The sequence below is a fragment of the Comamonas sp. BIGb0124 genome, from assembly GCF_003752175.1.
In the GTDB taxonomy this organism is placed as follows: Bacteria; Pseudomonadota; Gammaproteobacteria; order Burkholderiales; family Burkholderiaceae_C; genus Comamonas_F.
Genome location: NZ_RJVF01000008.1, coordinates 849,859 through 906,410, shown reverse-complemented (window position 1 = coordinate 906,410; position 56,552 = coordinate 849,859). Strand labels below are relative to the sequence as shown.

The 56,552-nt window shown below is 65.9% G+C and carries 53 protein-coding genes and 1 pseudogene (1 of these 54 running past the window's edge); 28 read left to right on the top strand and 26 right to left on the bottom strand.

Annotated features, from left to right (window positions below):
* Positions 1–408, top strand: the 3' portion of a protein-coding gene (cysW, locus tag EC845_RS05325) for a sulfate ABC transporter permease subunit CysW (protein WP_123296131.1). 438 nt of this gene lie to the left of the window's left edge; the window shows 408 of its 846 coding nt (coding positions 439–846); its start codon lies beyond the left edge, outside the window; the stop codon is at positions 406–408.
* Between the two features lie 97 nt (positions 409–505).
* Here cysW and EC845_RS05320 read toward each other — a convergent pair whose 3' ends face one another.
* From EC845_RS05320 to flgB, 12 genes are read right to left on the bottom strand one after another with little or no spacing between them, the layout of a single operon-like run.
* A complete protein-coding gene (locus EC845_RS05320; protein ID WP_158615625.1) occupies positions 506–1,747 on the bottom strand; it encodes an HDOD domain-containing protein in 1,242 nt (413 codons plus the stop codon).
* Positions 1,748–1,757: 10 nt separating this feature from the next.
* Positions 1,758–2,960, bottom strand: coding sequence for a flagellar hook-associated protein FlgL (gene flgL, locus EC845_RS05315; protein ID WP_123296129.1), 1,203 nt, complete (start codon positions 2,958–2,960; stop codon positions 1,758–1,760).
* Positions 2,961–2,997: 37 nt separating this feature from the next.
* Positions 2,998–4,896 carry a flagellar hook-associated protein FlgK gene (gene flgK, locus EC845_RS05310; protein ID WP_123296128.1) on the bottom strand — a complete coding sequence of 633 codons (1,899 nt, stop codon included), beginning with the start codon at positions 4,894–4,896 and terminating at the stop codon, positions 2,998–3,000.
* Between the two features lie 44 nt (positions 4,897–4,940).
* Positions 4,941–5,870, bottom strand: coding sequence for a flagellar assembly peptidoglycan hydrolase FlgJ (flgJ, locus tag EC845_RS05305; protein WP_370451240.1), 930 nt, complete (start codon positions 5,868–5,870; stop codon positions 4,941–4,943).
* A 1-nt stretch (position 5,871) separates the two neighbouring features.
* On the bottom strand, positions 5,872–7,026 hold the full coding sequence (locus EC845_RS05300) for a flagellar basal body P-ring protein FlgI (protein WP_123296127.1): 1,155 nt from the start codon (positions 7,024–7,026) through the stop codon (positions 5,872–5,874).
* A 29-nt stretch (positions 7,027–7,055) separates the two neighbouring features.
* On the bottom strand, positions 7,056–7,778 hold the full coding sequence (locus EC845_RS05295) for a flagellar basal body L-ring protein FlgH (protein WP_123296126.1): 723 nt from the start codon (positions 7,776–7,778) through the stop codon (positions 7,056–7,058).
* A 55-nt stretch (positions 7,779–7,833) separates the two neighbouring features.
* Positions 7,834–8,616, bottom strand: a complete 783-nt coding sequence (gene flgG / locus EC845_RS05290) for a flagellar basal-body rod protein FlgG (protein WP_123296125.1) — start codon at positions 8,614–8,616, stop codon at positions 7,834–7,836.
* A 23-nt stretch (positions 8,617–8,639) separates the two neighbouring features.
* A complete protein-coding gene (locus EC845_RS05285) occupies positions 8,640–9,377 on the bottom strand; it encodes a flagellar basal body rod protein FlgF (RefSeq protein ID WP_123296124.1) in 738 nt (245 codons plus the stop codon).
* A gap of 34 nt (positions 9,378–9,411) precedes the next feature.
* Positions 9,412–10,620, bottom strand: coding sequence for a flagellar hook protein FlgE (gene flgE / locus EC845_RS05280; RefSeq protein ID WP_123296123.1), 1,209 nt, complete (start codon positions 10,618–10,620; stop codon positions 9,412–9,414).
* 47 nt (positions 10,621–10,667) lie between these two features.
* Complete coding sequence (locus tag EC845_RS05275) at positions 10,668–11,333, bottom strand: flagellar hook assembly protein FlgD (RefSeq protein WP_123296122.1); 666 nt, start codon at positions 11,331–11,333, stop codon at positions 10,668–10,670.
* A 23-nt stretch (positions 11,334–11,356) separates the two neighbouring features.
* Positions 11,357–11,764, bottom strand: a complete 408-nt coding sequence (gene flgC / locus EC845_RS05270) for a flagellar basal body rod protein FlgC (RefSeq protein WP_123296121.1) — start codon at positions 11,762–11,764, stop codon at positions 11,357–11,359.
* Between the two features lie 29 nt (positions 11,765–11,793).
* Complete coding sequence (gene flgB / locus EC845_RS05265) at positions 11,794–12,240, bottom strand: flagellar basal body rod protein FlgB (RefSeq protein ID WP_123296120.1); 447 nt, start codon at positions 12,238–12,240, stop codon at positions 11,794–11,796.
* Between the two features lie 254 nt (positions 12,241–12,494).
* On the opposite strand from flgB, the gene flgA reads away from it, so the two are divergent.
* The 3 genes from flgA to EC845_RS05250 all read left to right on the top strand — a co-directional run bounded on the left by flgA (position 12,495) and on the right by EC845_RS05250 (position 14,257).
* Positions 12,495–13,427, top strand: coding sequence for a flagellar basal body P-ring formation chaperone FlgA (gene flgA / locus EC845_RS05260; RefSeq protein WP_233597932.1), 933 nt, complete (start codon positions 12,495–12,497; stop codon positions 13,425–13,427).
* 92 nt (positions 13,428–13,519) lie between these two features.
* Complete coding sequence (gene flgM / locus EC845_RS05255) at positions 13,520–13,834, top strand: flagellar biosynthesis anti-sigma factor FlgM (protein ID WP_123296119.1); 315 nt, start codon at positions 13,520–13,522, stop codon at positions 13,832–13,834.
* Positions 13,835–13,858: 24 nt separating this feature from the next.
* Entirely contained in the window at positions 13,859–14,257 is a 399-nt protein-coding gene (locus EC845_RS05250) for a hypothetical protein (protein WP_148077249.1), read from the top strand.
* Positions 14,258–14,323: 66 nt separating this feature from the next.
* Here the strand turns inward: EC845_RS05250 and EC845_RS05245 are convergent, their stop codons facing one another.
* The 8 genes from EC845_RS05245 to flhD all read right to left on the bottom strand — a co-directional run bounded on the left by EC845_RS05245 (position 14,324) and on the right by flhD (position 23,335).
* Entirely contained in the window at positions 14,324–15,040 is a 717-nt protein-coding gene (locus EC845_RS05245) for an RNA polymerase sigma factor FliA (RefSeq protein WP_123296117.1), read from the bottom strand.
* 19 nt (positions 15,041–15,059) lie between these two features.
* A complete protein-coding gene (locus tag EC845_RS05240) occupies positions 15,060–16,913 on the bottom strand; it encodes an AAA family ATPase (protein ID WP_123296116.1) in 1,854 nt (617 codons plus the stop codon).
* Positions 16,910–18,985, bottom strand: coding sequence for a flagellar biosynthesis protein FlhA (flhA, locus tag EC845_RS05235; RefSeq protein ID WP_123296115.1), 2,076 nt, complete (start codon positions 18,983–18,985; stop codon positions 16,910–16,912). The genes EC845_RS05240 and flhA overlap by 4 nt, the downstream gene beginning before the upstream one ends.
* Positions 18,982–20,151 carry a flagellar biosynthesis protein FlhB gene (locus tag EC845_RS05230; RefSeq protein ID WP_123296114.1) on the bottom strand — a complete coding sequence of 390 codons (1,170 nt, stop codon included), beginning with the start codon at positions 20,149–20,151 and terminating at the stop codon, positions 18,982–18,984. Before EC845_RS05230 ends, flhA begins: the two co-directional genes overlap by 4 nt.
* A 143-nt stretch (positions 20,152–20,294) precedes the next feature.
* Complete coding sequence (motB, locus tag EC845_RS05225; protein WP_123296113.1) at positions 20,295–21,362, bottom strand: flagellar motor protein MotB; 1,068 nt, start codon at positions 21,360–21,362, stop codon at positions 20,295–20,297.
* A gap of 16 nt (positions 21,363–21,378) precedes the next feature.
* Complete coding sequence (gene motA, locus EC845_RS05220; protein ID WP_123296112.1) at positions 21,379–22,242, bottom strand: flagellar motor stator protein MotA; 864 nt, start codon at positions 22,240–22,242, stop codon at positions 21,379–21,381.
* Between the two features lie 170 nt (positions 22,243–22,412).
* Positions 22,413–23,015, bottom strand: a complete 603-nt coding sequence (flhC, locus tag EC845_RS05215) for a flagellar transcriptional regulator FlhC (protein ID WP_123296111.1) — start codon at positions 23,013–23,015, stop codon at positions 22,413–22,415.
* Entirely contained in the window at positions 23,012–23,335 is a 324-nt protein-coding gene (gene flhD / locus EC845_RS05210) for a flagellar transcriptional regulator FlhD (RefSeq protein ID WP_123296110.1), read from the bottom strand. Before flhD ends, flhC begins: the two co-directional genes overlap by 4 nt.
* Before the next feature lie 397 nt (positions 23,336–23,732).
* Between flhD and EC845_RS05205 the strand changes: the two genes are divergently transcribed.
* The 6 genes from EC845_RS05205 (at position 23,733) to EC845_RS05180 (ending at position 31,576) form a co-directional block, all read left to right on the top strand.
* Positions 23,733–25,268, top strand: coding sequence for a flagellin (locus EC845_RS05205; protein WP_123296109.1), 1,536 nt, complete (start codon positions 23,733–23,735; stop codon positions 25,266–25,268).
* Positions 25,269–25,618: 350 nt separating this feature from the next.
* The gene (locus EC845_RS05200; protein WP_123296108.1) at positions 25,619–27,166 is read left to right on the top strand and encodes a flagellin; all 1,548 of its coding nucleotides are present in this window, start codon (positions 25,619–25,621) and stop codon (positions 27,164–27,166) included.
* 206 nt (positions 27,167–27,372) lie between these two features.
* Positions 27,373–28,911: a flagellin gene (locus EC845_RS05195; RefSeq protein WP_123296107.1), complete on the top strand. Its 1,539-nt coding sequence runs from the start codon at positions 27,373–27,375 to the stop codon at positions 28,909–28,911.
* 207 nt (positions 28,912–29,118) lie between these two features.
* Positions 29,119–30,579 (top strand): flagellar filament capping protein FliD, encoded by a 1,461-nt coding sequence (gene fliD / locus EC845_RS05190; RefSeq protein ID WP_123296106.1) that lies wholly within the window; start codon positions 29,119–29,121, stop codon positions 30,577–30,579.
* Between the two features lie 200 nt (positions 30,580–30,779).
* Positions 30,780–31,226 carry a flagellar export chaperone FliS gene (gene fliS, locus EC845_RS05185; protein WP_123296105.1) on the top strand — a complete coding sequence of 149 codons (447 nt, stop codon included), beginning with the start codon at positions 30,780–30,782 and terminating at the stop codon, positions 31,224–31,226.
* Positions 31,227–31,270: 44 nt separating this feature from the next.
* On the top strand, positions 31,271–31,576 hold the full coding sequence (locus tag EC845_RS05180; RefSeq protein ID WP_123296104.1) for a flagellar protein FliT: 306 nt from the start codon (positions 31,271–31,273) through the stop codon (positions 31,574–31,576).
* Between the two features lie 117 nt (positions 31,577–31,693).
* On the opposite strand, the gene fliE is transcribed toward EC845_RS05180, so the two are convergent.
* Positions 31,694–32,035, bottom strand: a complete 342-nt coding sequence (gene fliE / locus EC845_RS05175) for a flagellar hook-basal body complex protein FliE (RefSeq protein WP_123296103.1) — start codon at positions 32,033–32,035, stop codon at positions 31,694–31,696.
* A gap of 163 nt (positions 32,036–32,198) precedes the next feature.
* On the opposite strand from fliE, the gene fliF reads away from it, so the two are divergent.
* The 13 genes from fliF to fliR all read left to right on the top strand — a co-directional run bounded on the left by fliF (position 32,199) and on the right by fliR (position 43,383).
* A complete protein-coding gene (fliF, locus tag EC845_RS05170) occupies positions 32,199–33,986 on the top strand; it encodes a flagellar basal-body MS-ring/collar protein FliF (protein ID WP_123296102.1) in 1,788 nt (595 codons plus the stop codon).
* Between the two features lie 16 nt (positions 33,987–34,002).
* Complete coding sequence (fliG, locus tag EC845_RS05165) at positions 34,003–34,980, top strand: flagellar motor switch protein FliG (RefSeq protein ID WP_123296101.1); 978 nt, start codon at positions 34,003–34,005, stop codon at positions 34,978–34,980.
* Positions 34,981–34,982: 2 nt separating this feature from the next.
* Complete coding sequence (locus EC845_RS05160) at positions 34,983–35,714, top strand: FliH/SctL family protein (protein WP_123296100.1); 732 nt, start codon at positions 34,983–34,985, stop codon at positions 35,712–35,714.
* A complete protein-coding gene (gene fliI, locus EC845_RS05155; protein ID WP_370451238.1) occupies positions 35,711–37,150 on the top strand; it encodes a flagellar protein export ATPase FliI in 1,440 nt (479 codons plus the stop codon). Before EC845_RS05160 ends, fliI begins: the two co-directional genes overlap by 4 nt.
* A gap of 11 nt (positions 37,151–37,161) precedes the next feature.
* Positions 37,162–37,638 (top strand): flagellar export protein FliJ, encoded by a 477-nt coding sequence (fliJ, locus tag EC845_RS05150; protein ID WP_123296099.1) that lies wholly within the window; start codon positions 37,162–37,164, stop codon positions 37,636–37,638.
* Complete coding sequence (locus EC845_RS05145) at positions 37,628–39,112, top strand: flagellar hook-length control protein FliK (protein ID WP_158615624.1); 1,485 nt, start codon at positions 37,628–37,630, stop codon at positions 39,110–39,112. The genes fliJ and EC845_RS05145 overlap by 11 nt, the downstream gene beginning before the upstream one ends.
* Before the next feature lie 98 nt (positions 39,113–39,210).
* A complete protein-coding gene (gene fliL, locus EC845_RS05140) occupies positions 39,211–39,741 on the top strand; it encodes a flagellar basal body-associated protein FliL (RefSeq protein WP_123296097.1) in 531 nt (176 codons plus the stop codon).
* Positions 39,742–39,802: 61 nt separating this feature from the next.
* Entirely contained in the window at positions 39,803–40,750 is a 948-nt protein-coding gene (locus EC845_RS05135; protein ID WP_123296096.1) for a flagellar motor switch protein FliM, read from the top strand.
* Complete coding sequence (fliN, locus tag EC845_RS05130; RefSeq protein WP_123296095.1) at positions 40,740–41,096, top strand: flagellar motor switch protein FliN; 357 nt, start codon at positions 40,740–40,742, stop codon at positions 41,094–41,096. Before EC845_RS05135 ends, fliN begins: the two co-directional genes overlap by 11 nt.
* Positions 41,093–41,515 (top strand): flagellar biosynthetic protein FliO, encoded by a 423-nt coding sequence (locus EC845_RS05125; protein WP_123296094.1) that lies wholly within the window; start codon positions 41,093–41,095, stop codon positions 41,513–41,515. The genes fliN and EC845_RS05125 overlap by 4 nt, the downstream gene beginning before the upstream one ends.
* Entirely contained in the window at positions 41,508–42,281 is a 774-nt protein-coding gene (fliP, locus tag EC845_RS05120; protein WP_123296093.1) for a flagellar type III secretion system pore protein FliP, read from the top strand. The genes EC845_RS05125 and fliP overlap by 8 nt, the downstream gene beginning before the upstream one ends.
* Before the next feature lie 45 nt (positions 42,282–42,326).
* Complete coding sequence (gene fliQ / locus EC845_RS05115; protein ID WP_123296092.1) at positions 42,327–42,596, top strand: flagellar biosynthesis protein FliQ; 270 nt, start codon at positions 42,327–42,329, stop codon at positions 42,594–42,596.
* Positions 42,597–42,612: 16 nt separating this feature from the next.
* The gene (gene fliR / locus EC845_RS05110) at positions 42,613–43,383 is read left to right on the top strand and encodes a flagellar biosynthetic protein FliR (protein WP_123296091.1); all 771 of its coding nucleotides are present in this window, start codon (positions 42,613–42,615) and stop codon (positions 43,381–43,383) included.
* Positions 43,384–43,442: 59 nt separating this feature from the next.
* On the opposite strand, the gene EC845_RS05105 is transcribed toward fliR, so the two are convergent.
* Positions 43,443–44,072 (bottom strand): response regulator transcription factor, encoded by a 630-nt coding sequence (locus EC845_RS05105; RefSeq protein ID WP_123296090.1) that lies wholly within the window; start codon positions 44,070–44,072, stop codon positions 43,443–43,445.
* Positions 44,069–45,142 (bottom strand): sensor histidine kinase, encoded by a 1,074-nt coding sequence (locus EC845_RS05100; RefSeq protein ID WP_158615623.1) that lies wholly within the window; start codon positions 45,140–45,142, stop codon positions 44,069–44,071. Before EC845_RS05100 ends, EC845_RS05105 begins: the two co-directional genes overlap by 4 nt.
* Before the next feature lie 358 nt (positions 45,143–45,500).
* Between EC845_RS05100 and EC845_RS05095 the strand changes: the two genes are divergently transcribed.
* From EC845_RS05095 to EC845_RS05075, 5 genes are all read left to right on the top strand, one after another.
* On the top strand, positions 45,501–47,342 hold the full coding sequence (locus EC845_RS05095) for an extracellular solute-binding protein (RefSeq protein WP_123296373.1): 1,842 nt from the start codon (positions 45,501–45,503) through the stop codon (positions 47,340–47,342).
* Between the two features lie 12 nt (positions 47,343–47,354).
* Positions 47,355–48,380 carry a microcin C ABC transporter permease YejB gene (locus EC845_RS05090; protein ID WP_123296088.1) on the top strand — a complete coding sequence of 342 codons (1,026 nt, stop codon included), beginning with the start codon at positions 47,355–47,357 and terminating at the stop codon, positions 48,378–48,380.
* A gap of 4 nt (positions 48,381–48,384) precedes the next feature.
* A complete protein-coding gene (locus tag EC845_RS05085; protein ID WP_123296372.1) occupies positions 48,385–49,467 on the top strand; it encodes an ABC transporter permease in 1,083 nt (360 codons plus the stop codon).
* A complete protein-coding gene (locus EC845_RS05080; protein WP_123296087.1) occupies positions 49,464–51,077 on the top strand; it encodes an ABC transporter ATP-binding protein in 1,614 nt (537 codons plus the stop codon). Before EC845_RS05085 ends, EC845_RS05080 begins: the two co-directional genes overlap by 4 nt.
* A 146-nt stretch (positions 51,078–51,223) precedes the next feature.
* Complete coding sequence (locus EC845_RS05075) at positions 51,224–52,465, top strand: MFS transporter (RefSeq protein WP_123296086.1); 1,242 nt, start codon at positions 51,224–51,226, stop codon at positions 52,463–52,465.
* A gap of 33 nt (positions 52,466–52,498) precedes the next feature.
* Here EC845_RS05075 and EC845_RS05070 read toward each other — a convergent pair whose 3' ends face one another.
* The 3 genes and pseudogenes from EC845_RS05070 to EC845_RS05060 all read right to left on the bottom strand — a co-directional run bounded on the left by EC845_RS05070 (position 52,499) and on the right by EC845_RS05060 (position 56,310).
* Positions 52,499–53,290 carry an RnfABCDGE type electron transport complex subunit B gene (locus EC845_RS05070; RefSeq protein ID WP_233597931.1) on the bottom strand — a complete coding sequence of 264 codons (792 nt, stop codon included), beginning with the start codon at positions 53,288–53,290 and terminating at the stop codon, positions 52,499–52,501.
* 991 nt (positions 53,291–54,281) lie between these two features.
* Positions 54,282–55,506: pseudogene (locus tag EC845_RS22580) on the bottom strand (polyhydroxyalkanoate depolymerase); the annotation flags it as partial.
* 180 nt (positions 55,507–55,686) lie between these two features.
* Positions 55,687–56,310, bottom strand: coding sequence for a YitT family protein (locus tag EC845_RS05060; protein WP_123296083.1), 624 nt, complete (start codon positions 56,308–56,310; stop codon positions 55,687–55,689).
* Positions 56,311–56,552 lie beyond the last annotated feature (242 nt).

The following is a 56,552-nucleotide window of genomic DNA, read 5'->3' as shown; positions in this document are numbered from 1 at the left end:
GTGACGTCGCCTTATGTCGCACGTATTCTGATGCCGCTGATGCAGGCGCAGGGCAGCGAGGAAGAACACGCGGCGCTGACGCTGGGTGCAAACGGCTGGCAGATTTTCCGGCGCGTGACCCTGCCCAACATCAAATGGGCGCTGCTGTACGGCGTGGTGGTGACCAATGCCCGGGCCGTGGGCGAGTTCGGTGCCGTTGCCGTGGTTTCGGGCACGATCATGAACCAGACCCTGACCCTGCCCTTGCTGGTCGAGCAGCTCAACAACGATTACAAGACGGCGGCCGCTTTCACCGCGGCATCGCTGCTGGCCTGCATGGCTCTGCTGACGCTGTTCCTGAAGACCTTCATGGAATGGCGGCAACGCCGTCGCGATGCGGCACAGGTGATGCTGTCGGCGCCGCACTGAGCCCCCGGGCTGTCGGCTTGCACCGATGCCTGCCGCCGTGGCGCGACAGCGGGCCGGGCGGCTCGGCGGCGTGCACGCGTCACGCCGGCCGAAGGCCTCAGCCACCCATCAGCATGCCGACGGGCTGGACCAGCGTGCGCAGCAAGGCGCGGTTCACGTCGCCCGTGAGCAGGCCGTGGCGCTGCGTGATGGCCTCGATGCGCGAGAGGTCGAGCGTGCCGAGCGCGCGTGCGGTTTCGAGCGCGGCGTAATAAGGGCCATCCTTCGACAGCAGGGCCGAGTCGATGCGATCGGACAGCGGCAGGCGCGCCAGCACACCGGACATCGGCTGGCCGAGCATCACGTCGATGTCCGAGAACAAACCGCACAATTGCAGTTCACGGCGCAACTCCTGTTCGCCACCCGCGTCGAGCAGCTGTTTCATCAGGCGTGCACGAAGCGCGACGTCGGCCATGGTCGGACGCAGCATGGGGTCGACGCTGGCGTGCGGCAGTTGGTTGGTCAACCACTCCGTCAAGGCGTTGTGGCCGATGATCATGACCGCCCGGTGTATGGTGCCCACCCCGTCGCGCAGGTTCAGAGCGGCCGAGTTCGCGTGTGTGAGCAATCTCAGGCTGAGCAACGGATCCTGGGTGATGCCGTAGGCGAGGGCTTCGATCGGGACTTCGTCGTGCAGTGCCTGCAAGGCCAGCTCGACGCTGCGGCGCATCGGCTGCAGGGTGCGGTGCTGACTGGTTTTCAGAATGTCCAGCGTGGGCCAGCCCGCCAGGGCCCAGGTTTGAGGCCCGTGCAGCAACTGCTCGGCTTTGGCGCGCAGGGTCACGCCGCCGTAGAGCGAGCGGCCGCCGGGAGCGTCATCGTCGCCTGCCGGCCCTGGGGCGGAGGGTGAGGCGATGGGCAGCGGATCGTGCTTGTCGTGTTCGGTCAGGCGATAGAACGTTCGCCACATGTGGCTGGCGACCGCAGCGGGGGGCTCCTGCCCTGCCGGCGTCGAGGCGACCAGCCGCAAGCCACGATCGTGGGCCGCGGCGAGCAGCGTTGCACCGTGGTCCGAAGCCCATACTTTCTGGGGCACGATCAGCTCCAGAAGCTGATCGGCAGGGGGCGCGACGGCTTGCTCGAGCACAAGCGACAGCAGTGCGGGGGAGTCGATGTCCAGCAGGACGGGCAGGCTGCAGCCGTCGAGTTGCTGCGCCAGATGACGCAGGAGATGTTCTCCGCCCGGCAGGGAGGCATGCGAGGGCAGACCGGCCCGCGGCTTGAGCGCGAGCAGCCAGCCGACTCGTTCGCCCTCGGCATTCCACAGCGATTGATGGCCCAGGGCGACGCTATCTAGCATGGTGTAGCTTTCAGCTGATGTAATTGAACAACGAGAGTTGCTGCACCTTGGCATAGGACTGCAGTGCTGCGGTGTACATGGTTTTCTGCGTATCCACGTTCGATACGGCGGCAATGATGTCGAGGTCTTCGGCGGCTGCGCGCGTGGCGTCGAGCTGGGCGCTTCGATCGGACTGGTTGCTGCCGATGTTGTCGGCGCGATTGAGCAACTGGCCGGTGAAGCTGCGGGCGCTGGAAATTCGGTTGGCGGCCAGGTCCAGCTCGCTGAGCGCCGTGGCGATGCCCTGGGTCAGCTTGGCCCCGCTGTCGTTGCGGATGCTGGCGATGGCACGGTCGAGCACGTCGAACACGCTGTTGCGCTCGCTGGGCGCGACGACCAGGGCCGCATCCTGCCCCGGTGTACCGGAGACCTTGATCTGCAGACCGTCGAAGGCGATGGTGCCGCCCGTGGTGTAAGGCTGGGCGGCCTGCAGCGTGGTGTGGGTCGTCGTGTCGACGACGGTGTAGGTGGTCGCGCCATTGGCCGTGGCAAAGCTGATGCGGTAACCATGGCCGGTCACGGCCGAGGGGTCGGCGACCGCGCCGGCGTCGCTCGAGACGCTGGCCGGCGATCCTTGCGTGGCGACGGTGAAGGTCCCGTTGCCGCTGGGTGTGTTCATCCAGGTGACGAAACCGTCGAGCGACGACGGCAGGCCCACATCGGTGCTGGCGACCTGGCCGGCGATGCCGTTGTAGACCACCTTGCCGGCCAGCTCGGCAAACGGCACGCCTTTCGAGCCCAGTCCGCCGAAGAGGGGATGGCCATTGCTGTCGGTCTGGTTCGCCCGTGACAACAACTGGTCGCGCAGGGATTGAAGCTCCTGCGCGAGGCTGGTCCTGTCGTCGCTGGAGAAGGCGGGATTGCCGGCGCCGATGATCTGCGAGCGAAAACTCTGCATGAGCGTGACGGCATCGCCCAACGTGGATTCGGTCGTGGTGAGTGCGGCGGTCTGGGCGGTCAGTGCGCGCTGCTCGACTTCGATGCGGTCCATGCGCGTGCGCGCTCGCTCGGCCTGCAATGCGGCCAGGGGATCGTCGCTGGGGCGAAGAACCCGCTTCTGGGCGGAGATCTGTTCCTGCAGGCGGGCCAGATTCTGCTGGCTTTGAGCCAGGCTGGTCAACGTTGTCTCGTACTGGGAAGTGGTGGCAACACGTGGGGTGAGCAGGCTGGTCATGGAGGTCTCCGTGCGGTGTCGGGTACGGTGCAGGGCTTCAGCGGCCCAGGTTCTGAATCAGGGTGTCGAAGACGGTGTTGGCCATCTGGATGATCTTGGCCGAGGCTTGGTAAGCCTGCTGGTATTGCAGCAGCCTGGATGCCTCTTCGTCGAGGTTCACGCCCGAAAGCGAGGCCTTGCTCGCGGTCGCGTTCCGGGCCGTGGCGGCCGAGACCTCGGCGGCCGAGGTCGCGCCTTGGACCCTCACGCCGACCTGGGAGAGGATGTCGGAATAGCCGTCGGCCACGCTGACGCCGTCGAACAGGGGCGCATCGCGCAGGTTCATCAGTGCCGAGGCGTTGGCCGCGTCGCCGGCCACTCTGCCGGGAGGCATGGGCGCCACCGTGACGGTATCGCCTGCCTTGGGCGTGCCTTGCAGTGTCAGGCTCCAGCCGTTGTAGCTGATCGGCTGGCCGGCGGTGTAGCTCACACCGGTTGCGGCAGGCACGACACCTGCGACGTCGAAGGTGCCGTTGGCGTTGAAGGTCAGCGTGACGGTGTCGCCCTGCTGCGCGTGGCTGCTTGCCGCGCCGATGGACTGGATGCCGAGGCTGCCGGCGTTGGCTGTTCCGGCCTGGGCCTGCACGGGGCTGGACGTCGCCAGGTCGTTGCCGGAGGCGATGGCCATGTCCATGCCGGCCGCGCCTGCGGCATAGGGCCGGAGCAGAAAACGATCGCCGGCGGCCGGCGTGCCGCTGGAGAGGCCGACGCGCAGGCCGTCGAACGACAGGCTGGTGGCGCCTGCCGGCGCCGTGGAGATCCGGCCGTCGCTCACCCGCTTGATGGCGAAGCTGCCGTCGGCCAGCACGTCGATTTCGTAGTCCGAGGCTTTCAGCGCCGATGTGTCGCCGACCTGGGCGGCCAGCACGGCAGTGCCCGTGTTGGTGGCTGCCGGCTGTGCAGCGGGCAGGGTCTGTGCCGCAAAGAAATCGCCGCCGGACTCGCCGCTGGCGGTCAGGCCCAGCCGATGCTGGCTGTTGACGGCGGCCGTCACGCCGACCGCCATGCGGCCCAGTGCGTTGCGGGCATCGACCAGGTCGACGTTGTTGAAGCGCAGCAGACCGGCGACCGAGCCGCCGGTGAGGTTGTTTTCGTCCAGCGTGGTGGCGCTGCCACCGTACGCGATGGACAACTGCAGCCTTCCGCTGTCGCCGAAGGTGTCGGTACCCAGGGTGAGCTCTCCCTTCGACGTGCCCAGCACCAGCGGCTGGTTGGCGACATAGACATTGAGCGTGCCGTTGTCGCTGGCCAGCGTGCTGACCTTGACGTAGCCGCTGAGCTGCTGCACCAGTTGGTCACGGGTGTCGAGCAGTTCGTTGGGCGCCTGCGCAGCACCTTGCGAGCGGGCGATCTGGGTGTTGACTTCCGCGATGCGCTGGGCGAGTCCGTTGATGGCCGAGAGGCTGGTGGCGACTTCCTGGCGCGCACCCGAGGCCAGTTCGGCGAGCTGACCCGCAGAGTGCCGCATGCGAGCCGCGTACTCGTTGCCCTGCGCCACGACGATGCTTTTGGTGCTGAGATCCGACGGCGTGGTCACGATGTCGGAAAAGCCGTTGAGCAGCTTGTTGAGGGCGGTGCCGACGCTCGCGGCGCCGGTGGGGAAGACCGTCTCGAGCTGCTGCAGGTACTGCAGCCGCGAAGTGTCCATGGCCGCCAGCGAACCGGTCTGCGAAACCTGGCGGGTCAGGAATTCGCTGTAGTTGCGTTTGATCTCGGATACCGATACACCACCGCCGATGTAACCGCTGTCCGTGCTGTTTCCGGTCTGGGTCTGCATGACCGCCGTCTGTCGCGAGTAGCCGGCCACGCCGGCATTGGCGATGTTGTTGCCCGTGGTCTGCAGGGCCGACATGTTGGCCAGAAGGGCACTTGTTCCGATGTTCAGCAGGCTGGTCATGATGGTGTTCTCTGTCTTTCAGTCGGCGAAGAGGGGCGGTCGGCTCAGAACGCACGCCTGACGGCCAGTGCGGTGTTGATGGCGCGGCTGAGCTTGCTGGCGTAGGCCGGGTCGGTGGCGTAGCCGGCGCGCTGCAGCTCGGTGGCAAAGGATTCGGGGGTATGAGCCCCGATCCGGTCGGCGACCTGGGCATATCGCGGGCTGTTGGTGATGAGGCTGGCGTAGTCGCGCAGCGAGTCCTCGTACGAGTCGTAGGCGCGGAAGCGGGCGCTGACCTTGCGGGGTTCGCCGTCGATGTACTCGGTGGTGGTGACCTCGGCCACCGCCCCTTTCCAGCCGCCCGTGGCCTTGATGCCGAAGAGGTTGTACGAAGGGCTGCCGTCGGCTCGCAGGATCTCGCTTCGGCCCCAGCCGGTTTCGTGGCCGGCCTGGCCCAGCATGTAGCTGGCCGGAATGCCGCTTTCCTGCTGCACGCGTTGAGCCGCCGGACCGAGGGCAAGGACAAAGTTTTCCTGCCGTTCGCTGGGCGTGGCATTCGGCGCCAGGCGCGTGCCGAGCGAAGACGGACGCAGGTTGCGGCCGTAGGCGAAGGTGTCGAGCGTCGAGCCTTCGGAGCCGTTTGCGCCTGACGCAGGGCCCGGACCGTTCGCCCCGCCCTGGCGCAGCAATTGCCGTTCGATGAGCTCGGACAGGCCGCCCGGGCGGCCCGACAGCGAGACCGACAATTGCTGGTCGAGCAGATCGGTGGAGATGTTTTCTCCCTGGCTTTCCATCATGCCGGACTTCATCGTGGCCTCGCGCATGCTCTTGATCAGTTCACGCATGAACAGCGACTCGAACTGCCGGGCCGCTTCCTTGATGGCCTTGGGATCGCCACCGGCGGCATGCTTGAGTCCGTCGAGCGAACGCGCATCGGCGGCCAGTCCGGCCTGGGTGCCGGCCAGGCCGAGGGTGGACGGTGTCGTCATGGACACGTCAGATGATCTCCAGCTCGGCGTTGAGCGCCCCGGCAGACTTGATCGCCTGCAGGATGGAAATCAGGTCCTGCGGATTGGCACCCAGCGTGTTGAGTGCGCGGACCACGTCGGTCAACTGGGGCGAGGCGGGCAACTGCACCAGCGCGCTCGGGGTCTGTGCCACCGAGATCTCGGACTGCTGGGTGACCACGGTCTGGCCGCCCGAGAACGCGCCCGGCTGGCTGATCACCGGCGTGGTGCTGATGACGATGGACAGGCTGCCATGGGCCACCGCACAGGCTCCCAGCGTGACGGCCTGGTTGAGCACGATGGAGCCGGTACGTGAGTTGATCACGACCTTGGCCGCCGGTGTGGGTACGGTGAGTGCGAGTTCCTCGATGCGGGCGATGAAGGCGACCCGATCGCTTGGTGCGGCAGGTGCCGCGACCTCGATGGTTCGGCCGTCGATGGCCTGCGCCAGGCCGTCGCCGAGGCGGCCGTTGATGGCCTGAACGACCAGTTGCGCCGTGCTGAAATCGACCGAGTTGAGATTGAGCGTGACGGTGTCGCCTTGCTGCAGGCCGGTGGCCACGGCCCGTTCGACCTGCCCGCCCGCCGGGATGCGCCCCCCGGAGAGCTGGTTGATCTGCACCTTGCTGCCGTTGGCCGAGGCTCCGGCGCCGCCCACCACGACATTGCCTTGCGCCAGGGCATAGATGTCGCCATCGGCCCCGCGCAAGGGGGTCATGATGAGGGTGCCGCCGCGCAGCGACTTGGCATTGCCCATCGACGACACATTGATGTCGATGGTCTGCCCCGGTTGCGCGAACGCGGGCAACTGCGCCGTGACGATGACCGCGGCCACATTCTTGGGCTGCATGCGCGACTGGGCCGAGGCCGGCACGGTGATGCCCATCTGCTGCAGGTAGTTGGCCAGGCTCTGCGTGGTGAAGGGCACCTGGGTGGCCTGGTCGCCCGTGCCGTCCAGACCCACCACCAGACCGTAGCCGGTCAACTGGTTGGTTCGCACGCCTTGCACGGAGGCGACTTCCTTGACGCGCAGGGCATGCGCAGGCATGACGGCGGCCATCAGGACGGTCGCTGCCAGCAGAGCGACAGCGGGCAAATGCCTGGCGCTGGCGCTGCGGGGGATGGAAAGGGCGTTGGGTCGCATGATGCCGGTCGGTGTGGGGTTCGGTGCGCTCAGAACGGCAGCGCGGTCAGGAAGAAGCGGGCCAGCCAGCCGATGGCCTGGGCTTCGCCGGCTTGTCCCTGGGCCTTGGATTCGATGCGCACATTGGCCACCTGGGTGGAGTTGACCAGGTTGCCCGGCTGGATGGTGCGCGGGTCGATGGTTCCGGAAAACCGCAGCACGTCGACGTTCTCGTTGACGCCGATCTGGCGTTCGCCGACGACGATCATGTTGCCGTTGGGCAGCACCTCGACCACGGTGGCCGACATGGCGCTGGCAAAGGTGTTGGCGCTTTCCGTGCCGCCCTTGCCCGAGAAGGTGTTCGACGAGGACGCCCCCGCATCGAGCCGGCCCAGCGTGCTGCCCTTGAGGAAGGGAAAGGCCGTGATGCCGCTGCTGACCTCGCCGGTCTTGCCGACGCTCGAGCTCTGTTTCTGGCTGGCGCTGACCCGCTCGACCATGTTGATGGTGAGGGTGTCGCCCACCAGCCGTGCGCGGCGATCCTCGAAGCCCGGCCGGAAGGTATGGGTGTTGAACAGGCTGCCGCTGTTGGCGCGCGTGGCGTAGGCGGGCATGACGGGGGCGGGCTGGCCGGGCTGCACGCCCGGGCCATAGGCATTGGGCTGCGGCTGGTAGAGATCCACCTTGGGCGAGGCACACGCAACGCACAGCACGGCCAGGGCCAGCGAGGCCAGTACACAAAGCAGTCTGCTGAACGGGGTGGGGCGGCTCATGGCGGATAAAGGGGAATGTGCGTTGCGTTGCGGCGAGGAGAGGAAGGCGGTTGGCTCAGAGCTGCGAGAGTTTCTGCAGCATCTGGTCGGACGTCTGGATGGCCTTGGAATTCATTTCGTAGGCGCGCTGGGTCTGGATCATGGTGACCAGTTCCTGCACCACGTTCACATTCGATGTCTCCAGAAAACCCTGGGTGATCGTGCCCAGGCCCGCCGTGCCCGGCGTACCTTCGGCAGGCGTGCCCGATGCCGCCGTTTCCGCATACATGTTCTGGCCCAGCGGCTGCAGGCCGGCCGGGTTGATGAAGCTCGACATGGCGATGGTGCCCACGGTCTGTGTCGCGGTGCTGCCCGAGACCATCGCGGTGACCGTGCCGTCCTCGCCGATGGTGATGTTCTTGGTTTCCGGCGGCACGGTGATGCCGTTGCCCACGGGCAATCCGGACGCGGTCACCAACTGGCCCTGTGCGTCGACCTGGAAGCTGCCGTCGCGGGTGTAGGCGGTCGTTCCGTCGGGCATCTGGATCTGGAAGAAACCCTGCCCGTTGATGGCCACGTCGAGCTGGTTGTTGGTCTGCTGCAGGCTGCCCTGGGTGAACGAACGGCTGGTCGCCACGGTGCGCACCCCCAGGCCGATCTGCAGGCCGGTGGGCAGGTTGCTGGTCTCGGTGCTGGCGCCCCCGGCTTGCCGGAGGTTCTGGTACATCAGGTCCTCGAAGACCGCGTTGGCGCGTTTGAAACCGGTGGTCGAGACGTTGGCCAGATTGTTGGCGATCACGTCCAGCTGCGTCTGCTGGGCTTCCATGCCGGTCTTCGATATCCAGAGGGAATTCATCATGGTGGGGCAGCTCCTGCGAATGTTTAACGTGAAGCCAGCAACTGGCTGGCGGCTTTGTCGTTGGCTTCGGCGGTCTGCACGAGGCGCATCTGGGACTCGAACTGGCGGGCGGCCTGGATCATGCCGACCATCGCCGCGATCGGATTGACGTTGCTGCCCTCCAGCGCACCGGTCTGCACCCGGGCCGTGGCGTCGGTGTCCAACTGACCTTGCAGGGGCGCACGGAAGAGGCCGTCGGCACTGCGCTCGATGGGGTTTTCCGGGGTCGGCGTCACCAGTTTGAGGCGGCCGATGCTGATGGGCAGTTGCCCGTCGATCTGCACGCTCACCGTTCCGTCGCTGCCCAGCAAGGGCTGCGCGTTCTCGGGCACGACGATCGGGCCGCCGCCATCGCCCAGCACGGTGAGCCCGTTGGCCGTCACCAGCGAGCCTTCGCTGTTCACTTCGAAGGCGCCGTTGCGGGTGTAGGCCTCGGTGCCGTCCAGCCCCTGCACGGCAAAATAGGCGTTGCCCTGAGCCATGGCGTCCAGCGGACGGTCGGTGCGCTGGGCACTGCCGGGCTGTTCCAGATGGCCTGCCGTCGCCTCGACGGTGAAGACCCGCGTGCTGGAGCCGTCGCCTTCGAGCGGCACCGCGCGGAACATCGACAGCTCGGCCCGGAAACCGTTGGTCGAGGCGTTGGCCAGGTTGTTGGCCAGCACCGACTGTCTTTGTGCAGCGGCGCTGGCGCCTGTCATCGAGGTGTAGATCAAGCGGTCCATGGCGGGGCTTTCCGGTGCTGAGAGGGGCCGCGCCTCAGCGCAGGTTGACGGCGGTCGACAGGATCTGATCCTGGGTCTTGATGGTCTGGGCATTGGCCTGATAGGCACGCTGCGCGGTCATCATGTCGACCAGTTCGGCCGTGAGATCGACGTTGGCCTGCTCCAGCGAGCCGGCCTGCAGGACACCGAAGGAGCCCGAGCCCGGCACGCCGTCGAGGGCCTGGCCCGACGCCTGGGTCTCGAGCCAGTAGCCGTTGCCCGTGACACCCAGGCCCTGCACGTTGCGGAAGTTGGTCAGTGCGATCTGGCCGGCTGCGAGCGTCTGGCCGTTCGAGTAGCTGGCCGTGACGACACCGTCCTGGCCGATGGTCATGTTGATCATCCGGCCCGTGGTGTATCCGTCCTGCTGCAGATCGACCACGGCAAACTCGGCGTTGACCTGCTTGGACTTGCTCAGGTCGAGCGAGACATTGAAGGTGCCGTTGGGCGAGCTCAGGGCCAGGGTCTGGCTGCCGCCGGCAGTCAGCGTGCCGTTGGCGTCGAACGACACCGACGTGCCGGTGGCCGTGGGCGCGGCGCCGTTGACGCTGGTGTACACATCCCACTGGTTGTTCGCGGTCTTCGAGAAATACAGGCCGACCGGCACTTCGAGGCCTTGCGCGTCGTAGGCCTTGAAAGTCGTGCCGTACGTGGTCACCGGCGTGCGGGGAACGGCCGTGGCGGCCACTTCGGCCTTGGCATCGAGTGTGAACTCGGCGGTGATGGCGGTGCTTTGTTTGGCGTTGACGACCTGCGAGGTCGCCAGGTTGAGCGGGGCGAGCGCGGAAGTCACGCGCTGGCCCTTGGCGTCGGTGGCGTAACCGAGCAGCTTGGCGCCTTCGGCTGTCACGATGTTGCCCGTGCTGTCCATGTTGAACGAGCCGGAGCGGGTATAGGCTCGGGTGCCATCGGGCATCGACATCGGGTAGAAACCGGAGCCGTTGATGGCCACGTCGAGCGCGAAGCCGGTGTTCTCGATGTTGCCCTGCGTGAACTGCTGCGTCACGCTGTTGACGGTGGTGCCCAGGCCGCCGCCGGTGTCGGCGTTCGATCCGACGATGCCGATGCTGTTGGCATACATGGCCGAGAAGTTGGCCCGCGACGCCTTCATGCCTGTCGTGTTGGCGTTGGCGATGTTGTGGCCGATGACGTCGAGGTTGCGACTGGCGGCGTTGAGGCCGGATAGGCCTTGCTGGAAACTCATGGTCTGTGCTCCTGGGCGGCGTGTGAGGGGATGCGGCTGAATGGCGGTCAGAACACCGCTTTGACCTTGCTGTAGGGCAGCGACTGGCCATCGTCGAGTCGCACGGCGAGACTGCCGTCGGATTGCAGGCCGACCGACTTGACGACTGCGGTGCTGTAGGGGGTGGCTGCGACCGTGGCCTGCCCGTTGGTCGCGCTGGCATCGAAGACCAGTTCGGTGTCCGGGTAGTTGCTGGCGTCCCACTGGAAGCTGTGCTGACCGGCGCCGAGTGCGCCGAGCTTGACGGTATCGAGCACGGCGCCCGAGGGGTTCTTGATCTGCACGGTGACATTCGAGGCGGTGCCGGCCAGCTCGAAAGTGCCGTAACCCACCTTGTCGGCCACGGTGAGGCTGTTGCCCTCGTACAGCACGCCGTGCCCGACCATGGTGCCGCTTTGCAGCAACTGGCTGCCGTTGATCTGGCTGGCCAGACCGGTGACGGTGGTGTTGAGCTGCTGGATGCCGGTGACCGTGTTGATCTGCGCGATCTGCGAGGTCATCTCGGCGTTGTCCATGGGGTTGAGCGGATCCTGGTTGTTGAGCTGTGCGATCAGCAGTTTCATGAACCGGTCCTGCGCGTCCTGGCTCGTGCTGCCGCTGACCGAGGTGGCGTCGAGCGAGGAGGACGGCTGGTAGACGTAGGAGGTCGGGGCGGATGCGATGGAGGTGGTCATGGCGGGGTCTCGGCGGGTAGGGCTTACTGGCCGAGCTGCAAGGTCTTGAGCAGCAGGCTCTTGGCGGTGTTCATCACTTCCACGTTGTTCTGGTACGAGCGCGAGGCGGAAATCATGTTGACCATTTCCTCGACCGGATTGACGTTGGAGTAAGTCACGTAACCCTCGGCGTCGGCCTGCGGGCTGCCGGGCTCGAGCACGCGGCGGCCCGGTGCATCGTTCTCGCGCACGGCTGTGACCGCCACACCCGGCGTGGCGGCATGGCCCATGGCTGCGGTGGTGAAGACCACCTCGCGGGCCTTGTAGGCCTTGCCGTCGGGGCCCGCGGCTGCATCGGCATTGGCCAGGTTGCTGGCGACGACGTTGAGGCGCTGGGTCTGGGCGCTGACGGCGCTGCCCGAGACGTCGAAGATCGAAAACATGCTGGTCATGGCGAGGTCCTGGTTGAGCGGGCGCGGTCTTATTGACCGGTGATGGCCGACAGCATGGTTTTGGACGAACCGTTGAGAAAACGCAGTGCCGCCTCGTAGCGCACGCTGTTGTCCGAGAAGGCGGCACGCTCGCGGTCGAGATCGACGGTGTTGCGGTCCAGGCTGGGCTGGCTGTGTGTGCTGTAGGCGAGATCGCCGCCGGACACGCTGCCCGCACCCAGGGTCGGGACGGTCAGCGGGATATGGCGGGTGTGTGCCGCGACGCCGACGGCAGGGCTGGTCGAGGCCGTGGGAGCCCGAAGGCTGGAGGAGGGCAGGCTTGCGGCTTGCAAGGCCTGCGAGAACTTCATGTCGCGAGCCTGATAGCCTGGCGTGTCGGCGTTGGCGATGTTGCTGGCGAGCACGGTCTGGCGCTCGGCGCGCAAGGCCAGGGCCTTGGCCTGGAAGTCCAGCCCGGCAGTCAGTTTGTCCAGCATATCCACGCCTCTCGTGATGGATTGAGTTGTATTGAATTATCAAAGCCGACCTGCCGGGATAAGGGCCGAAGAGCACACGGTTTAGCCCGCTGTTCGGCGCTTTGGGTCAGGGTGCCCCGCCCTAAAGTGCTGGTCGTGGCAAAGCGTGAAGGTCGGATGGATACCGTGCACGCGGTCGTTCCAGGCCACGCGCGTGCCGCGACCCCCCATCAACTCCGTGTGCCCTGTCATACGCTACAGAAAGACGCATCCGAATGACGTGCACCTCTCCCGCGTTCCGTGCAGGCCTGCCGCGTGCCGCCCGATGGCTGGCCGGCTGCGTCTGCATCGCTTGCGCTGCGATGGGCGTGTCGACGGTCCGGGCTCAGAGCGCCGCGCAGGCGGTTTCGGCGCCTCCCAACGAGGTCGGGCGCATCACCCTCGATCCGCGGCTGGGCCGCGAACACCTCGAGCCGGTGGCTCGTGCCGCAGCGCCCTCGACGGCCGGTGCACCGGCCGCCGGTCAGCCGCCTCAGCCTGCCGCCGGCGACGTTCTGGCAGGTGTGGACGAACGCAGCGGACTGGATGACCCGGGCCGTCGGTGGCTGGGCGAACAGGTGCAGCAGGCCCAGGCACTCGCGGGCGGCGCGCTGCGCATGGAAGTGATCATGGGCGCGCTCGACGGCCGTCTGCGTCTTGCACCGTGTTCGCGCATCGAACCCTATCTGCCGGCAGGCAGCCGCCTGTGGGGCCGTGCCCGCGTCGGTCTGCGCTGTACCGAAGGGCCCGTGCGCTGGAACGTGTTCCTGCCCGTGACCGTCAAGGCCTGGGGGCCTGCGTGGGTCCTGCGCAATCCGGTGCGGGCCGGGCAGGTGCTGGCCGAGGACGACGCGCAGCCGGCCGAAGTCGACTGGGCGAGCTCGCCGGCCCCCGTGCTGGCCGACAGGGCGCAGTGGCTCGGGCAGATCGCCGCGCGCGCCCTGCCGGCCGGACAGCCCCTGCGGGATTACATGGTCAAGCGGCCGGATATCATCGTGCAGGGCGATACGGTGCGGGTGCTGGTGAACAGCGGGACCTTCCAGATCACGGCCTCGGGCCAGGCCATGGGCAATGCCGCGAAGGGCCAGTCGGTGCGGGTCAAGCTCGATACCGGCCGCACGGTTTCCGGGACGGCCGTGGCGGAGCAGACCGTGCAACTGCGCATTTAGCAGCTTTTTCTTACAATAAAACCTCAAGTTCACACCTCAGCCGCCGATATCCCTGGAAACACCAGCTGCCAAGCTGATGATCGGAGTGCACCATGAAAATCGAACCGTCCCTCGACCCCTCGCTGAGCACCGACGCCCAGGCCTTCCAGGCCCGTGCCGCCGGTGTACGTGCGCAGGCCGGCGAGTCCGTCGCGACGCCCGCCGCCACTGCCGGCAGCGGTGTGAATGTCACCAACAGCCTGCGTGCACTCAACCAGAACTCTGCGGCCCATGCCGGAATCGACCTCGACAAGGTCGCCGCCATGCGTGCAGCCATTGCCGACAAGACCTACCAGGTCAACCCCGAGGCGATCGCCGACAAGCTCCTCGCGAATGCTCAGGAAGTCATGTCGCGCTCATCCATCTGATCTCCCGTTCTTTTGACCAGCCCCATGACATCGCCATCGTCCACCCCCCAGGCCCAGCAAGCCTTGCAGGCCCTGGAAAAGCAGGTCCAGGCCATGGGGCAAGCCCTTGCCGATGGCAACCTGGATGTCGTTCTCGCCACCAGTGCTGCCTTGCGTGACAGCTCCAGCCGGATGCACGAACTCATGCTGTCGCTGACCGAACACACCTGGACGGAGGGCGAAGGCGAACGCATACGCCGGGCCCGTGCAGCCACCAACGGCCTGCAAGAACAACTGGCTCGCCGCCTGTTGCAGATCGAGGAAGCACTGCAGGCCGTGTTGCCCGAAGCCGCCGTGAGCCACGAGCCGACCTACCAGGCTGCCGTGCAGCCCGGGGTTCCGCGCCATGGCAGTGCGGCACGGCTGTACCGCACCCAGGGCTGAGGGCCTTCGGACGGCCTGATCCCCTGGACGGATCCCTGACGGCATGCGCCCAGGGAGAGAGGGCGATCAGTGATTGCGCATCTTGGTTCGCAGCCGCGCAATCGACTGACTGTGCAACTGGCAGACGCGGCTTTCCGTGATCTCGAGCACCAGGGCGATTTCCTTGAGGTTCATGTCCTGTTCGTAATACATGCTCATGATGAGCTGTTCACGCTCGGGCAGGGTCTTGATCGCCGCGACCAGGCTTTGCCGCATGCGGTGGTCCTGCAGCAGGTTGACCGGATCGGCCTGGGTGTCGCCCAGGTTGCGGTCGAGAAAACTGCCTTCTTCGTCCCCATGCCCGGGCATGTCTTCGAGATACACCAGTTGCGTGCCGCGAACCCGGCCCAGCAGGCTCTGGTACTCGGCGAGCTTCAGGCCCAGTTCGGCGGCGATCTCGGATTCCTGCGGCTGGCGGCCCAGGGTCTGCTCGAGCCGGTGCAGGGCCTTTTCGATGTCTTTCTGACTCTTGCGGGAGCTGCGGGACATCCAGTCCACTTCGCGCAGCTCGTCGATCATGGCCCCCCGGATACGCTGCGAAGCAAAGGTCTCGAACTGCACCCCCTGCGAACTCTCGTAGCGGGTGAGTGCGTCGGCCAGTCCGATCATGCCGGCTTGGACCAGGTCGTCGAGCTCGACGCTGGCCGGCAGCTTGATGATCATGTGATGCGCGAGCTTGTGCACGAGCGGCAGGTACTGCCGGATCATGCTGTCGCGATCGAGGCGGCCAGTGGCGTTGTACATGGCGTGGTGTTCCGGTGGCTCAGGCGGCGTAATGGCCCGCCGGGGCAGGCGCGTAGGCCGTTGCGCCCTGGTCCTGGGCAAAATAGAAACTGAGCTCTTCGTCCGGCTCTTCGCGGCTGGTCCTGCGGGCGGCCTGGGCGCCGGCGGCCAGCGCCTGCGCCACCAGAGCCGCGCCGTCGGGCAGGTGCCAGTCGTCGGCGACTCGCTGGCCATCGCACACGCCGCGCAGCCTGGCACGGTGGCCGATCAGGGCGCACAAGGCCGGAGCGAGGCGATGGGTCTCGTCGATCTTGGTCAGCATGGCCTGGGTGCTGCCGAAGCTGCGCAGCACCTGCTCGAGCGTGTCCTGCGGACTGTTGGCGTTGAGCACCACGATGCGATTGACGAACGGCAGTTCCAGCGAGGCCAGCAGTTCCTGAAGACGCGGGTCGGCGGGCGAATAGCCGGCGGTGTCGATCAGCACCAGGCGGCGGCTGGCAAACAGCTCGAGCAGGGATTGCAGATCGTGACGGGAGCGGGCCTCGTGTGCCACGACGCCAAAGGGCTGGACCTGCGCACGCAACTGCTCGAGTGCCGCCGGGCGACTCGTGTCGAAGCTGATGAGGCCGACACTGCCCGGTCCGTGTTGCACGGCATGCTGACCGGCCAGTTTGGCAATGGTGGTGGTCTTGCCGACACCGGTCGGTCCGACCAGGACGTGCACGCCGCCCTCGGACAACAGCGTCTGATCGGACGAATCGGCGCGGAGATTGTGGGCCAGCACGCGCTGCAGCCACAGCAGGGCCTGGGGGCCGTCCAGGCCTTGCGGCAGTTTTTCCAGCAGCTTGCGCGCCAGCACGGACGAAAAACCTCCACGTGCCAGGGCCAGCATCAGGCTCTGGCGCAACGGATCCTGCCGGGCCTGGCCAAACCAGCTCAGGGTGTTGAGCCGGGTGTTGATCATGTCCTTCATCATGCGCAGCTCGTCGGCCAGCCGCAGATTCTCTGCGCGGGTGGTCTGGATCTCGGCCGTGCCCATGCGCAGTGCCGCCGTGTGCAAAGTCGTGGCGTCCGGCATGCCCGCGGCTGCAGGCGAAGGCATGCCCAGCGCGGCCGATCCGGTCGTGGCGGACAGGACGATGCCGGACGCAGACGCTTGCCGCGGGGCCACCTGCCGGTCCTGCTCGATTCGCTCGGCCCGGGCTCGAGCCCGCAATTCCTGCAGGCGCAGGGTTTCGCGTTCCACACGGAGTTCTTCGTGCAGGCGTGCAATGGCTGTCGCGGCGCTGGCGCTGTCGTCGGCTCCGCCTTCGGCCGTGGCACGGAAGAGCGGCAGGGCATGCACGGCGGAGGGCAGGGGCGCGTTGGCCTGTCCGGCGCCGCGCCCTGTGCCAGTCCCTTCCATGGGGGGGACTGCCGAAGTTTGCAGTTCGCCCGCTTCCGGCGAGGCGGCCGGTGAGTGTCCGGTCGCTTCGCCGGTTGGCTGGCGGCGCAGCATGCGTTCACGGACGTAGTCCTGGAACGACAAGGTGCTCATGGCCAACTGCTCGGTGTCGCTTTGCACGGACGTGGTCTCGTTGGGCATCGCGGGGGCCGGGGGGGGCTCCGGGCTCCGGGCTGCCGCGACGGGTGCCTGAGCGGGTTGCGCCGGAACGGCCGACGTGGCTGCCGGCGAGCTCGCCGCAGCGGGTGCGGGTCTGGGGGCGGGTGCCCGGGCCGCTGCCGGTGGCAGGGGCTGCCCCAACTGCGCCAGTTCGTGTTCCGAGGTGACGGTCACTTCCACCCCTTCCGCCGACGCGCGGGTGGCCAGGATCACGGCATCGTCGCCGAACACGGCACGGGCGCGGGCCAGTGCTTCGCGGGTGTTGGGCGCCAGGAATCGATGGATGTTCATGTCGTTGCTCCTCGGATCACGGGTCCGATCCGTATCGTCTGGTTCTCGGGGATTTCACTGTGGGCCAGCACATGCAGGCGTGGCGCCTTGCGGCGCAGCAGGCGTGCCATGGTCGGGCGTATGGCATCGGGCACCAGCAGGCACGCGGGCAGACCCTGTTCTTCCTGCTGCTGGGCCAGGCTGCCGGCGTGGTTGACGAGCATGTCGGCCACGCCCGGGTCGAGCGCCGGGCCCTGTGGATTGGTCAGCGCCTGGATCAGCAGGCGCTCCAGGTTGGGTTCGATGGCCATCACGTCCAGTTCGGCGACGGGGCCGTAGATCTGCTGCACGATGGCAGGAGCCAGCGCAATGCGCACATGGCGGACCAGTTCGGCCGCATCGGTCGCGCCGGCGTTCTCGGCCAGACACTCCACGATGGTGCGCATGTCCCGGATATGCACCGATTCTTCGAGCAGCAACTGAAGCACCTTCTGCAGCGTGGCGATGGACACGAGCTTGGGCACCACTTCCTCGATCAGCTTGGGCACGTGCTGGCCGATGTAGTCCACCAATTGCTGGGTTTCCGTGCGGCTGAGCAGCTTGGCTGCGTGCGTCTGCACCACGTGCGACAGATGGGTGGCCAACACCGTCGAGGCGTCGACCACGGTGTAGCCGGCCATCTGGGCTATTTCTTTCTGGCGTTCCTCGATCCACTGCGCGGGAAGGTCGAAAGCCGGGTCGCGGGTCGAGGTGCCGATCAGCGGCGTGGTGATGCCGCCCGGATTGATGGCCATGTACATGCCGGGGAATGCTTCGCCTTCGCCCACGACCACACCGCGCAGCGTGATGCGATAGGCGCCGGGCTTGAGATCGAGGTTGTCGCGCACGTGCACGGCGGGGGGCAGGAAACCGACTTCCTGCGCGAACTTGCGCCGCACCGCCTTGATGCGGCTGAGCAGGTCGCCGTTGCGGTTCTTGTCGACCAGGGCGATCAGGCGATAGCCCAGTTCCAGCCCCAGCAGGTCGACGGGTTGCAGGTCGTTCCAACTGGCGTCCACATCGCCGGGCGGGGCGGGGGCGATGGCGACGTTGGCGTCGGCCACGGGCTTGCGCGAGGCAGCATAGGCGGCGTAGCCGATCAGGCAGGCAATCGTCAGGAACACCAGGTGCGGCATGCCCGGGATCATGCCCAGCAGACCCAGGATGGCCGCGGTCAGGGCCAGGACCCGGGGTGAGCTGAAGACCTGCTGGACGATCTGGTGGCCGACATCGCTTTCGCGTCCGACGCGAGAGATCACCATGGCCGCGGCGACCGAGATCAGCAGCGCGGGGATCTGCGCCACCAGCGCATCGCCGACGGCCAGCAGGATGTAGCTGTCGGCCGCCTGGCTGGCCGACAGTCCGTGCTGCAGCATGCCGACCGCCAAGCCACCGACGATGTTGATCACCAGGATCAGAATGCCCGCGATGGCATCGCCGCGCACGAATTTCGAGGCGCCGTCCATGGAGCCAAAGAAGTTGGCCTCTTCGCCCACCTCGGCACGGCGGCGGCGGGCTTCCTTCTCGTCGATCACGCCGGCATTGAGATCGGCGTCGACGGCCATCTGCTTGCCCGGCATGGCGTCCAGCGTGAAGCGGGCCGAGACCTCGGCCATGCGTTCGGCGCCTTTGGTGATCACGATGAAGTTGATCACCACGATGATCATGAAAACGATCAGGCCGACGGCGAAATTGCCGCCGATGAGGAAATGCCCGAAGGCCTCGATCACCGCGCCGGCCGCCCCGGCACCCGTATGGCCTTCCATCAGCACCACCCGCGACGAGGCGACGTTGAGCGACAGCCGCATCAGCGTGGTCAGCAGCAGCACGCTGGGGAAAGAGGCGAAGTCCAGCGGCCGGATCATGTAGGCCGCCACCATCATGACGATCAGCGACGAGGCGATGTTGAGCGTGAAGAAGGTGTCCAGCAGCCACGGCGGCATCGGCAGCACCATCAAGGCGAGGATGGCGATGACGAGCAGTGGCGCGGCCAGCGCGTTGGCGCCGCGCAGGTTGCGCAGGGCCGAGTGGCGCAGAGCGTGCAACTGGTTCATGCGTCACTGCCTTCGGTGGTCGTCAGCCTGGCCGCGACATGGTGCGGATCGAGCTCGACCGGCACCTCGGGATCGGGCGGTTCGACGGGCATCTGGCCCTGTCCGCGCAGGGCGGCGCGCAGGCGGTACAGATAGGCCATGACCTGGGCCACTGCGGTGTAGAGGCTGCCGGGAATCGGCTGGTCGATCTCGGCGTGGGCATACAGCGCCCGAGCCAGCATGGGCGACTGGATCACCGGGATGCCGTGCGTGCGCGCGACATCGCGGATGCGCATGGCCAGCAGATCGGCCCCCTTGGAGATGACCTGTGGCGCCTGCATGGTCTGCTCGTCGTAGCGCAGCGCCACGGCATAGTGGGTGGGATTCATCAGCACCACGTCGGCACGCGGAACGGCGGTGATGCTGGCGCGCTGCGTGGCCTTGCGCTGCAGCGATCGCTGGCGGCCCTTGGTGTGCGGGTCGCCTTCCGACTCCCGGTTCTCCTGCTTGACTTCCTGGTGCGACATGCGCAAGCGCTGGTGATGGAAGTAGGTCTGAAGCGGCACATCGACCAGCGCCACAGCGAGCACCACCAGCAGCATCAGGCCCACGCCGGCCAGCAGCCAGTTGGCCAGGTAGGTCACGGCTTCGGGCGAGGGCTGAAGCACCATGGCGGCCACCTTGTGCAGGCTGCCTTTCACGTAAGCCCAGCCCAGCGAGCCGATGACGCCCGCCAGTATGCAGACCTTGACGAGCTGGGTGAGCTGCTGTTTGCTCAGCAGATTCGAAATGCCGGAGAGCGGGTTGATGCGTTTGAGATCGGGGGTGATCGGCTTGAGGCTGGCGATCCAGCCGCCCGCGGCGACCGTGCTGATCAGGCTGGCCATTGCCACCAGGAAACCGACGGCCGCGGCGCAGGCCAGCGCAGCGAGAGCCAGCCGGCGCAGTCCGGGCAGCATGCTTTCGGCGCTGTCGAGCGCATGGCTGTCGAAAGTCAGCTGGCCGGCGAGTCCGGTGCGCAGGGTGTCCGTGATCCAGGGGGCCAGCAGCAGGATGGCCACCGTGCCCGTGCCCAGCACGGCAAGGTGCCCCAGATCGCGCGAGCGCGCGACTTGGCCGTCCCGGCGCGCTTGCTGCAGCTTGCGCTCGGTGGCGGGGAGTTGGCGGTCTTGGCTGGATGACTCCATGGGCGGATGTATCCGACAGTGCTGGGGATGAAGCTCATTGTCGGAAAACCCCCCGCGATCTAAAGCCCGATAAACAGGGCAGGGAGAGCCCTATTCAGCGGTTACCGCCGGACGCATGGCGCGTGCGGCCCCGTCGGCGAAGTTCAGGTGGCGCTGCGCGGCGTCGCTGCCGCAGCCGGCGACGGTGCAGACGCGGGTGTGCCGGCCGGTTTGGCGGCATCGGGCGCCAGGGCCGGCGCCAAAGGCGCGAGGCCCTTGTCTCCGGATCCCTGCGGGGGCTCGTCGGTCGGGCCGATCTTCTTGAAGCTCTCCAGCCAGCCTTGCGCTGCCGACTCGTTTGCGGGCCGCCTGCCGCTCAGGCGGGCTTCGGCTTCCTGGGTGAGCACGGTCAGGCTGATGCGGCGGTTGACTGCCGCCGCGGGGTGCCCGACATCGATGAGCTGGCTGGCCGCCATGCCCACGATGCGCACCAGCTTGTCGTCGGGCATGCCTGCCGCCACCAGCTCGCGGCGCGACGCATTGGCGCGGTCGGCCGAGAGCTCCCAGTTGCTGTAGCCCTTGGTGCCGCCGCCGTAGGGCGTGGCATCGGTATGGCCGGCCACCATCACACGATTCTCCAGGCCGTTGAGGCCGCTGCCGATGCGTTCCAGGATGTCCTTCATGTAAGGCTTGAGCACCGCACTTCCGGTGTCGAACATGGGCCGGTTCTGCGCATCGACGATTTCCACGCGCAATCCGTCCGGAATCACTTCCAGGCGGATCTGCTGGCTGAACTCCTTGAGGCGCGCGTCGTTCTGGATCAATGTCTCCATCTTGCGCCGCAGGTTTTCGATACGGGCCTTGTCCTGGCTGGCGATGGTGTCGCGCGCATCGTCGATGGTCATGCGACGGGCGGCATGGACTTCGGCCTTGCCGTGCACCTGGCCCACCGCACGCGTCAGGTCTTGCCCGCCCCCCGGCACGATGGACGTCGCCGCGCCGCTGCCGTCGCCGCCCGGCAGGGCCACATGCAGGGGAGAGTTGAAGTAGTCGGCGATGCCTTGCAACTGACCGCTGGTGGTCGAGCCGAGCAGCCACATCAGCAGGAAAAACGCCATCATCGCCGTCACGAAGTCGGCATATGCGATCTTCCACGCACCGCCGTGATGGCCGTGCGACGTCTTGCGCACCCTCTTGATGATGATCGGCTGGAGTTTCTTGGAGGAGGGCATGGCGTGCGGCGGCGGTTCAGGTGCGGCTGCCCTTGATGTGCTCTTCGAGCTCGGTGAAGGTCGGCCTTTCGGTCGAGAACAACACCTTGCGGCCGAACTCGACTGCCGTGGCCGGGTTGTACCCCTGCATGCTGGCCAGCAGCGTCGCCTTGATGCTCATCAGCTCCTTGCTGGTTTCCTCGGCCTTCTGTTCCATCAATCCACCCAGCGGTTCGACGATGGCGTAGGCGAGCAGAATCCCGAGAAAGGTGCCGACCAGGGCCGAGCCGATCATGGCGCCCATGATGGCCGGCGACTGCCCGACCGACGACATGGTGTTGATGACGCCGAGCACGGCCGCCACGATGCCGAAGGCCGGCAGGCCGCCGGCCAGGCGAGCCATGGCCTGCGACGGCGCCAGCGCTTCGTGGTGGTGGGTGTCGATCTCGCTGTCCATCAGCGCCTCGATCTCGTAGGCGTTGAGGTTGCCCGACACCATCATGCGCAGGTAGTCGGTGATGAATTCCACGACATGGTGATCACCGGCGATTTCCGGATAAGTCGAAAAGATGGGCGACTCGGCAGGAGACTCGACGTCTTTTTCGATCGCCATCAAGCCATCCTTGCGGGCCTTCTGCAGGATGTCGTAGAGCAAGGCCATCAGCGCCAGGTAACGCGCCTTGGTGTACTTGGAGCCCTTGAGCGCAGCGGGGATCGCCTTGCCGGTCGCCTTCAGCACCTTGGGCTGGTTGTTCACCACGAAGGCCCCGAGTGCGCCGCCGCCGATCACCAGCATCTCGATGGGCAGCGCGGCCAGTACCACGGCAATGTTGCCGCCGTGGATGATGAAGCCGCCGAACACACAGCCCAGCGCAATGAGATAACCGATGATGACAAACATGGAGGGCTGCGATCGGAGTGATGAAAAGCGTCAACGCCGGACGGGCTGTCGGGCGGTGCCCGAGGGGCGGGCGGCCATGACAGCCGCCTGGCCTTGCCTAACGTATCGGCAGAGCCGTCGAAAACTTGAGGCCCGGCCTTCTCGGCGGCTGGCGGGCGGGCGAGCGGCGATCAGGCTGCCGGCGCGGCATCCTCGGCCTGATCGCCGGTCAGAGGCTGCACGCGTGGCGGTGTGCGTTTGCCGGCACGCGCCGGTGGGCGGCACAGGCCGCATTGGTAATGGCGGGGGTTCTCGAACAGCTCGGTGATGAACCTGCCGCCGCAGCAGGAGCAGGCGGTCATGGTCAGCATGCTGGCGCCGACGAACTTCACCAGGCGCCATGCGCGGGTGAAGGTCAGTTGGGATTCCAGACCGCAACCCAGCATCTGCTCGCTGTACAGACCGTAGGCCCGGATGATGTCGTCGATCCTGTCCGCGTCGCTTTCATGGCTGACATATTCGAATATGTTGAGGAACAGCGACGAGTGGATGTTGGGCTGCCAGGTCAGGAACCAGTCGATCGAGAACGGCAACTGGCCTTTCGAGGGAGATCGGCCGCTGACTTCCTTGTACAGACGAAGCAGGCGCTCGTACGACAGGTCGGTTTCGCTCTCGAGCACCTGCAGCCGGGCACCCAGTTCGATGAGCTTGATGGCGCGCTCGACCTGGCGGGCCTCCTGCAGCAGGCTCTTGCGCCCGCCGGTCTGCGGCAGCAGTGCCGCGGCGGCCTTCATGACAGGGCAGCCGGTTGGCTCATCAGGATGCAGGCATGCAGCTTGGCCGTGCCTTCGTCGTCCAGGCGGCTGGGCTTGTGGTTGGTCAGCAGGCCCCAGACCATGTCGTCGTCGGCACGACAGCGGAACAGCAGCATGTTGTTGGCCGAGATCTTCATGATCTGGGCGGGCGACAGCGTGGCGATGAGATCGGCGGCTTCGGCCGAAACACCCAGCCGGTACTGCGCGGTCGCCTGGTCCAACTGGATCAACTTCTGCGCCAGCATCAGGTAGGTCAGGTTGGCCTCCCGGATTTCGGACAGCATCTGTTCCTGGTTCATGTGAGATCCTCCCTCGTTGTCAGGGCAAGTGCCCGACTCTTTTCAAGATGGCTTGATTCTGTCCAAAGCCGACGAGTCGCACGAGTCGGGGACTGGCGATGCGCGAGGTGTGATATTGCTACGAGCGTGTAGGAAGAATTCCTACAACGAAAGTCGTTGGTGAAACATAAAGGCTACATTTGGCGGCGATTTTGAGCTCTGCCGTTACGGTTTCAGGCGGATGTCACGGTGTGTTCCGTAACGTTCGCTTCATCCTTCAAAAAAAGATTCAAGTTGCCGGGGGCCCCGCCGATAAACCACACAACGGGGTTCAGGTGAAGCCCGTGAGCAGTGCGGCCCCCGCGCTGATCCTGGTCCCCAACTGTCTTTACCAGCAAGCTTTCTTGAAGGAGCACACATGGCCTCGACGATCAATACCAACATGGCTTCGCTGAATGCGCAGCGCAATCTGTCCAACAGCCAGAATTCGCTGACGACATCGATGCAGCGCCTGTCCTCGGGCATGCGCATCAACAGCGCCAAGGACGATGCCGCCGGCCTGGCGATCTCCGAGCGCATGACCGCTCAGGTCAACGGCCTGAACCAGGCGGCCAAGAACGCCAACGACGGCATCTCGCTGGCACAGACGGCCGAAGGCACGCTGGGCACCATCGGCAACAACCTGCAGCGCATCCGCGAACTGGCCGTGCAGTCGCGCAATGCGACGAATTCGTCGGACGACCGCGCCGCGATCCAGAAGGAAGTGTCGCAGTTGACGGCTGAAATCGACCGCGTGGCGAAGAACACGGCATTCAACGGCACCAACCTGCTCGACGGCAGCTTCACGGCGCAGTCGTTCCAGGTCGGCGCCAACCAGGGCCAGACGATCGAGATCGCCGGCATTGCCGACGCCAAGGTCAGCAAGCTCGGTTCGTGGAACAGCGTCGTGACATCGGCCAAGCTGACGGCGGGCTCGTCGCTGGCGGCAAATGCCACGACCGGTGCGTCCGGTGCGTTCACCGCGACCGCCGCTTCGACCGCAGTCGGTCAGCAGTTCTCGCTGACAGTGGGCGGTGTGTCCGTGATCAGCCGTGCCGGCACGGTCGGAGGAACCGGCACCGGCGTCTCGGTGACCGCAGCCACGATCGACACCGAACTGGCCACCACCCCCGTGACGACCGCCTTGGCCGCTGCGGGCATCACGGTGACCGGCACCGCAGCAGCGGGTACCCTGTCCTTCAGCCGGACCAACGGTTCCGCCGTCGATGTGTCGCTCGTCAACACCTTCGGCGCGACTCCCGCCGGCGGCTTTGCCAACGCCGGTTTCGTCGGCACTCACAGCGCATCGTTCGGCAAGCTGGCTGCCGGTGGCTTGACCATCAACGGTACCGACATCGGTGCAGTCGCCGGTGGCGCCAGCGCTGCCGATGGCTTGGACAGCCTGCTCTCGGCCATCAACAGCAAGACCGCCCAGACGGGTGTGACGGCTTCGATCGACTCCGGCAAGCTGTCGCTGAGCTCCAAGAGCCAGAACATCACCGTGGGCGGCACCACCGCCGGCCTGGCCGGGCTGACTGCCGGCCAGACCACCACGGGGGGTGTCAATGGCGTGGCCTTCAAGGCCGCCGGTGCCGAAATCGGTTTCGACGACCTGGATGTCTCCACCATCGACGGCGCCGACAACGCCATCCTGGCCATGGACGCCGCGCTCAAGTCCGTCAACTCGGCCCGTGCCGACCTCGGTGCCGTCCAGAACCGCTTCGAATCCGTGGTGAAGAACCTCAGCACCTCGGCCGAGAACCTCACCTCCGCCCGCAGCCGCATCCAGGACGCCGACTTCGCGGTCGAAACCGCCAACCTGTCGCGTGCCCAGATCCTGCAACAGGCCGGTACCGCGATGGTGGCACAGGCCAATCAGCTGCCCCAAGGCGTGCTGACCCTGCTGCGCGGTTAAGACCGCGGCGCAATCCGAACCGTGACGTCGAACGCATGATCTGACGTCGCATCGCCGCAGAGAGCCGCTTTCGGGCCGCTTTCCCGGTCGTCGAAGACAGGGCAATCGAAGGAATCACCTTCTGTTGCCCTGTTGCAGTTGTTTCCACCCGGCCATGTGCACCCCCTGGTCGGCGTTGCCGCGTGCTTCGCTTGTCCTGTGCAGGCCGTGCCTCCCGACCTTCTCGGGGGCTCTCGGCCCGTGTCGTCGACAGGTCTTCGCTTCTTTTTTTGAAGTTCTTCAGCGGTGCGACAGTTCGCCCTGAAGCTGGTTCCAAACTGTCTTTGCCAGCCAGCTTTTGAAAGAAGAACGTGGCCCTGACGATCAACACCAACCTGGCTGCGCTGAGGGCGCAGCGCTATCTGTCCATCACCGAAGCCTCGCTGACGACATCGATACAGCGTCTGTCCTCGGGCATGCGCATCAACAGCGCCAAGGACGATGCCGCCGGTCTGGCGATCTCCGAGCGCATGACCGCGCAGATCAACGGACTGAACCAGGCGGCAAAGAACGCCAACGACGGCATTTCGCTGGCGCAGACGGCGGAAGGCGCGCTGGGCACCATCGGCAACAACCTGCAGCGCATCCGCGAGTTGGCCGTGCAGTCGCGCAATGCGACCCAGTCGTTCGACGACCGTGCCGCGATTCAGAAAGAAGTGTCGCAGCTGACCGCTGAAATCGACCGCGTGGCCAGGAACACGGCGTTCAACGGGATCAACCTGCTCGACGGCAGCTTCACGGCGCAGTCGTTCCAGGTCGGTGCCAACCAGGGCCAGACGATCGACATGGCCGGCATTGCAGACGCCAAGGTCGGCCAGCTCGGTTCGTGGACCAGCGTGGCGACAGCGGCCAGGCTGATCGGCAGTTCTCCGATGAAGGCCTATGCCGCCAGCGGTCCGACGGGGTCGTTCGCGACCACTGCGGCATCGACGGCAGTCGGGCAAGAGGTCTCGCTGACCATCGGCGGGGTGGAGGTGTTCAAGCGGATGGGGACGGCCAACGGTACCGGTGCGGGCGCTGCCGTCACATTTCAAGAGATCTCCCAGGCGCTGGATGCGGCAGAGCCCGCATTGCTGGCCGCAGGCATCGGTTTCTCGGCGGCTTTTGTCGATGGCGTCCAGCAGATCAACACGGCTTATGTCTACAAGGCCGACGGCACCGCCCTCGACGTCACATTCGTCAACACATTTGGCAACACACCGGTCGGCGGCTTCGGCAGTTCCACGTTTGTCGGGCGCCATGAGGCCCAGACCTATGGCGATCTGAATCTCGGGGATCTCACCATCAACGCCGTCGACATCGGGATCGTGGCGGGAGGGGCGACCGTTGCTGCGGGCCTGAGCAACCTGGTCCAGGCGATCAATGCCAAGACCACGCAGACGGGGGTGACCGCTTCGGTCGAGTCCGGCCACCTTGCGCTGGCTTCCAGGACGGGCGACATCACCGTCGGCGGCCACTGGCCGGACCGGGTCGGGATGGCCGTGGGCCAGACGACGTCGGGCGGCATGGGCGGTGTCGCCTACAAGGCGGGAGCCGCGGAAACGGGTTTTGCCAAGCTGGATGTGTCGACCCTCGACGGTGCAGACAACGCCATCCTCGCCATGGATGCCGCGCTGAAGGCGGTCAACTCGGCCCGTGCCGATCTCGGTGCGATCCAGAACCGCTTCGAATCCGTGGTGAGCCATCTTGCTGTTTCGGCCGAAAACCTCACGGCTGCGCGCAGCCGTATCCGGGATGCGGACTATGCCGCCGAAACCGCGAACCTGTCGCGTGCCCAGATCCTGCAGCAGGCCGGCATCGCGATGGTGGCACAGGCCAATCAGCTGCCCAGAGGGGTGTTGACCCTGCTGCGAAGCTGATTCGACGCCGAGCCGGCGCCGCGGTCGTGTGCAACGCCTGCGCCTGCTCAGGCTTAATTTTCACAAAAACTCTCAAGTTTCACGGAATCGCGTCGATAAACCACTGGCTGGGTCGTGTCGTGCGACTCCTCAGCGGTTTGACAGTCGCCCTGATCCATGTGGTGCCCAGACTGTCCTTGCCGGGTCGGCTTTTCCGAAGGAACCACATGGCCTCGACGATCAATACCAACATGGCCTCGCTGAATGCCCAGCGCAATCTGTCGGCCAGCCAGAATTCGCTGACGACGTCGATGCAGCGCCTGTCCTCGGGCATGCGCATCAACAGCGCCAAGGACGATGCAGCCGGCCTGGCGATTTCCGAGCGCATGACCGCTCAGGTCAACGGACTGAACCAAGCGGCGAAGAACGCCAACGACGGCATCTCGCTGGCGCAGACGGCCGAAGGCACGCTGGGCACCATCGGCAACAACCTGCAGCGCATCCGCGAGCTGGCCGTGCAGTCGCGCAATGCGACCAATTCATCGGACGACCGCGCCGCCATCCAGAAGGAAGTGTCGCAACTGACGGCTGAAATCGACCGCGTGGCCAAGAACACGGCATTCAACGGCACCAACCTGCTCGACGGCAGTTTCACGGCGCAGTCGTTCCAGGTGGGTGCCAACCAGGGCCAGACGATCGAGATCGCCGGCATTGCCGACGCCAAGGTCAGCAAGCTCGGCTCGTGGACCAGCGTGGCGACATCGGCCAAGATGACTGCCGGCAGCACGCTCAAGGCCTACGCCACCTCGGGAGAATCCGGGACCTTCACCACGACGGCCGCTTCGACGGCGGCCGGTCAGCAATTCTCGATGACGGTGGGCGGGGTGACTTTTGTCAATCGGGTCGGCACCGCAGGTGGAACCGGCACGGGTTCTGCCGTGACGGCCTTTGCGATCGACGGCGAAGTCTATTTCGGCGGCGTTCACGCGCAATTGCAGGCTGCGGGCATTACGGCGCAGGGCTCGGCGCAGACCGGGGATCTGGCCTTCAGCAAGTCCGATGGCACCAATCTCGATGTCACGGTGGTCAACACCTTCGGCGCTGCGCCCTCGGGTGGTTTTGCCAATGCAGGGTTTTTCGGTTCGCATGCGGCGAGCCCGTTCGGCGAGCTGGCCTCCGGGGATCTGGTCATCAACGCCGTGAATATCGGCAGTGTGACGGGCGGTGCGTCCGTGGTGGACGGGTTGATCAACCTGGTCCAGGCGATCAATGACAAGACCGCGCAGAGCGGCGTCAAGGCGACGACCGAATCCGGGAAGCTGGTGTTGAGCTCCACGACCGGGAACATCTCGCTCAGCGGCGACTGGGTCGAACGAGCCGGTTTCGTTTCGGGCCAGACGACGGTCAACGGCGCAGGCGGCGTGGCTTACAAGGCCGGAGTCACCGAAAGCGGATTTTCCGGTCTGGACGTCTCCACCGCCGATGGCGCCGACAACGCCATTCTCGCCATGGATGCCGCGCTCAAGGCCGTGAACGCCTCCCGTGCCGACCTCGGCGCTGTCCAGAACCGCTTCGAATCCGTGGTGAAGAATCTCGACACCTCGGCCGAGAACCTCACGTCCGCGCGCAGCCGCATCCAGGATGCCGACTTCGCGGTCGAAACCGCCAATCTGTCGCGTGCCCAGATCCTGCAGCAGGCGGGTACGGCCATGGTGGCGCAGGCCAATCAGTTGCCCCAGGGCGTGCTGACCCTGCTGCGTGGCTAGAACAGGCTCGGGCTGGCCAAAGGCGTTGCGGCAGCACGGTCTTGATCGCTCGAACTGGATGCTTTTCCGGCTGTTCCTTGGGTGATCGGGGACCGGGCGGCTGGCAGACAATTCGTCCACCGTCTGGCTTCGGTCGGGATCGGCCCTCGGCCGCGGCATTGCCCCGGGCTGTTTCCGGATCGTCGTTTTTCTATCGGTAGGATTCTTATGGCTACGATTACCTCCCTGGGCCTCGGCAGCGGACTCGATGTGGACAACATCATCTCCAAGCTGGTCGCGCTCGAGAAAAAGCCGCTCGAAACCCTGGCCACGCAGGCCACGCTGATCACAAGCAAGGTATCGGCCTATGGCCAGATCCGCTCGCTGGCCACCAGTGTGGCCGATGCCGCCGCGGCGCTGGGCAAGGCCGAGACGTGGTCGGCCATGTCGGTCAGCTCCAGCGATTCGGCCTCGGTATCCGTTTCCACGACCGCCACGGCGGCGCAGGCCGGCAGCTACAGCATTGCCGTGCAGCAACTGGCGCGTGAACAGTCTGCCGCATCGGCGTCGATGGCGGCCGATGGTCAGCTCGGTTCCGGCAAGCTGCACATCCAGTTGGGAACCTGGTCGGGTCCATCCGGCAGCATGAGCTTTGCCGCCGGCAACGGTGCGGCGGTGGACATCACGATCGATGCCGCCGAGAGTTCGGTCTCGCAGATCGCGGCCAAGATCAACCAAGCCCAGGCCGGCGTGACCGCAACCGTCATCACGGACGCGACCGGCCAGCGCCTGATGCTGCGCTCGAGCGCCACGGGGCAGGCTGCGGGCTTTCGTATCCAGGCCAGCGATGCCAGTGGTCAGCCCGACACCTCGGGCACCGGCCTGTCGCAACTGGCTTTCGATCCGCAGAACCATCCGGCACTGGGCATGGCCACCAACAGCATCGAGTACGCGCAGGATGCGATGGCCACCCTCAACGGCCTGAGCATTCGCTCCAAGAGCAATAGTTTTGCAGACACCGTTCCTGGCCTCACCCTTCAGGTCAACAAGGTCACCACGGCCCCCGTGACGGTGACGATGACGCAGAACATGGCGTCCATGAAAACCTCGGTGCAGTCCTTTGTCACCGCCTACAACGCCTACAACAACTATCTGTCATCGCTCACCAAGTACGACAGCGCGACCAAGACGGCCGCAGCGCTGCAAGGCGATTCGACCGCCAACCGATTGCTCGCCAGCATGCGCACGGCCGTCACAGGGGCCGTCGACACCGCCGGCAGCCTCAACTCGCTGTCCGCCATGGGCATCTCGTTGGGCGCCGACGGTGCGCTGACGCTCGACAGCACCAAGTTCGACAAGGCCATGACGACGCATGGTGTGGCGGGCTTCAAGACCTTCTTTGCCGGTGCCACCGTTGCGAAAGCGGACACAAGTTTCTCCAGCAAACTCGGGTCGTTCATTTCGGGCCTGACGGCGGACGACGGCCTGATCGACCTGCGCACCGATGCTTTGGCGCAGGAGCGGACCAGCAACGGCAAAGCGCAGGAAAAGGTCAACGCCAATGCCACGGCCATGCAGGCGCGCCTCGAGAAGTCCTACGCGGCGCTCGACACCAAGATGGCCACGCTCAATGCGCTGAACACCTACATGACCCAGCAGATCACGCAATGGAACAAGGACTCGGATTGAGCGCAAAGGCAACCGGGGCCGGTCCAGCCCGTTTTGTGCGTGGCCCGATCGCACCGCCCCCGTGTTGTGTCCATCCGATGTCTGCATGACGGTGCGAAAAGACTCAATGTCGCGCGCTGATTGCCGATAAAGGATAAAAGTCGATCCCCCCAAGCCATGGCGCCGGCCGCGTGTCCGCCATCCCAAAGGAAGTACACACCATGTTCAGTTCAGCCCACAATCGCAGCCGCGCCGTTCAGGCCTACCGTGTCCAGAGCGCAGAGGGCGGTGTCGCCGATGCGTCGCCTCATCAGCTCATCCGTCTGCTGCTGGAAGGCCTGCAGCAGTCGATCAATGCCGCGCGCGGTGCGCTGCAGCGCGGCGATCTGGCGCTCAAGGGCCGTGAAATCACCCGGGCCGTCGACATCCTGGAGCAAGGGTTGCTGGGTGCGCTCGATCTCAAGCAGGGGGGCTCCGTGGCCCACAACCTCGAGGCTCTCTACGACTACTGCATACGCCGTCTGACCTGGGCCAATCTGCACAACGACGATGCGGCCCTGGCCGAGGTCGCGCAGCTGATCGCTCCCGTGCTCGATGGCTGGAACGCCATCGGTCCCGATGCCGCCGGCCTTCAGCATGAATCGCCGGCTCCGCTGGCGAACGCCTAAGCATCGTGCATTTACAAACCCTTCGCTACACCCCGACCACTGCCATGGGCCCCAGCCTGCTCAATTATTACCGTGCCATTCGCGAAAGCAGCCAGCTCATGCTCGATGCCGCTCGCCGTGGCGATTGGGACGAACTCGTGCGCTACGAGTCGGCTTGTGCCGTACTGATCGAACAACTGCGCTTTCTCTCGCAGAGCGAGCAGCTCACGGCGACGGATCGGCGCGAGAAAGCCAGCATCATGCAGAGCATTCTTCGCAACGATGCGGAGATCCGCCTGCTGGCGGAGCCTTGCATGGGCCAGTTCCAGGCGATGTTTTCGGCGCAGCCCGTCTCGCGTGCCCTGCATTGAGCGATCCGTAGGGGGCGGCAGAACGCGGAAAGACAAAAAGCGGCCGAGGCCGCTTTTTGTCTTTATTGCCGCAACCCGACGCCGTCGGACCGAAGCGGACGGGGGGCGAGCAGGGGATCAGACCTGCATGTTCATGATGTCGGAGTAAGCCTGTACCAGCCGGTTGCGCACTTGCAGTGCAGCCTGGAAATGGATCTGCGACTTCTGCATGGCGATCATGGTTTCTTCGAGTCCTACCTTGGGGTTCTCGAGCTGGACCTGCTTCTGCAGCTCGCCGGATTGCAGCTGGCTCTGGCTGACGTCCTTCAGCGCGTTCTCGAGCACACTGGAAAACTGGGCCTGACGGACACCGGTCGCGGCGCCGGCCGGCGCACTGCGCTGCAGGCCGCCCACGCCCGCTGCCGTCCCGGCCGCACCCAGCGCATCCAACGGGCTCAGGGGAGGAAAACGCACATTCATGGGGCACACCGGTTGGTTTCACTGAGTGTGATCCTAGGCGTTTGCCGGCGATTCTTAAGCCGGAAATAGCGGGGTAAATCGCCTTTTATCCCGTTCATGCGAAGCGGCCGTGTGTCAAATAATGCCTAGCATCCAAGGTGCCTTCCATCTTGCCTGGAACTTCATGTCAGCCATCGCCGAAGCTTCTTCATCGTCTCTGTCCGCTGCCGTGTCGTCAGGCCCGGGCTGGAAGTCCCGCCTGCCCGGACTCAGCCAAGGCCAGATGATCAAACTGGCGGCCGGGGTGGTGGTCCTGCTGGCGCTGCTCATCGCCGCCGTGGTGCTCAGCCGCCAGGCCGACTGGAAAGTGCTCTACACCAATCTGGGCGAAAAAGACGGCGGTGCCATCATTGCCCAGCTCAGCCAGATGAACGTGCCCTACAAATACACCGAGGGCGGTGCGGCCATCATGGTGCCCGCCGACCGTGTCTACGACGTGCGTCTGCGCCTGGCTTCGCAAGGCTTGCCCAAGGGCTCGGTCACGGGCTTCGAGCTCATGGAGAGCAATCGCCTGGGCATCACCCAGTTTCAAGAGAAACTCAACTTCCAGCGTGGACTCGAAGGCGAGCTCACGCGTTCCATCCTGGCGATTGCCGCCGTGCAGAATGCGCGTGTGCATCTGGCGCTGCCCAACCAGAACGGTTTTTTCCGCGAGCAGCAGCGCGCCTCGGCTTCGGTCCTGGTGACTCTCTATCCGGGCCGTGGGCTCGACCGGGCGCAGATTGCAGGGATCGTGCATCTGGTGTCGTCGAGCGTGCCCGAAATGGACCCGACCCGCGTCAGCATCATCGACGACAGCGGCAAGCTGCTGTCGACATCTCCCGATGCCCAGAACGCCGGTGCCGATGCGCAGCAGCTGCAGTACCAGCAACAGGTCGAACAGCAGTACGTGCGCCGCATTCTCGACCTGCTCGAACCGATCGTCGGCCGCGACAACGTGCGGGCCCAGGTGACTGCCGAGGTCGACTTCTCGCAAACCGAAGTCACGACCGAGCAGTACGCCCCCAACCTGTCTCCCCAAGCCAGTGCGGTGCGCAGCCAGCAGGTGTCCGAAGTGCCTTTGTCGGCCGACGCCAGCCCGCCGGCAGGGGTGCCTGGGGCGGCCAGCAACCAGCCGACGGCCCAGGCCGCCGCACCCATCAACAACAATCAGCCGAAGCCGTTGAATGCCGTCAATGGCCCGCTGGGCGGCACGGCGCCCGGCTCGGCTGCACCGGCCACGCGCCGCGATGCCACCACGAACTACGAGGTCGACCGCAGCGTGCGTTCGGTCCGTGCCGGAGCGGGTGCGATCAAGCGTGTCAATGCGGCCGTGGTGGTCAACTACCGCCAGGCTGTGGACGCCGAGTCGGGCCAGGCCAGCGCCACGCCGCTGTCGCCGCAGCAGATCGAGCAGATGACCGGTCTTGTCCGCGAAGCCGTGGGCTACAGCCAGACGCGGGGAGACTCCGTCAATCTCATGAATGCCGAGTTCCAGCGGACCGCCGTGACCCACGCCGAGGCGCCGTTCTGGAAGAGCCCGCAACTGCTGGACGTGGCACGCAGCTATGCCTGGCCCCTGGGGTTGGTGCTGGTCGCGTTGCTGGTCCTGCTGGGCGTCGTCCGTCCGGCGATGAAACAGATGACCGCCGCGCGCGAGTCGGCCATGGCCCTGGCCGCCCTCACACACCAGCAGCCGCAGCAGGGCGGCATGCTCAGTGCCATGGTTTCCGACATCCCGCAGCGCCCCGCGCTCGAATCGCCCCTGCCGACGGCCTCGCCCATACCCGGCACGGGCGGTGCGATGGGCGCGGTGAGCGGCGACGGTTCCGAGCAGATCCGCATCGAGGATGCACGTCAGATGGCGCGGCAGAATCCGGCTGCGGTTGCCAATATCGTCAAGAACTGGGTGCACGGCACTCCGGTCGCGTGAAAGACCGGTAAACGCCATGGATGAACAAGGTCTCAACGACGCCGCGATACTGATGATGTCGCTGGGCGAGGACGACGCGGCGCAGATCATGCGTTATCTCTCGCCCAAGGAAGTGCAGAAGATCGGCGAAGCCATCGCAGCGACGCGTACCGTCACACGCGAACAGCTCAACACGGTGGTCGAACGGTTTTCCCAGGCGACGGCCAACCAGAGCCTGTTCACCTCGGATACGGGCGATTACGTGCGTGGCGTGCTGACCCGCGCGCTCGACGACGACAAGGCGCAACTGATGATCGGCCGCATTCTCCACGAGGACAAGCTCGGCGGCATCGAACAGCTCAAGTGGATGGATCCCAAGTCGGTCGGCGAGATGCTGCGTGGCGAGCACCCGCAGATCGCTGCCGCCTTGCTGGTGCAGTTCGATGCCGACCACGCGGCCGATGTGCTGCGCCAGTTGCCGGCCGCACTGCGTCACCAGGTCATCCTGCGCATCGCCCGTCTCGACGCCATCCAGCCGGCGGCCCTGCAAGAGCTCAATACCGTGCTCGAGCGCTGGTCGGCCGGCGGGCTGCAGGCCTCGCGTCCGGCGGTGGGCGGCATCAAGACGGCGGCCGATGCGATCAACCTGCTGGGCGGCGGACTCGACGCGGCGGTGCTCGATGCCCTGCGCCAGCAAGACCCCGAGCTGGCCCAGCAGATCGTCGACCTGATGTTCGTGTTCGACGACATCGTCAAGCTCTCGGACAAGGAGCTGCAGTTGCTGCTGCGCGAGGTGGCGTCGGAAACGCTGATCGTCGCGCTCAAGGGGGCCTCGCCGCCCTTGCTCGACAAGGTCTTCCGCAACATGTCCTCGCGGGCCGCCGATGCCTTGCGCGACGACCTCGACATGCGGGGTGCCGTGCGCCTCAAGGACATCGAGACGCAGCAGAAGGAAATCCTCAAGACCCTGCGCCGCATGAGCGACGAAGGCGTCATCGTGATGGGCGAGGGCTGACGATGAACCACAATCGCCTTTCGCGCATCATTCCAGCCCCTCAGGTGAAGGCGGCGGTGCCGGTGCGTTTCGGTTCGCTGTCCGGCGAGCCTCCGATGGCCGAATCCGCGCAGGCCGTGGCGCCGGACGACGAGTTTGCACAGGCCAACGACGAGGCCGGCTACCGGCTGGCCTACGAAGACGGCTACGACGAAGGCTACCGCGTCGGCCAGGAGCAGGCTCAGCGCGAGGGGCAGCAGCGCCTGCAGGATTACGTCAAGAGCGAGGGCCGCCAGCAGTCCGGCCGCATGGAGAGCCTGTTGGTCAGTGCCGAGCATGGGCTGGTCATCATCCAGCACCAGATCGCGCAGACCGTGCTCGAACTGGCCTGCGATATTGCCCGTCAGGTCATCCGCCGGGAAGTCGCCATCAATCCCGTGAGCACGCTGGCTGTCGTGCGCGAAGCGCTGACCAGCCTGGGCACCGAAAGCCGGGCCGTGACCGTTCGCCTGCATCCGGTCGACTACGAGGTCCTCACGCTGCATCTGCGCACCAACAAATCCCTCAGCTACGTGACCTGGCAGGTCGACAACACCCTGCAGCCGGGCGATTGCATGGTCGAGTCGGGCAATACCACGGTCGACGGCACGCTGGGCAGCCGCTGGAAACGCGCCCTGGCCCGTTTGGGAATGGACAGCCCCCTGGGTGAAGACCCCGTCCCGGCCGAACGCCTCGCTGAAAAGGTGGCCGAATGAGCCGCAAGCCCGAGGCCAGTCTCGAGGACGTGGCCAGCCCCGTGGCCTGGATCCGTTTCATGGCCGATGCACGGGCACGGCTCAAGGACGATGTGCCCCTCGAGGTGAGCGGCACGCTGACCCGGCTCACCGGCCTGATGATGGAGGCGCAGGGCCTGCGCGCGGCCGTCGGTGCCCAGTGCGAAGTGCGCCAGGCCGGGCAGCCGCCGGTGACCGCCGAGGTCGTGGGTTTCACCCAGGGCGGCCTTTATCTGATGCCGGCCGGCGATGTGCACGGCATGCGCAACGGCGCCCAGGTGGCGCCCGCCCGTCCCTATGTGCCGGCCCCCGTCCTGGGCCGGCCCGATGCCGATGCCGTTCTGGACACCAGCGGCCTGCTGTGCCTGCCGCAGGGTCATGGGCTGCTGGGCCGCATCGTCGATGCCAGCGGGCAGCCGCTCGACGACGGCGGTCCGTTGCAGGACGTGGCCGCCATGCCCATGGACCGCGTGCCCATCAACGCGATGGAACGCGCCCCCGTGCGCGAGCCGCTGGACACCGGCGTGCGTGCCATCAATGCCCTGCTGACCGTGGGCCGCGGCCAGCGCCTGGGCCTGTTTGCCGGCTCGGGCGTCGGCAAAAGCGTGCTGCTGGGCATGATGGCCACCTACACGCAGGCCGACGTCATCGTGGTTGGCCTCATCGGCGAGCGGGGCCGCGAGGTCAAGGAGTTCGTCGAGGACATTCTCAGCCAGCAGGGACGTGAGCGCGCGGTGGTCGTCGCTGCCCCCGCCGATGCCTCGCCGTTGCTGCGCATGCAGGGGGCGGCCTACGCCACGGCGATCGCCGAGCATTTCCGGGACGAAGGGCAGCATGTGCTGCTGCTGATGGATTCGCTCACCCGTTACGCCATGGCGCAACGCGAGATCGCATTGGCGCTGGGCGAACCTCCGGCCACCAAGGGCTATCCGCCATCGGTGTTCGCCAAACTGCCCCAGCTCGTCGAACGCAGCGGCAACGGCCGTGAAGGCGGAGGTTCCATCACCGCCATCTACACCGTGCTGTCCGAAGGCGACGACCAGCAGGATCCGATCGCCGATGCCGCCCGCGCCATACTCGATGGCCATATCGTGCTCTCCCGGGCCCTGGCCGAGGAGGCGCATTTCCCCGCCATCGACATCGAGCAAAGCGCCTCGCGCGTCATGCACAACGTGATCTCGCGCGGCCAGCTCGAAATGGCCCGCCGGTTCAAGGCCATCTACTCGCGTTACCAGAAAAGCCGCGACCTCATCCGCGTCGGCGCCTATGCGCGGGGCAGCGATGCCGCGCTCGAGGAAGCGATCGCCATGCAACCCGCCATGCGCGCATTCCTGCGCCAGGACATGCACGAGGGATCCACCCTCGGCGACAGCATGGACCGCATGCTGGGCCTGCTCAACGAGGGCCGCCCGGCTTAGGACCGCGTGCCATGACATCCAGCCTCAATGCCCTGAAAATCGCCATCGGCATGGCCGAGAAAGAGCGCGACACGGCCGCCGGTGCGCTGGCACGGGCCGAGCCCGAAGCGGCCCAGGCCCAGGCGCAGTTCGATCAGTTGGTGGGTTATGCACGCGAAACGCATGCCCGCTGGAGCCCTGCCGGGCGGGGCAGTGCCACCCCCGAGGTTCTGCGCCACCATTACCTTTTCATGGAACGCCTGGATCAGGTGATCGCCTTGCAGGCCGATGTCGTCAAACGCCATCAGCGCCAGATCGAGCAGTGCCGCAGCACGCTGACCCAGGTGCAATCGCGGGTACAGGCCTTGCGTGCGGTGGCCGACGGTCTGCTCGACCGGCAAGCCCGTGCAACGGCTCGAAGCGAACAGAAACAGACGGACGAGATGGCCGCCCGCGTCTCTGCAAACGGCATGCTTTACAGCCAGCGGGAGAATGACCATGGCCATTGAACCGATGTCGAGCGTGCCCGGTCCCGCGCCGCGCCTGCAGGGCTCGGCCAAGGTCCGAAGCGTCGAAGACGCGGCCCGCCGCAACCGTGAGGGTCTGGGTTTTGCGCAGGCCCTCGAAGTCCGCAACCAGGCGATGAGCGACGTGCGAGCCGTGGCCGCCGAATCCGACCGCGACCCGCGCGATGCCCGTGCGGAGTCTGCCGACGACGAGACCGACGACAGTCCAGACTGCACCGGCCGGGCCGACCCGCCTGCCGACCGCGCAGACTCGGATCGACCGTCCAGGTTGTCCGGCCAGGAGCTGATGGCGGATACGAGCTGGCTGCTCATGGGCTCGGCCTTGACGGTTTTGCCCATGGCAGACCCTGGCGCGTCCCCGAACCATCCGGTTTCGTCGCGGACGGCAACCCCCTCCCTGACCGGGGCAACGGCCGATGCGGCTGCAGCGACAGTGCAGGCTGCCGACAACGACGCCGGGGTCGCTGGCAGAGGCGCCGGCGATGGCTCGGACCAGCCCTTGCCGCTGACGGACGAGCCGCCTCGCGCCCGTGCCGTGCCGGGCGAGACGGCCGGTCCCGCGCAGGCGGCGCTCGCCGTCCAGGCCGGCAAGCCGGGGGCGGCACCATGGCTTGCTCGCCAGGTCTTTCTGCAAGGACAGGCCGATCTGGCTCGGCAACAACAGCTGGAACGACAGGCGCAGCAAATGCAGCCACTGCAGTCCGTGCAACAGCAGCCGCAGCAAGCCGCCCACACCGCCTCGCGTGCCGATGCTCCGCTTCTCGGCAGCCTGCTCCAGCAACTGCCGCAGACCGACGCCGTTCACCCGGCCTCGCGCGTGATCCAGGGCGGTCTGTATCCGCTCGCCGCAGGGGATGACCTGCGCAGTGAAACGGCACGCCGGTCCGGTGCGTTTCCGGCGGCCCTCGTCGACGGCACGACTGGGCCCGGCGTTGTGAGCATGCCGTGGACGGGGCAGGGCAGCGATACCCCAGGCGGGTGGAGCTCTGCGACCACTGCCGTGCTGGCCGCCCCCGGCACCGCAGAGGACGGACTGGCGGCGGACATCAGCTATTGGCTGGCCCAGAAAAGCCAGAGCGCCCGCTTTTCGGTCGATGGCGCCGATGGCCAGGCCGTGGACGTGCGTGTGGCGATCCAGGGCAACGAGGCCCATGTGGCGTTTCGCACCGACCACGGCGCCGTGCGCGAACTGCTCGACAGCGAAAGTGCCCAGTTGCGCGATATGTTGCGTGAGCAAGGCCTGAACCTGACCCGACTCTCGGTCGATTCGGGGCAGGGCGATTCTGTCTCGTCGCAGAACGGCGGACAGGCCCAGGCCGGTTCCCACCCGACAGACGGCAGTCCGCATGGGCAACGGCGCATGGGCCGCGTCGACCTCGCCCCGCCGGCGAGCGCCATCGGCCTGCAGGCCGTGAACGCGGCTTCACCCCTGCCGGGATTGGACCTGTATGTCTGAGTCCATCGCGGCTTTTCTTGACGGCGCAACGCAGGTCGCCGACCTGCGTGCGTCTCCATTGTCGTCCGGCGTTCGGCGCTGGATTCGAGGATAAAAACATGGCAACCAGCAAACCTGCGGCCAAGGACGAGGCCGCTCCGGCCGAGACCCGTGCAAAACCTTCGCGCCTCAAAGGCGTCCTGATCACCGGCGTCGTGGGCGTGGTCTTTCTCGGCGCAGGCGCCGGCGCCAGTTGGTGGTTCTTCGGCCGCCATGTGCCCGCCGGCGCGCAGCAAACCGCGACCCCTGCGGCACCCGAGGCCATCGTCACGGCCGCTCCACCGAGCTACCTCGCGATCGAACCCATGGTGGTCAATCTCAGTGGCGACAGCGGCGACCGCCTGGTCCAGATCGGCATCACGCTGGCCTTGTCCGACGAGAAATCCAACGACCGCATCAAGGCCTTCCTGCCCGCCATCCGCAACGCGGCGATCCTGACGATATCCCAGCGTGCCGCCACCGATCTTCTGACACGGGAAGGCAAGGAAAAACTCGCCCGCGATATCCAGGCCGAGGTCACGCGCATCATCGGCGCCGGAGCCACGAGCCCGGTGCGCGAGGTGCTGTTCGCCAACTTCATCGTTCAGTAGTCCGAGCCGCACGGACCAGCCCGATGCAGCCCGTCATCCATGCCCGCATGAGCCCTTTGCCATGACCGATGCCTCCTCGTCACCCGTTGCCCCCGAAATCCCGGCAGACACGCCCCGCGGCTACGATCTGTCGAGCCGCGAGCGCTGGGTCGGACGGCCCATCCCGACGCTGGACATCGTGGGCGAGCGTTTCGCGCGACGCATCGAGAACGGCCTCTTCGGCATCCTCAGCCGTCATGTCGAAGTGCGGCCGGCCGACATGCACATCCAGCGCCATGCGTTGCAGATGGCCGCGCTCGCCGGTGCCAACCTCAGCCTGGTGTCGCTGGCCCCGCTGGTCGGCAACGGGCTGGTCAGCGTCGACGCCGACCTGTTCCATGGCATGGTCGACGTGATGTACGGCGGCACGGGCACGGACCTCCCGATTGCCACCGTCCCCGCCGTGCCGCGTGACCTGTCTCCCACCGAACTGCGCATTCTCGAGCGGCTGGTGCGCCTGGTGTGTGCCGACTACCAACAGGCGTGGTCCGGCATCCATCCGGTCGAGCCGCAGTTCCTCAGGACCGAGCGGCTGTCGCAGTTTGCCGCCATCGCCGGACCGGACGAGGTCATCGTCACGGCCTCCTTCGATGTCCGGGTGGGCGAGGTGCAGGGCCAGATCCACATCGGCGTGCCCTACACGGCCCTCGAGCCGCTGCACGACATCCTCTATGCCTCGCCCCTGGGCGAGACCGAGTCCGTCGACGACACCAAGCGCCGGCTGCTCGTCCAGGAGCTGCAGTCGGCCGACCTGCAGCTCGTGGCCGAGCTGGCCACGGCCACGCTCACCATCGAGCAACTGCTGACCATGCAGACCGGCGATTTCATCGAACTCGACCGTCTGCCCACCGTCATGGCCAGCATCGAGGGCGTGCCCTTGTTCGAATGCCAGTACGGCACCCACCAGAGTCATTACGCGTTGCGTGTCCTGACCTGCCTGCATCCCAGCGGAGAATCCCATGATCACTGAAAGCAAACCGGCCGACGACTGGGCCGAGCCCCTCGATACGGCGGCTGCCGCCGGCGCACCCGCCGCGCCCGCGGCTCCCTACGGCGACATGTCGCGGGTGCTCGACATTCCCGTCCAACTGTCGGTCGAGCTCGGGCGCAAGAAGGTCTCGCTCAAATCCATCCTGCAGATGGCCGAAGGCTCGGTCATCGAGCTCGATGCCCAGGCCGGCGAGCCCATGGACGTACTGGTCAACGGTCACCTCATCGCCCGCGGCGAAGTGGTGGTCGTCAACGACAAGTTCGGCATACGTCTGACCGACGTGGTCACCGCCTCCGAACGCTTGCGCCGGGCCAATCGGGAATGACCGACAGCCTCATGTCCTCGGCCTTCGTGGTGCTGTCTTTCCTCGGCGTCATGGCCCTGTTCGCGCTGGCCTTGCGCTGGCTGCAGAAACGCAACCGCCTGCCGGGCAGCGGCGGGCCAGGGCATGCCGTGACCGTTCTGTCGTCCGTCACGCTGGGCCCCCAGCAACGCGTGCTCACCCTCGAGGTCGGTCCCGAGGGCGCCCGCACGGCGCTGGTGGTCGGTGTCACCGCTCGGTCCATGCACACACTGCACCAGTGGTCCGTGAATGCGGCCGAGGATGGACGGCATGCCGATGCATTCGCCACCTCGCTGCGCAGCAGCCTGGGCCAGGTGCCCGGTTCCCCGGTGTGGGCCGGCGATGTCCGCCGCGCCGTAACCCCCGATCTCGCCGATGCCGCGAAACCCCGCCATGATTGATTCCCGCTCGAACCTGAATCCGTGGCTGCGCCGTGCCGCTCTGGCGGCGCTGCTCGCCGGGCTGGTTGCCGTGCCCGCCGCCGCCCAGCAGAACGGACAACTGCCGCTGCTCATCGGCAGCGGGGCAGGGGGCGCCAGCTACTCCGTGCCCGTCCAGACCCTGCTGTTCTTCTCGGCGCTGTCTTTCCTGCCCAGCGTGCTGCTGATGATGACCAGCTTCACCCGCATCGTCATCGTGCTGTCGCTGCTGCGCCAGGCGCTGGGCACGCAGTCGGCGCCGCCCAACCAGGTCATCATCGGCCTGTCCCTTTTTCTCACGCTGTTCGTCATGGGACCGACGCTCGACCGTGTGTACAACGACGCTTACCTGCCCTACACCCAGAACAGCGTGACCTTCGAGCAGGCGGTGGCCAATGGCTCCCAGCCCATGCGCGAGTTCATGCTCAAGCAGACCCGGCAGTCCGACTTCGCCCTGTTTGCCAGGCTCGGCCGGCTCGAGCCCGAGGTCACGGCCGAGACCGCGCCCATGCGCGTGCTCATCCCTGCATTCGTCACCAGCGAACTCAAGTCGGCGTTCCAGATCGGCTTCATGATCTTCATCCCCTTCCTGGTGATCGACATCGTCGTCTCCAGCATCCTGATGTCGCTGGGCATGATGATGCTGTCGCCCGTGCTGGTGGCCTTGCCGTTCAAGCTCATGCTGTTCGTGCTGGCCGATGGCTGGAATCTGCTCATCGGCTCGCTGGCGGCCAGCTTCGCCCGATAGGCCGCCCGACGTGGAACGAACCGATCCGGAAAGCACCGCAAGCGCATGAACTCCCAGACCGTCCTGACCCTGGGCAGCGAAGCTGTCACCCTGCTGCTCATGGTGTCGTTGCCCGTACTGGGCGCCGTGCTCGTCGTGGGCCTGGTCGTCAGCATCTTCCAGGCCATTACCCAGATCAACGAGAACACGCTGTCCTTCCTGCCCAAGCTGGTCGTGGCCGTGCTGGTGTTCGCACTGGCCGGACCGTGGATGCTCGCCACCCTGGTCGATTACCTGCGGCGGATGATCGAGTCCATCCCCTCGATGGTGCAGTGAGGCCGGGGCGCTGCCCATGATCAGCTTTTCGCAAGACCAACTGGTGGCCTGGATGTCGCCTCTGCTGTGGCCTTTCGTGCGGGCCCTGGCGCTGTTCATGGCCGCCCCCGTGCTGTCGAGCCGGGCCGTTCCCGCGCGCGCCAAGATCGGCCTGGCCTTTCTGGTCGCATTGGGTTGCCAGGCGTCGCTGTCGGGCCAGCCGGTGGTCGGGCTCGACAGTCCGCAGGCCCTTGCCGTGCTGCTTCAGCAGGTCTTCATCGGCCTGGCCATCGGATTTGCGGTGCGCATCGTGTTCGCGTCCGTCGAGCTGGCAGGCGAGCTCATGGGGCTTCAGATGGGCCTGAGCTTCGCTTCCTTTTTCGACCCCGTCAGCAATGCCCAGGTCAGCGCCATCGCCCGCCTGTTCACCATCCTGGTCACGCTCATGTTCGTGGCGGTCAACGGGCACCTGCTGCTGGTCGTGGCCCTGGTCAACAGCTTTCAGGTGTTTCCCGTCGATGCGGGCGTCATGCAGGCCGCCGGCCAACTGCAGATCCATCGCCTGGGCGCGGAGCTGTTCTCGACCGCCCTGTGGATCGCCTTGCCCATGATTGCGCTGATGCTCTTCGTCAACCTCACGCTGGGCATCATTTCGCGCATCGCACCCCAGATCAACATTTTTGCCATCGGTTTCCCGGTCACGCTGGCCATGGGCATGGTGGGGCTGGTGACCGTCATTCCGCTGCTCGATGCCCCCATCTTGGCTGCGCTCGACCGCGTGCTTGCACTGTTCGGCACATCGACCTGATCCTCTGCCGTCTGCCTTCTGTTGCTGAGCAGGGCCGCAACGCAGGGCCGCTCCGGCCGCTACAGCAGGTTGTGCCGCAAGGCGTAGGTCGCGAGTGCGGCGTTCGAGTCCAGGTTGAGTTTTTCCATGACACGGGCGCGGTAGACACTCACCGTCTTGGGGCTCAGCGACAGCTCCAGCGCAATCTCCGACAGGCGTTTGCCCTTGGCGATCTTGATCAGCGTCTGCAACTCGCGTTCGGACAAGGCGGTGTGCGGCGCTTCCGGCTGCGGGTTGTTCAGGCTCTCGACCAGCAACTGGGCCAGCTCCGGGCTCACGAACTTGCGGCCCGTGGCCACCATGCGCGTCGCCAGCAGGATCTCGTCGGGGCTTCCCGCCTTGTTCACATAACCGTAGGCGCCTGCGCGCAGGCAGCGGATGGCGTACTGGTCCTCGGTGAACATCGAGACGATGATGGTCTTGATGCCCGGATCGGTTTCCTGAAGTACGCCCAGTACTTCCAGGCCGCTGCGGCCGGGCATGTTGAGGTCCAGCAACAGCACGTCGCAGGGCGCATGGCGAAGCACGTCGCGCAGCTCGGCATAACCGCCCGCCTCGCCGGTGACGCGGATATCGCCTGCTTCCGAGAGAATGTTGCGGATACCTCGACGAACGATGGCATGGTCGTCGCAAAGGACCACATGGATCATGTCGACGGCTCCCGGCCCCGCAGCACGCCGGGCGAGGGACGGCGCAGCACCGTGCGGCGCGCGGGCCGCAGGGGTTTGCGCAGCGGAATCGTCAACGTCAACGTCGTTCCCTTGCCCCATTCGGACTCCACCCTCAGGCTTCCGCCCACCGATTCGGCCCGCTCGACCAGCCCCTTGAGCCCGAAGGCACGGGGTTTGTCCAGCGCGTCCTCGGGCAGGCCGGTGCCGTCGTCGCCGACCACCAGCGTCAGCACCTGCTGCTCGAAACGCAGAGCCAGGCGAACCTGCCGGCACTGGGCGTACTTGGTGATGTTGGTCAGGGCTTCCTGGGCGGTGCGGTACACCACCAGCTGGATGTTGTCCGGCAAGCTCGGCAGATCGTCGCCGTGCTCGAACTGGACGGCCACTTTGGTGCGTTGGCCGAAATTGCGGCCCAGCCAGTCGATCGCCGTCACCAGGCCCTGATCCAGCAAGGGCGGGCGAAGGTCGAGGATGATGCGCTGGCTGGCCTGCACGGCGTGATCGAGGAGTTCCAGCGCCATCTGCACATGCGAGAGCATCTCGCTGTCCTTGCAGTGCCGGGACATCCAGGCGAGGTCGAACTTGACCGCGGCCAGCGAGCCCCCGATGTCGTCATGCACTTCGCGCGCGATGGCCTGCCGCTCTTCCTCGATGCGCAACTGCAGCAGGTCCGAGAGTTCGGCGGCGCGCCGCATGGCACGGGCCAGCTCCGCAGTCGTCTTGTGTTGATCGCGCCGTACGCGCCAGCGCGAGATGGCGTCGGCTGCCACGGCGGGCAAGGAGGCCAGTTGGTTCGTGCGCAGACAGTCGCCTATACCCCGGCGCATCAGCACGGCGGCATCCACCACGACCGGATCGTCATAAATCACCACGAAAGGTGCGTGATCGGGAAACTTCTGCTCGATCGCCTGCCATTGGGCAAGCGCAAGCGTTTCGTCGTTGAGGGGGCCGAGCAGGATGAGGTCGTATCGGCCCACCCGCAGCCGCGAAAGTGCCTCGTCGAGGGATTGCACCTGCGCGACTTCCGACGCGAGGGGCTCAGACGCCATGCAGGCCTTGATGTCCCGTCCGGTTGCATCGGAACTGCCAAGAAGCAGTATGCGTATCGGATAGGGATCAGTTACAAAAGACATAACCCTGTAATCATAGGCAAGCAAGAGAGGTCCATTGGCGACAGCCATGGAATCCGTGGTGCATCAGGTGATGCACGACGCAACCCAGCGCTTAGCATAGCCGGGCACTGGGATTGGACCTAGCGGGAAAGTGTTTAAAGATAGAAAAGAATGGAAACAACGGATCAAAAAGCCACGTTATTCATAAATAAATGTGCAGAGTGAATTGTCAGGCCGGGAATTTGCTTGCGGCCTTGAAAGTCGGACTTGTTCCCAACTGATGCAGAATTGTCTCATGCGGTTTCTCCTCCTGGCCCTGATGGCTGCTTTTGTTCCCTCCGCCGGTTGGGCAGCCCACGCCTATGCGCTCTGGGGATCGCCCCGATACGCACCGGGTTTCAGCCACTTCGACTACGTCGACCCGCAGGCGCCGAAGGGCGGAGAACTGCGCCTGGTCAGCAATGTGCGATCGTCGAATTTCGACAAGTACAACCCCTTCACCATGAAGGGCAGCACGCCGGCCTATATTTCAGAACTGTTGTTCGATACCCTGCTCATCACGGCGCTCGACGAACCCGGTACCGCCTACGGCCTGCTGGCCGAAGACGTCGATGTCCCGTCCGATCACCGATCCGTCACATTCAAGTTGCGCCGGGAAGCCCGGTTTCACGACGGCAGTCCCGTGCTGGCCAAGGACGTCAAGTACACCATCGAGACATTGCAGGGGTCTTACGCCAAGCCGGCCTACAAGACGGTGTTGCAGGATCTCGACGGCGTCGACGTCGTCGATGCCCGAACGGTCCGTTTCCGCTTCAGCAAGTCCAACCGCGAGCTGCCTCTCGTCATCGGCGCCTTGCCCATCTTCAGCCAGCGCTGGGGCGACGGCAAACGTTTCGACCAGATCGTCAACGACCCACCCATCGCCAGCGGCCCGTACCGCATCGGCCCGGTCGACTCCGGCCGCGACATCACCTATGTGCGCGATCCACAGTATTGGGCCAAGGATCTCGCCGTGCGGCGCGGCACCGCCAACTTCGACCGCATCACGGTGCGCATCTACGCCGACAACACGGCCAAGCTCGAAGCGCTCAAGGCCGGCCAGTTCGATCTCATGCGTTTCTTCTCGGCCCGCGACTGGGCGCGCAATGTCCGCGGCAAGCGTTTCGAGTCGGGCGAACTCGCCAAGGGCGAATTCACCCATCGGCTGCCCACCGGTTTCCAGAGCTATGTGCTCAATACCCGCCGCGACGCACTGAAAGATGTGCGCGTGCGCCAGGCGCTGGGTCTGGCCATGGATTTCGAGTGGATGAACCGTCAACTCTTCTACGACAGCTACCGTCGCGTCAATGGGCTCTTCGGCAACACGCAATGCCAGGCCCAGGGCGTGCCCGAGGGCCGTGAACTGCAGTTGCTCGAACGCTGGCGTGGCCAGATTCCCGAGGCCGCATTCGGTCCCATGACCGTGCCTCCTCGCACCGACGGCGACCATTCCCTGCGTGCCAATCTGCGCCAGGCCCAGGCCTTGCTGCGCGAGGCCGGCTGGACGGTTCGCGACGGCCAGTTGCGCAATGCCCAGGGCCAGGCCCTGGTGCTCGAGTACCTCGACAGCAACGAGGCAGGCTCCCGTGCCGTCACGCCCTGGATCACCAACCTGCGCAAGCTCGGCATCACTCTCAATTACCGTGCCGTCGACTTTGCGCTCTATCTTCAGCGTCTGTCCACGTTCGACTTCGACATCACCACCATCAACTACGCCGGCACCAACAATCCCGGCCAGGAGTTCGCCGAACTCTTCGGCAGCGCCGCGGCCAAGCTCGAGGATTCGGGCAACTACACCGGCGCCGCAAGCCCGGCCGTCGACGATCTCATCGGCCGCATGGTGTCTGCGACCACCGAGTCCGAACTGTTCGATGCCTGTCATGCTTTCGAGCGGGTCGTCGCGCACAGCCACTACCTCATTCCCCAGTGGTCGGCGCCGACCCATCGCATGGCCTACAACCGCTGGCGGCTCGAACGTCCCGCAGGCGACATGCCGGCCTATGCGCCCGGCGAGACCTGGGCCATGGACACCTGGTGGGCCAGGCCCGAGCCCCTCGACGCGACGACCGCGCCGGCGCCGTCCGCCTCTTCACACTGACCTGCCTTGCCCATGCTCAGCTACATCCTCAAACGCTTGCTGCTCATGATCCCCACGCTGTTCGGGGTGTTGCTGGTGACGTTCATGATCGTGCAGTTCGTGCCCGGGGGGCCGGTCGAGCAGTACCTGGCCGAAGCCCGGACCGGTCTGGGGGGCGGCGAGGGCGGCGGCCCGGGCTATCGGGGCTCGCAAGGCGTCGATCCACGCCGGCTCGAAGAAATCAAGGCCCTCTACGGCTTCGACAAGCCCGCGCACGAGCGTTTTGTGCAGATGGTGGGCCAGTTTCTGCGCTTCGATCTCGGCAACAGCTTTTTCCAGAACAAGCCGGTGTCGCAACTGATCTGGGAAAAACTGCCGGTCTCCATCAGCCTGGGGCTCTGGACGTTTTTCCTGAGCTACCTCATCGCCGTGCCGCTGGGCATCGCCAAGGCCGTCCGCGCCGGCACGCGTTTCGACTTCGTCTCCAGCCTGTTCGTCCTCGTGGGCTACGCCATTCCGGGTTTTGTGCTGGGCGTTGCGCTGCTGGTCATCTTCGGCGGTCAGCTCGAATGGTTTCCCCTGCGCGGCCTGGTCTCGCCCGATTGGGCCGAACTGTCGTGGCCTGCCCGCATCGTCGACTACCTGTGGCACATCGCCTTGCCGGTCACCTCCATGGTGCTGGGCAGCTTTGCCGTCACCGCCATGCTCACCAAGAACGCCTTTCTCGAGGAAATCCGAAAACAGTATGTCGTCACCGCGCGTGCCAAGGGTCTCGGCGAACGCCAGATCCTGTGGCGGCATGTGCTGCGCAATGCGCTGCTGCCTATCATGACGGGATTCCCGGCGGCCTTCATCGGCGCCTTCTTCACCGGCTCGCTGCTCATCGAGACCCTGTTTTCCCTGGATGGCCTCGGCTGGCTAAGTTACGAGAGCATCATCCGGCGCGACTATCCCGTCGTGCTCGGCACGTTGTTCCTCTTCACGCTGATCGGCCTGTTCACCAAATTGATCTCCGACCTTTCCTATATTTGGGTGGATCCTCGTGTCAAGTTCGACTGAAGCCCTGGCGCCGGCGCATTCGCCGCCGCCTCCCTCCACGCGCCTTGCGAGGCAGGGACCGGTCGGTGTCAGTCCCGCCCGCCGGGCCTGGCAGCGCTTCCGCCGCAATCGGCTGGGCTATTTCAGCCTGATCGTCTTTTCCGTGCTGGTCGCCCTCAGCCTCATGGCCGAACTGCTGTCCAACGACCGGCCCCTGATCGTGCGTTACGAAGGGCAGACCTATTTCCCGCTGGTGCACGACTACCCCGAGACCACTTTCGGCGGAGACTTCGACAGCACCACGGATTACCTCGACCCCTACATCCGCGAGCGGTTTTCCCTGCCCGGGAACTGGGCCCTCTACGCCCCCAATCCCTACGGTCCGCAAACGCTGAACTACTTCGCAGCCGAACCCAATCCTTCGGCGCCCACCGCCGACAACTGGCTGGGGACCGACGACCGGGGGCGGGACATGCTGGCCCAGCTCATCTACGGTTTCCGTATCAGCGTGCTTTTTGCGATGGCCCTGACCGTCATCGGCGTGGTGATCGGGGTGGTGGCCGGTGCCGTCCAGGGTTACTTCGCCGGCAAGCTCGACCTGGTGCTGCAGCGTGTCATCGAGATCTGGAGCGCCATGCCGGAGCTCTACCTGCTCATCATCTTCAGCGCCGTCTTCGCCCCCAGCGTGTCGCTGCTGCTGGTGCTGCTGTCGCTGTTCGGCTGGATGGGCTTGTCCGACTACGTGCGAGCCGAATTCCTGCGCAACCGGCAGCTCGACTATGTCCGTGCGGCGCGCGCTCTGGGCGCCAGCCATCGCCACATCATCTGGCGCCACATCCTGCCCAACAGTCTCACGCCCGTCATCACCTTCCTGCCGTTTCGCATGAGCGCGGCCATCCTGGCCCTCACGTCGCTCGATTTCCTGGGCCTGGGTGTCCCGCCGGGCACGCCCAGCCTCGGTGAACTGCTGAACCAGGGCAAGGCCAACATCGATGCCTGGTGGATCTCGCTGTCCACGTTCTGCGTGCTGACCGTCACGCTGCTGCTGCTGACCTTCATGGGCGACGCCTTGCGCGACGCCCTCGACCCCCGAAAGAAAGACCGATGAGTTCCCTCGATGCGACCCCGCTGCTGCAGGTTCAGGACCTGCGCATCGCCTTTGACGGCCATGAACTCGTGCATGGCATCTCCTTCGACATCCGTCCCGGAGAAAAACTCGCCCTCGTCGGCGAGTCGGGTTCGGGCAAGAGCATCAGCGCCATGAGCCTGCTGCGCCTGGTGGCCGACGCCGAGGTGCGGGGCCGGGCGACGTTCGAAGGCCGCGATCTGCTGGCATTGCCCGAGCGCGAACTGCGTGCCGTGCGGGGCCAGGATATCGCCATGATCTTCCAGGAGCCCATGACCGCGCTCAATCCGCTCTACACCGTGGGGCACCAGATCGCCGAGGTCTTCCAGCTCAAGAAGGGCCTGAGCCGCCGCGAGGCCTGGGCAAAGGCCGTCGATCGTCTGCGCGAGACCGGAATCCCCGAGCCCGAGCGGCGCGCCCATGCCTATCCCCATCAGCTCTCGGGCGGGCAGCGGCAGCGCGCCATGATCGCCATGGCCCTGGCCGTCGAGCCCCGCCTGTTGCTGGCCGACGAGCCGACCACCGCACTCGACGTCACCTTGCGCCAGCAGATCCTCGAACTGCTGGCCGAGCTGCAGCGCAAGAACGGCATGGCCGTGCTGCTGATCACGCACGACCTGCATCTGGTGCGCAAGTTCGCCGATCGGGTGGCCGTCATGGAGCATGGGCATGTCGTGGAGCAGGGCGCCGTCGCCGACATCTTCGCGGCCCCCAGCCATCCCTACACCCGCAAGCTGCTCGACAGCCGTCCGGTGCGCGAGGTCGCCGAGCCCGTCCCCGCCGCGCGTCAGCCCCTGTTGCAGGGGGGCGACTTGCGGGTGGCCTATCCCATCCAGAAACCCGGCATTCGCGGCTGGTTCAGCAAAGGCGAGTTCGTGGCCGTCAAGGGCGCCGACTTCGCACTGGGCAGCGGCCGCACGCTGGGCGTCATCGGAGAATCCGGTTCGGGCAAATCGACCTTGGCGCTGGCCGTGCTCGGCCTGGTGCGCCACCAGGGCGAGCTGCTGGTCGACGGTGTTTCGTGGAGAACCGCCAACCAGGCGGGCCACGCCGCCCAGAAAGCCCTGCGGCGCAAGGTCCAGGTCGTGTTCCAGGATCCGTATTCGTCGCTTTCGCCACGCATGACGATCGAGGAGATCGTCAGCGAGGGCCTGCGTTTCCACGAGACCGACCTGGGGCCCGCCGAGCGCGCGCAGCGCGTGATCGACGCCCTGGCCGAAGTGGGCCTCACCGAAGAGCGCTTTCCCGGCCTGCTCTCGCGTTATCCGCACGAGTTCTCGGGCGGCCAGCGCCAGCGGCTGGCCATTGCACGCGCCCTCATCATCCGTCCCGAAGTCCTGGTCCTCGACGAGCCCACCAGCGCGCTCGACGTCACCATCCAGAAACAGGTGCTGTCCCTGCTGCAGCGCCTGCAGCGAGAACTGGGCCTGAGCTATCTGCTCATCACGCACGACGTCGACGTCATCCGGGCCATGGCACACGACGTGCTGGTCATGAAGGACGGCGACATCGTCGAGCACGGCACGGTCGAGCAGATCCTGGAAGCGCCCGCGCACAGCTACACGCAGCGGCTGCTGGCCGCCGCCGCCTGAGTCGATTTCTGGGGTAAACCCTTGTGCAGCCAGGGGGTAAAGGGGAAGCCGCTGGCAAATGCGCCACGGCTGCATTCCAATCGGCCCTCGACAAGGGGTCTGCGAACCCCTGCATCCCCCTACGATCACTCTGTGCAGCACCCACCATGAATGGCGGACTTCTAGACCCGGCCGCCCAGGCCACCACCACCGTCGCTCTCGAGCAGCACCGTGAAACCGCCGCCGTGCGAGCCATCCTGGCAATGGCCGTCGGGGGATTTGCCATCGGCACCGGTGAATTCGTCATCATGGGTCTGTTGCCCGAGGTCGCGAACGGACTGTCCGTGACCATCCCGCAGGCCGGCCACGTGATCAGCGCCTATGCCCTGGGCGTGACCATCGGCGCTCCGGTTCTGGCTGTGGCCTGCGCCCATTGGCGCCGGCGGCAACTGCTGATCGCGCTCATGGTCCTGTTCACGCTGGGCAACTTCGCCAGCGCGCTGGCTCCCGGCTATGTCTCGCTCAATGTGCTGCGTTTCATCACGGCATTGCCGCATGGCACCTACTTCGGCGTCGCCGCGCTGGTCGCCGCCACTCTGGCACCGCCCGGACAGCGTGCGCGCGCCGTCGGCTGGCTCATGCTGGGCTTGACCACGGCCACACTCTTCGGCGTGCCCGTGGCCGCCTGGCTGGGGCAGCATCTGGGTTGGCGTTATGCCTTCGTGCTGGTCGGACTGCTGGCCCTCCTGGCCATCTACCTGATCCGGCGATGGGTGCCCGATCTGCCCGCCGACACCCAGGCCAGTCCGCTGCGCGAGCTGGGGGCCCTTCGGCGCAAGCAGGTCTGGCTCACGCTCGGCATCGGTGCCATCGGCCTGGGCGGTCTGTTTTCCGTCTACAGCTACATCAAGCCCACCATGATGGAGCTGGCCGGCATGTCGCTCAGCGGCATACCGGTGGTGCTGGCCTTGTTCGGTGTCGGCATGATCCTGGGCAACGTCGTCGGCTCCGCTCTGGCCGACAAGTGGCTGAAACGCACGATGGGCGGCCTGCTGGTCTGGGCTTTCCTGGTGCTGGTCGCGTTTGTCTTCACGGCCAACAACCTGTGGCTGGCCTGCATCAACGTGCTGCTGGTCGGTACCTTGGTGGCCATCGGCCCGACGCTGCAGATCCGCCTGATGGATGTGGCCGGCGACGCTCAGACGCTGGCGGCCGCGCTCAACCACTCGGCCTTCAACATGGCCAACGCACTGGGCGCCTGGCTGGGCGGATTGACCATTGCAGCCGGTCTGGGATGGACCTCGACGGCCTGGGTCGGTGCCATCCTGGCGCTGGCCGGCATGGTCATGTTCGCCTGGTCCATGCAGGTCGACCGAGCCGACGCCCGCCGGCGACTGCCCGCGGTCTGAGTCTCCTCGCGGCAGCCGGATCGAGCCAGACCTCTATTTGTTGCCCGCGCGCGCGGCACGCGCCCGAGCCATCGCCGCAGCGATGGCCGCACGCTTGTGATCCGCATCGGTGGCCGCTGCGACCGCCGCAGGCGCTTGCGGCAAAGGCGTGGCCTGTTGAGGCCGGAACGGCCAACCCGAACCCGGTGCGTCGAGTGCCGGTCCGGTTGATTCCTCGGACGCATGTCCTTCGGCCGCCACCGAAGACCGCTGCGTGTCGTCCGAGGGCTTGGCCGCGATGGCGTTGTTGCAGGCCCGCGCGGCCTCGCCGGGCCGTGCTTCGCCCAGACGCTGCCGATGCTGGCTGTAGCGATGCCGGCTTGCATCGGCCTGGCCGCCGCTCCAGGCCTGCCATCCCGTCTTGCCGGGCGTCGCCACTTCGACTTCGATGCAATCGACAGGACAGGCGGGCAGGCACAGCTCGCAGCCCGTGCAGTGCGACTCGAGAATCGTGTGCATGCGCTTGTTGCTGCCCACGATCGCATCCACAGGGCAAGCCTTGAGGCACAGGGTGCAGCCGATGCACCAATCCTCGTCGATCCACATCATCTGGCGCGGCCCCTCCAGCCCATGCACGGGCGACAGCGCACGCGCCGGGCGGCCCGTCAACGCCGCGAGCCGATGCACGCCTTCCATGCCGCCCGGCGGGCACTGGTTGATGTCTGCCTCGCCCTGCGCCATGGCCACCGCGTACGACTCGCAATCGGCATAAGCACAGCGGGTGCACTGCGTCTGAGGCAGCGCATCGAACAGGCGCTGGGCGAGGGTGTCGGAAGTGGGCAGCAAAGTCGTGGAAACGCCAACGACCCAGTGCGGTCTCGCGACCGCCCGGGGGGCGCATGAAAAATGTTGGATCGGGTCGTATTTTATCGCTGCAAGGCCGGGCGGACATCGGCCTTGACGCGCTGGGGCCCGCATCCGCCGTTCACCGTGGACGAGAGGCGGCACCCGCGCCGCCCCCGTGCCGTGCGCTCAGGGTCGGCCTGGCCGCGATGGCAGGAGCGTCATTCGACGGCTTCGGTCTTGCCAGCCGGTTGCTCTGCGACGTCCTTGGCGACGGTCGAGCCACGGGCCGGCGTGGCGGCTGCGCGTTTGCCTGCCGTCGCTTGAGCCGTGCCTTTCGAGGCCGTCGGCTTGGAAGGGCTCGATTTGGCCGCGCTCGGTTTTGCGGCACTGGCCGCTGCGGGCGAGGCAGCCGACTTCGCCGCGGCGGTCTTGCCTGTCGCCCGTGGGCGGGCCGGACTGGATTCGGGCGCGGCAGGCGCAGGTGCTGCGACGGCATTGGCCGCCGTCGTGCCGGTCTTCGCTTGGGCCGTGGCCTTTACCGTCTTCTTGGCCGTGCCTTTGACCGCAGGCACGGCGGTCGCAACGGGATCTGGCGCCGGGACGGCCGCTGCCTTGGACCGCGCCGAGCTGCGACGCTGCGAAGTGGCCGGCGCCGCCTTGACCACCGTGCGGGCAGGCCGGGTTTTCCGGACCGCAGCCGTGGCCTGGCTTGCGGTGGCCGTGAGCGCAGCCGTGGCCTGGCTTGCGGTGGCCGTGAGCGCAGGGGAGCTGGATGCCGCCGCCTCTGCCGTGTGCGCAGGTCCGGCGTCGGCGGCGGAGGGAACGGAAACCGGCGCCACCGCGACAGCTTCGGTCTTCTGTTCGGCAGGGGTCAGGTCCAGGACGGTCTGGGTCGGGGTGTCCGAGGGCAGGGTCACCACCACGGTCGACGGTGCCTCCGGGGTGTCGGCGGTGTCGTTGTGGGCCAGCATGAAGCGGGAGATTTCCGGACAGACCTTCTCGCGCCAGCGACGTCCGCTGAAAATCCCGTAGTGGCCGGCACCACGGACCTCGTAGTGCTGACGCTCGTCTTGCGGAATGCCCGAACACAGCCCATGCGCAGCCCGGGTCTGGCCTTTGCCCGAAATGTCGTCGTGCTCGCCTTCGACCGTCAGCAGCGCCGTCTGGGTGATGTCCTGCGGGCGAACGCGCTCGAGCTGGCCCTCCGGGTTGCGCACGTCCCACGTGCCGTTGACGAGGTCGTAGTCCTGGAACACCGTGCGGATGGTCTCGAGGTAGTAGTCGGCATCCATGTCGAGCACGGCGTTGTACTCGTCGTAGAACTTGCGGTGCGTTTCAGCCGCATCCTCGTCGCCCTTGAGCAGATCCTCGAAATAATCCCAGTGGCTGCTGGCATGCCGGTCCGGGTTCATGGCGACAAAGCCGGCATGCTGCAGGAAGCCGGGGTAGACCCGACGGCCGGCACCCGGGAACTGAGGCGGTACGCGGTAGATGAGGTTGTTCTCGAACCATGCATGGCTTTTCTGCATGGCCAGATTGTTGACGGCCGTCGGCGAGCGCCGGGCATCGATGGGGCCGCCCATCATCACCATCGACAGCGGTGTCTTCTCGCCGCGGCTCGCCATCAGCGAGATCCCGGCCAGCACCGGCACCGTGGGCTGGCAGACGCTCATCACATGGCAGTTGCCGTAGACGCCCTGGATGTGGCGGATGAACTCCTGCACGTAGTTCACGTAGTCGTCGAGGTGAAACGAACCGTCCTCGAGCGGGACCGTGCGGGCGTTTTTCCAGTCGGTGATGAACACGCGATGGTCGGCCAGCATGGCGCGAACCGTTTCACGCAGCAGCGTCGCGTAATGCCCGGAGAGGGGCGCCACGATCAGGACCACCGGTTGTTTTTTCATCCTGGCCAGCGTGGCCGGATCGTCGGAAAAGCGCTTGAAACGGAGCAGCCGGCAGAACGGCTTGTCGACCGCGGTGCGCTCGGCAATGGCGATCTCCACACCGTTGCTCTCCACCGAATCGATGTCGAACTCGGGTTTCTCGTAATCCTTGCACAGCCGGTAGGCCAGGTCGTAGCTGGCGGCGACTCGCTGGAACACAGGGGAATGGATGTAGGGATTGGCGGAATTGTTCAGCAGCCGCGATGTTGCCTGGGCAAACTCGGCAAAGGGTTCCATCAATGCGCGCTGAGACTCGTAAAGTTGATAGAGCATGGTCGTTTACCGTGAATGCTGCATTGCAGCAATGAATCCCACTATAGCAGTCCGACGTGTCGATCGTGCAGCAGGTTAAACACCCTTGACCGTGTCGGAACAGGTGTGTCAGAACGTCCTGTTCGACTCGAAGCCACGGAATTTGATAGCGCCCGGATTACTCGATTGCGCATGTTTCCGTCATTTCCCGGCGTAACGCCCGGGGCGATGGCTGATCCACAGGAACACGCTCATCACCACGGCGCCGAGTACCGAATAAGCCACACGCTCGAAGGGCACGATGAACAGCGCCAGCAACACGATGGTGCTGTCGATCGCCAACTGCGCCTTGCCGGCGGGAATGCCGTGCTTGTCCTGGAGGTAAAGAGACACGATGGTCGCGCCGCCGAGGCTGGCCTTGTGCCGGGCCAGGAAGAGGCAGCCGGTACCGAGCAGCAAGCCGCCGAGCAGGGCGGCATAGACCGGATGGAGGTAATCGATGTGCATCACGCGCGGACCGATCTCGCTCAGGGCAGACAGCAGTGCCACGGACACGAAGGTCTTGATCGTGAACTCGCGTCCCATGCGTTTCCAGGCGAACCAGTAGAACGGGATGTTGATGGCAAAGAAGAGGGCGCCGAACGAAAGGCCGGTGGCGTAGTGCAACAGGAACGCGATGCCCGCCGTGCTGCCTGTGAGCAGTCCCGCCTGTGCATACAGCATCATGGTGATGGAGACGAACAACGATCCCGTGAACAACGCCTGGGCGTCTTCATAGGGACCGTGGCGCAGCGAGGGCGATGGGGCAGTCTGTTGGATCGGCATGGACGGTGGTGGGCAATGCCTGAACGGTCAGGTAGGACCGAAACAAACCTCGCGCCAAGTTGCTTGTGGCAAGACCGGATTGTGGGTCAAACCTAGGGTTTGTACCAGCGCCGATTGAGGGGGCGTCGCTTTTTGAGCATGCGGCATGCCAGGTGTTGCGTTCGGGGATCGCGCTGAATTGTCAATTGATATCAGGAAGTGAAAAGCGACTCGGTCTTTTCGCACCTGAACTCATAGATTTG

Excerpts from the sequence above, each read along its gene's own strand:
- EC845_RS05320 (WP_158615625.1), bottom strand. The coding sequence starts at position 1,747 with ATGCTAGATAGCGTCGCCCTGGGCCATCAATCGCTGTGGAATGCCGAG.
- flgL (WP_123296129.1), bottom strand. The coding sequence starts at position 2,960 with ATGACCAGCCTGCTCACCCCACGTGTTGCCACCACTTCCCAGTACGAG.
- flgK (WP_123296128.1), bottom strand. The coding sequence starts at position 4,896 with ATGACCAGCCTGCTGAACATCGGAACAAGTGCCCTTCTGGCCAACATG.
- EC845_RS05300 (WP_123296127.1), bottom strand. The coding sequence starts at position 7,026 with ATGCGACCCAACGCCCTTTCCATCCCCCGCAGCGCCAGCGCCAGGCAT.
- EC845_RS05295 (WP_123296126.1), bottom strand. The coding sequence starts at position 7,778 with ATGAGCCGCCCCACCCCGTTCAGCAGACTGCTTTGTGTACTGGCCTCG.
- flgG (WP_123296125.1), bottom strand. The coding sequence starts at position 8,616 with ATGATGAATTCCCTCTGGATATCGAAGACCGGCATGGAAGCCCAGCAG.
- EC845_RS05285 (WP_123296124.1), bottom strand. The coding sequence starts at position 9,377 with ATGGACCGCTTGATCTACACCTCGATGACAGGCGCCAGCGCCGCTGCA.
- flgE (WP_123296123.1), bottom strand. The coding sequence starts at position 10,620 with ATGAGTTTCCAGCAAGGCCTATCCGGCCTCAACGCCGCCAGTCGCAAC.
- EC845_RS05275 (WP_123296122.1), bottom strand. The coding sequence starts at position 11,333 with ATGACCACCTCCATCGCATCCGCCCCGACCTCCTACGTCTACCAGCCG.
- flgC (WP_123296121.1), bottom strand. The coding sequence starts at position 11,764 with ATGACCAGCATGTTTTCGATCTTCGACGTCTCGGGCAGCGCCGTCAGC.
- flgB (WP_123296120.1), bottom strand. The coding sequence starts at position 12,240 with ATGCTGGACAAACTGACTGCCGGGCTGGACTTCCAGGCCAAGGCCCTG.
- flgA (WP_233597932.1), top strand. The coding sequence starts at position 12,495 with ATGACGTGCACCTCTCCCGCGTTCCGTGCAGGCCTGCCGCGTGCCGCC.
- flgM (WP_123296119.1), top strand. The coding sequence starts at position 13,520 with ATGAAAATCGAACCGTCCCTCGACCCCTCGCTGAGCACCGACGCCCAG.
- EC845_RS05250 (WP_148077249.1), top strand. The coding sequence starts at position 13,859 with ATGACATCGCCATCGTCCACCCCCCAGGCCCAGCAAGCCTTGCAGGCC.
- EC845_RS05245 (WP_123296117.1), bottom strand. The coding sequence starts at position 15,040 with ATGTACAACGCCACTGGCCGCCTCGATCGCGACAGCATGATCCGGCAG.
- EC845_RS05240 (WP_123296116.1), bottom strand. The coding sequence starts at position 16,913 with ATGAACATCCATCGATTCCTGGCGCCCAACACCCGCGAAGCACTGGCC.
- flhA (WP_123296115.1), bottom strand. The coding sequence starts at position 18,985 with ATGAACCAGTTGCACGCTCTGCGCCACTCGGCCCTGCGCAACCTGCGC.
- EC845_RS05230 (WP_123296114.1), bottom strand. The coding sequence starts at position 20,151 with ATGGAGTCATCCAGCCAAGACCGCCAACTCCCCGCCACCGAGCGCAAG.
- motB (WP_123296113.1), bottom strand. The coding sequence starts at position 21,362 with ATGCCCTCCTCCAAGAAACTCCAGCCGATCATCATCAAGAGGGTGCGC.
- motA (WP_123296112.1), bottom strand. The coding sequence starts at position 22,242 with ATGTTTGTCATCATCGGTTATCTCATTGCGCTGGGCTGTGTGTTCGGC.
- flhC (WP_123296111.1), bottom strand. The coding sequence starts at position 23,015 with ATGAAGGCCGCCGCGGCACTGCTGCCGCAGACCGGCGGGCGCAAGAGC.
- flhD (WP_123296110.1), bottom strand. The coding sequence starts at position 23,335 with ATGAACCAGGAACAGATGCTGTCCGAAATCCGGGAGGCCAACCTGACC.
- EC845_RS05205 (WP_123296109.1), top strand. The coding sequence starts at position 23,733 with ATGGCCTCGACGATCAATACCAACATGGCTTCGCTGAATGCGCAGCGC.
- EC845_RS05195 (WP_123296107.1), top strand. The coding sequence starts at position 27,373 with ATGGCCTCGACGATCAATACCAACATGGCCTCGCTGAATGCCCAGCGC.
- fliD (WP_123296106.1), top strand. The coding sequence starts at position 29,119 with ATGGCTACGATTACCTCCCTGGGCCTCGGCAGCGGACTCGATGTGGAC.
- fliS (WP_123296105.1), top strand. The coding sequence starts at position 30,780 with ATGTTCAGTTCAGCCCACAATCGCAGCCGCGCCGTTCAGGCCTACCGT.
- EC845_RS05180 (WP_123296104.1), top strand. The coding sequence starts at position 31,271 with ATGGGCCCCAGCCTGCTCAATTATTACCGTGCCATTCGCGAAAGCAGC.
- fliE (WP_123296103.1), bottom strand. The coding sequence starts at position 32,035 with ATGAATGTGCGTTTTCCTCCCCTGAGCCCGTTGGATGCGCTGGGTGCG.
- fliF (WP_123296102.1), top strand. The coding sequence starts at position 32,199 with ATGTCAGCCATCGCCGAAGCTTCTTCATCGTCTCTGTCCGCTGCCGTG.
- fliG (WP_123296101.1), top strand. The coding sequence starts at position 34,003 with ATGGATGAACAAGGTCTCAACGACGCCGCGATACTGATGATGTCGCTG.
- EC845_RS05160 (WP_123296100.1), top strand. The coding sequence starts at position 34,983 with ATGAACCACAATCGCCTTTCGCGCATCATTCCAGCCCCTCAGGTGAAG.
- fliI (WP_370451238.1), top strand. The coding sequence starts at position 35,711 with ATGAGCCGCAAGCCCGAGGCCAGTCTCGAGGACGTGGCCAGCCCCGTG.
- fliJ (WP_123296099.1), top strand. The coding sequence starts at position 37,162 with ATGACATCCAGCCTCAATGCCCTGAAAATCGCCATCGGCATGGCCGAG.
- EC845_RS05145 (WP_158615624.1), top strand. The coding sequence starts at position 37,628 with ATGGCCATTGAACCGATGTCGAGCGTGCCCGGTCCCGCGCCGCGCCTG.
- fliL (WP_123296097.1), top strand. The coding sequence starts at position 39,211 with ATGGCAACCAGCAAACCTGCGGCCAAGGACGAGGCCGCTCCGGCCGAG.
- EC845_RS05135 (WP_123296096.1), top strand. The coding sequence starts at position 39,803 with ATGACCGATGCCTCCTCGTCACCCGTTGCCCCCGAAATCCCGGCAGAC.
- fliN (WP_123296095.1), top strand. The coding sequence starts at position 40,740 with ATGATCACTGAAAGCAAACCGGCCGACGACTGGGCCGAGCCCCTCGAT.
- EC845_RS05125 (WP_123296094.1), top strand. The coding sequence starts at position 41,093 with ATGACCGACAGCCTCATGTCCTCGGCCTTCGTGGTGCTGTCTTTCCTC.
- fliP (WP_123296093.1), top strand. The coding sequence starts at position 41,508 with ATGATTGATTCCCGCTCGAACCTGAATCCGTGGCTGCGCCGTGCCGCT.
- fliQ (WP_123296092.1), top strand. The coding sequence starts at position 42,327 with ATGAACTCCCAGACCGTCCTGACCCTGGGCAGCGAAGCTGTCACCCTG.
- fliR (WP_123296091.1), top strand. The coding sequence starts at position 42,613 with ATGATCAGCTTTTCGCAAGACCAACTGGTGGCCTGGATGTCGCCTCTG.
- EC845_RS05105 (WP_123296090.1), bottom strand. The coding sequence starts at position 44,072 with ATGATCCATGTGGTCCTTTGCGACGACCATGCCATCGTTCGTCGAGGT.
- EC845_RS05100 (WP_158615623.1), bottom strand. The coding sequence starts at position 45,142 with ATGGCGTCTGAGCCCCTCGCGTCGGAAGTCGCGCAGGTGCAATCCCTC.
- EC845_RS05095 (WP_123296373.1), top strand. The coding sequence starts at position 45,501 with ATGCGGTTTCTCCTCCTGGCCCTGATGGCTGCTTTTGTTCCCTCCGCC.
- EC845_RS05090 (WP_123296088.1), top strand. The coding sequence starts at position 47,355 with ATGCTCAGCTACATCCTCAAACGCTTGCTGCTCATGATCCCCACGCTG.
- EC845_RS05080 (WP_123296087.1), top strand. The coding sequence starts at position 49,464 with ATGAGTTCCCTCGATGCGACCCCGCTGCTGCAGGTTCAGGACCTGCGC.
- EC845_RS05075 (WP_123296086.1), top strand. The coding sequence starts at position 51,224 with ATGAATGGCGGACTTCTAGACCCGGCCGCCCAGGCCACCACCACCGTC.
- EC845_RS05060 (WP_123296083.1), bottom strand. The coding sequence starts at position 56,310 with ATGCCGATCCAACAGACTGCCCCATCGCCCTCGCTGCGCCACGGTCCC.